General features: G+C 47.6%; 48 protein-coding genes, 1 pseudogene and 1 riboswitch (1 of these 50 running past the window's edge). Of the genes and pseudogenes, 31 read left to right on the top strand and 18 right to left on the bottom strand.

Annotation, left to right across the window (positions count from 1 at the left end):
• Positions 1-134: 134 nt before the first annotated feature.
• The 3 genes from clpB to M3085_RS05920 all read left to right on the top strand — a co-directional run bounded on the left by clpB (position 135) and on the right by M3085_RS05920 (position 4,925).
• Positions 135-2,723: an ATP-dependent chaperone ClpB gene (gene clpB / locus M3085_RS05930; RefSeq protein ID WP_249052514.1), complete on the top strand. Its 2,589-nt coding sequence runs from the start codon at positions 135-137 to the stop codon at positions 2,721-2,723.
• A 181-nt stretch (positions 2,724-2,904) separates the two neighbouring features.
• Positions 2,905-3,777, top strand: a complete 873-nt coding sequence (locus M3085_RS05925; protein WP_204499276.1) for an MBL fold metallo-hydrolase — start codon at positions 2,905-2,907, stop codon at positions 3,775-3,777.
• A gap of 158 nt (positions 3,778-3,935) precedes the next feature.
• Positions 3,936-4,925, top strand: a complete 990-nt coding sequence (locus tag M3085_RS05920; protein WP_249052513.1) for a DUF362 domain-containing protein — start codon at positions 3,936-3,938, stop codon at positions 4,923-4,925.
• A 108-nt stretch (positions 4,926-5,033) separates the two neighbouring features.
• Here the strand turns inward: M3085_RS05920 and M3085_RS05915 are convergent, their stop codons facing one another.
• The 6 genes from M3085_RS05915 to M3085_RS05890 form a co-directional block, all read right to left on the bottom strand.
• Positions 5,034-5,651 (bottom strand): outer membrane beta-barrel protein, encoded by a 618-nt coding sequence (locus M3085_RS05915; protein ID WP_191709670.1) that lies wholly within the window; start codon positions 5,649-5,651, stop codon positions 5,034-5,036.
• Positions 5,652-5,961: 310 nt separating this feature from the next.
• A complete protein-coding gene (locus M3085_RS05910) occupies positions 5,962-6,360 on the bottom strand; it encodes a hypothetical protein (RefSeq protein ID WP_249052512.1) in 399 nt (132 codons plus the stop codon).
• Positions 6,344-6,895, bottom strand: coding sequence for a hypothetical protein (locus M3085_RS05905; RefSeq protein WP_249052511.1), 552 nt, complete (start codon positions 6,893-6,895; stop codon positions 6,344-6,346). Before M3085_RS05905 ends, M3085_RS05910 begins: the two co-directional genes overlap by 17 nt.
• A 104-nt stretch (positions 6,896-6,999) precedes the next feature.
• Positions 7,000-8,688 carry an energy-dependent translational throttle protein EttA gene (gene ettA, locus M3085_RS05900; protein WP_178257382.1) on the bottom strand — a complete coding sequence of 563 codons (1,689 nt, stop codon included), beginning with the start codon at positions 8,686-8,688 and terminating at the stop codon, positions 7,000-7,002.
• Between the two features lie 53 nt (positions 8,689-8,741).
• Complete coding sequence (gene panB, locus M3085_RS05895) at positions 8,742-9,563, bottom strand: 3-methyl-2-oxobutanoate hydroxymethyltransferase (RefSeq protein ID WP_178257383.1); 822 nt, start codon at positions 9,561-9,563, stop codon at positions 8,742-8,744.
• A 195-nt stretch (positions 9,564-9,758) separates the two neighbouring features.
• On the bottom strand, positions 9,759-10,409 hold the full coding sequence (locus M3085_RS05890) for an HAD family hydrolase (RefSeq protein WP_204499268.1): 651 nt from the start codon (positions 10,407-10,409) through the stop codon (positions 9,759-9,761).
• 99 nt (positions 10,410-10,508) lie between these two features.
• Here M3085_RS05890 and M3085_RS05885 point away from each other — a divergent pair, with 99 nt between their 5' ends.
• Positions 10,509-11,864, top strand: coding sequence for an MATE family efflux transporter (locus M3085_RS05885; protein WP_191709865.1), 1,356 nt, complete (start codon positions 10,509-10,511; stop codon positions 11,862-11,864).
• Here the strand turns inward: M3085_RS05885 and M3085_RS05880 are convergent.
• From M3085_RS05880 to M3085_RS05870, 3 genes are all read right to left on the bottom strand, one after another.
• Positions 11,857-13,110, bottom strand: coding sequence for an Nramp family divalent metal transporter (locus M3085_RS05880; RefSeq protein WP_249052510.1), 1,254 nt, complete (start codon positions 13,108-13,110; stop codon positions 11,857-11,859). The two genes, M3085_RS05885 and M3085_RS05880, sit on opposite strands and share 8 nt — an antisense overlap.
• Positions 13,111-13,211: 101 nt before the next feature.
• Positions 13,212-14,432: a clostripain-related cysteine peptidase gene (locus tag M3085_RS05875; RefSeq protein WP_249052509.1), complete on the bottom strand. Its 1,221-nt coding sequence runs from the start codon at positions 14,430-14,432 to the stop codon at positions 13,212-13,214.
• A 6-nt stretch (positions 14,433-14,438) separates the two neighbouring features.
• Positions 14,439-14,843, bottom strand: a complete 405-nt coding sequence (locus M3085_RS05870; RefSeq protein ID WP_204499260.1) for a hypothetical protein — start codon at positions 14,841-14,843, stop codon at positions 14,439-14,441.
• Positions 14,844-15,228: 385 nt separating this feature from the next.
• On the opposite strand from M3085_RS05870, the gene uvrA reads away from it, so the two are divergent.
• Positions 15,229-18,018, top strand: coding sequence for an excinuclease ABC subunit UvrA (gene uvrA, locus M3085_RS05865; RefSeq protein ID WP_249052508.1), 2,790 nt, complete (start codon positions 15,229-15,231; stop codon positions 18,016-18,018).
• A gap of 100 nt (positions 18,019-18,118) precedes the next feature.
• On the opposite strand, the pseudogene uxuA reads toward uvrA, so the two are convergent.
• Positions 18,119-19,304: pseudogene (gene uxuA / locus M3085_RS05860) on the bottom strand (mannonate dehydratase).
• Between the two features lie 32 nt (positions 19,305-19,336).
• The gene (locus M3085_RS05855) at positions 19,337-20,152 is read right to left on the bottom strand and encodes an SDR family oxidoreductase (RefSeq protein WP_178257160.1); all 816 of its coding nucleotides are present in this window, start codon (positions 20,150-20,152) and stop codon (positions 19,337-19,339) included.
• Positions 20,153-20,257: 105 nt separating this feature from the next.
• Between M3085_RS05855 and M3085_RS05850 the strand changes: the two genes are divergently transcribed.
• The 4 genes from M3085_RS05850 (at position 20,258) to pfkA (ending at position 24,431) form a co-directional block, all read left to right on the top strand.
• A complete protein-coding gene (locus M3085_RS05850; protein ID WP_249052507.1) occupies positions 20,258-21,127 on the top strand; it encodes an AraC family transcriptional regulator in 870 nt (289 codons plus the stop codon).
• Positions 21,128-21,131: 4 nt separating this feature from the next.
• Positions 21,132-22,562 (top strand): phosphotransferase, encoded by a 1,431-nt coding sequence (locus M3085_RS05845; protein ID WP_249052506.1) that lies wholly within the window; start codon positions 21,132-21,134, stop codon positions 22,560-22,562.
• The gene (locus M3085_RS05840; protein WP_204499253.1) at positions 22,559-23,299 is read left to right on the top strand and encodes a nucleotidyltransferase family protein; all 741 of its coding nucleotides are present in this window, start codon (positions 22,559-22,561) and stop codon (positions 23,297-23,299) included. Before M3085_RS05845 ends, M3085_RS05840 begins: the two co-directional genes overlap by 4 nt.
• 154 nt (positions 23,300-23,453) lie before the next feature.
• Positions 23,454-24,431, top strand: coding sequence for a 6-phosphofructokinase (gene pfkA / locus M3085_RS05835; RefSeq protein WP_191709679.1), 978 nt, complete (start codon positions 23,454-23,456; stop codon positions 24,429-24,431).
• Positions 24,432-24,549: 118 nt separating this feature from the next.
• On the opposite strand, the gene M3085_RS05830 is transcribed toward pfkA, so the two are convergent.
• The 3 genes from M3085_RS05830 to M3085_RS05820 all read right to left on the bottom strand — a co-directional run bounded on the left by M3085_RS05830 (position 24,550) and on the right by M3085_RS05820 (position 27,106).
• Positions 24,550-25,545 (bottom strand): DUF4435 domain-containing protein, encoded by a 996-nt coding sequence (locus M3085_RS05830; RefSeq protein WP_178257155.1) that lies wholly within the window; start codon positions 25,543-25,545, stop codon positions 24,550-24,552.
• Between the two features lie 9 nt (positions 25,546-25,554).
• Positions 25,555-26,379: an AAA family ATPase gene (locus M3085_RS05825; protein ID WP_178257154.1), complete on the bottom strand. Its 825-nt coding sequence runs from the start codon at positions 26,377-26,379 to the stop codon at positions 25,555-25,557.
• Positions 26,380-26,722: 343 nt separating this feature from the next.
• Positions 26,723-27,106 carry a DUF3127 domain-containing protein gene (locus M3085_RS05820; protein ID WP_178257153.1) on the bottom strand — a complete coding sequence of 128 codons (384 nt, stop codon included), beginning with the start codon at positions 27,104-27,106 and terminating at the stop codon, positions 26,723-26,725.
• A 191-nt stretch (positions 27,107-27,297) separates the two neighbouring features.
• On the opposite strand from M3085_RS05820, the gene dnaN reads away from it, so the two are divergent.
• From dnaN to M3085_RS05750, 14 genes are all read left to right on the top strand, one after another.
• On the top strand, positions 27,298-28,422 hold the full coding sequence (dnaN, locus tag M3085_RS05815; RefSeq protein ID WP_178257152.1) for a DNA polymerase III subunit beta: 1,125 nt from the start codon (positions 27,298-27,300) through the stop codon (positions 28,420-28,422).
• Positions 28,423-28,430: 8 nt separating this feature from the next.
• Positions 28,431-29,207: a 3'-5' exonuclease gene (locus M3085_RS05810; protein WP_178257151.1), complete on the top strand. Its 777-nt coding sequence runs from the start codon at positions 28,431-28,433 to the stop codon at positions 29,205-29,207.
• Positions 29,207-30,397, top strand: a complete 1,191-nt coding sequence (gene coaBC, locus M3085_RS05805; protein ID WP_249052527.1) for a bifunctional phosphopantothenoylcysteine decarboxylase/phosphopantothenate--cysteine ligase CoaBC — start codon at positions 29,207-29,209, stop codon at positions 30,395-30,397. The genes M3085_RS05810 and coaBC overlap by 1 nt, the downstream gene beginning before the upstream one ends.
• 9 nt (positions 30,398-30,406) lie before the next feature.
• The gene (gene recN / locus M3085_RS05800; protein WP_178257150.1) at positions 30,407-32,077 is read left to right on the top strand and encodes a DNA repair protein RecN; all 1,671 of its coding nucleotides are present in this window, start codon (positions 30,407-30,409) and stop codon (positions 32,075-32,077) included.
• 21 nt (positions 32,078-32,098) lie between these two features.
• Positions 32,099-32,848 (top strand): 23S rRNA (guanosine(2251)-2'-O)-methyltransferase RlmB, encoded by a 750-nt coding sequence (rlmB, locus tag M3085_RS05795; RefSeq protein WP_178257149.1) that lies wholly within the window; start codon positions 32,099-32,101, stop codon positions 32,846-32,848.
• A 19-nt stretch (positions 32,849-32,867) separates the two neighbouring features.
• Positions 32,868-34,568 carry a tetratricopeptide repeat protein gene (locus M3085_RS05790; RefSeq protein ID WP_204499247.1) on the top strand — a complete coding sequence of 567 codons (1,701 nt, stop codon included), beginning with the start codon at positions 32,868-32,870 and terminating at the stop codon, positions 34,566-34,568.
• A gap of 261 nt (positions 34,569-34,829) precedes the next feature.
• A complete protein-coding gene (locus tag M3085_RS05785) occupies positions 34,830-35,582 on the top strand; it encodes a DUF3108 domain-containing protein (RefSeq protein ID WP_249052505.1) in 753 nt (250 codons plus the stop codon).
• 130 nt (positions 35,583-35,712) lie between these two features.
• A riboswitch (TPP riboswitch) is annotated at positions 35,713-35,808 on the top strand.
• A 64-nt stretch (positions 35,809-35,872) separates the two neighbouring features.
• Complete coding sequence (gene thiS / locus M3085_RS05780; RefSeq protein WP_249052504.1) at positions 35,873-36,073, top strand: sulfur carrier protein ThiS; 201 nt, start codon at positions 35,873-35,875, stop codon at positions 36,071-36,073.
• A 9-nt stretch (positions 36,074-36,082) separates the two neighbouring features.
• Positions 36,083-36,697, top strand: coding sequence for a thiamine phosphate synthase (locus M3085_RS05775; protein ID WP_249052503.1), 615 nt, complete (start codon positions 36,083-36,085; stop codon positions 36,695-36,697).
• Positions 36,698-36,721: 24 nt separating this feature from the next.
• Positions 36,722-37,495, top strand: a complete 774-nt coding sequence (locus M3085_RS05770; protein ID WP_191709684.1) for a thiazole synthase — start codon at positions 36,722-36,724, stop codon at positions 37,493-37,495.
• A gap of 14 nt (positions 37,496-37,509) precedes the next feature.
• Positions 37,510-39,201, top strand: coding sequence for a phosphomethylpyrimidine synthase ThiC (gene thiC / locus M3085_RS05765; protein ID WP_191709685.1), 1,692 nt, complete (start codon positions 37,510-37,512; stop codon positions 39,199-39,201).
• A gap of 81 nt (positions 39,202-39,282) precedes the next feature.
• Positions 39,283-40,404 carry a 2-iminoacetate synthase ThiH gene (gene thiH / locus M3085_RS05760; RefSeq protein WP_191709686.1) on the top strand — a complete coding sequence of 374 codons (1,122 nt, stop codon included), beginning with the start codon at positions 39,283-39,285 and terminating at the stop codon, positions 40,402-40,404.
• 22 nt (positions 40,405-40,426) lie between these two features.
• Positions 40,427-41,119 carry a HesA/MoeB/ThiF family protein gene (locus tag M3085_RS05755; protein WP_178257141.1) on the top strand — a complete coding sequence of 231 codons (693 nt, stop codon included), beginning with the start codon at positions 40,427-40,429 and terminating at the stop codon, positions 41,117-41,119.
• Between the two features lie 316 nt (positions 41,120-41,435).
• Positions 41,436-42,044 carry a thiamine phosphate synthase gene (locus M3085_RS05750; protein WP_249052502.1) on the top strand — a complete coding sequence of 203 codons (609 nt, stop codon included), beginning with the start codon at positions 41,436-41,438 and terminating at the stop codon, positions 42,042-42,044.
• Positions 42,045-42,232: 188 nt separating this feature from the next.
• On the opposite strand, the gene M3085_RS05745 is transcribed toward M3085_RS05750, so the two are convergent.
• Both M3085_RS05745 and M3085_RS05740 read right to left on the bottom strand, forming a co-directional pair.
• Entirely contained in the window at positions 42,233-45,535 is a 3,303-nt protein-coding gene (locus tag M3085_RS05745; RefSeq protein ID WP_249052501.1) for a DUF5107 domain-containing protein, read from the bottom strand.
• A gap of 43 nt (positions 45,536-45,578) precedes the next feature.
• Positions 45,579-46,976, bottom strand: coding sequence for a sugar porter family MFS transporter (locus M3085_RS05740; protein ID WP_249052500.1), 1,398 nt, complete (start codon positions 46,974-46,976; stop codon positions 45,579-45,581).
• 157 nt (positions 46,977-47,133) lie between these two features.
• Between M3085_RS05740 and M3085_RS05735 the strand changes: the two genes are divergently transcribed.
• The 3 genes from M3085_RS05735 (at position 47,134) to M3085_RS05725 (ending at position 51,007) form a co-directional block, all read left to right on the top strand.
• Positions 47,134-48,021, top strand: coding sequence for an AraC family transcriptional regulator (locus tag M3085_RS05735; protein WP_204499235.1), 888 nt, complete (start codon positions 47,134-47,136; stop codon positions 48,019-48,021).
• Positions 48,022-48,308: 287 nt separating this feature from the next.
• Entirely contained in the window at positions 48,309-49,247 is a 939-nt protein-coding gene (locus M3085_RS05730; RefSeq protein ID WP_178257136.1) for a ribose-phosphate pyrophosphokinase, read from the top strand.
• A gap of 107 nt (positions 49,248-49,354) precedes the next feature.
• Complete coding sequence (locus tag M3085_RS05725) at positions 49,355-51,007, top strand: B12-binding domain-containing radical SAM protein (RefSeq protein ID WP_249052499.1); 1,653 nt, start codon at positions 49,355-49,357, stop codon at positions 51,005-51,007.
• Positions 51,008-51,099: 92 nt separating this feature from the next.
• On the opposite strand, the gene M3085_RS05720 is transcribed toward M3085_RS05725, so the two are convergent.
• Both M3085_RS05720 and M3085_RS05715 read right to left on the bottom strand, forming a co-directional pair.
• Positions 51,100-52,050 (bottom strand): PCMD domain-containing protein, encoded by a 951-nt coding sequence (locus M3085_RS05720; RefSeq protein ID WP_249052498.1) that lies wholly within the window; start codon positions 52,048-52,050, stop codon positions 51,100-51,102.
• A gap of 122 nt (positions 52,051-52,172) precedes the next feature.
• Positions 52,173-52,676 (bottom strand): SPOR domain-containing protein, encoded by a 504-nt coding sequence (locus M3085_RS05715; protein WP_178257133.1) that lies wholly within the window; start codon positions 52,674-52,676, stop codon positions 52,173-52,175.
• Between the two features lie 194 nt (positions 52,677-52,870).
• Between M3085_RS05715 and M3085_RS05710 the strand changes: the two genes are divergently transcribed.
• The 5 genes from M3085_RS05710 to M3085_RS05690 all read left to right on the top strand — a co-directional run.
• Positions 52,871-53,074 (top strand): YtxH domain-containing protein, encoded by a 204-nt coding sequence (locus M3085_RS05710; RefSeq protein ID WP_178257132.1) that lies wholly within the window; start codon positions 52,871-52,873, stop codon positions 53,072-53,074.
• Between the two features lie 77 nt (positions 53,075-53,151).
• Entirely contained in the window at positions 53,152-53,535 is a 384-nt protein-coding gene (locus M3085_RS05705) for a phage holin family protein (protein ID WP_178257131.1), read from the top strand.
• Entirely contained in the window at positions 53,532-53,804 is a 273-nt protein-coding gene (locus M3085_RS05700; protein WP_191709693.1) for a hypothetical protein, read from the top strand. Before M3085_RS05705 ends, M3085_RS05700 begins: the two co-directional genes overlap by 4 nt.
• A gap of 224 nt (positions 53,805-54,028) precedes the next feature.
• Entirely contained in the window at positions 54,029-57,292 is a 3,264-nt protein-coding gene (locus tag M3085_RS05695; RefSeq protein WP_249052497.1) for a S41 family peptidase, read from the top strand.
• Positions 57,293-57,356: 64 nt separating this feature from the next.
• Positions 57,357-57,671, top strand: partial view of a peptidylprolyl isomerase gene (locus M3085_RS05690; RefSeq protein ID WP_178257128.1) — the 5' portion only. Its footprint extends 273 nt past the window's final position; only the first 315 of its 588 coding nucleotides appear in the window; the start codon lies at positions 57,357-57,359; its stop codon lies beyond the right edge, outside the window.

Here is a 57,671-nt window from a genome sequence, read left to right as displayed (position 1 = left end):
CTGACATTTATACAGATTCAGAACGTTTTTTGGAGGTTGGCAAAGATTTTGGGGTTTAGTTGGCGTTCCGATTAACCCGGATAGGGAAAAAGGAACAGAAATAACCCTGATAAAAATAGAAAGGAGAACATTATATGAACTTTAACAACTTTACAATCAAATCGCAAGAAGCGGTGCAACAGGCTGTCAACTTGGTACAGACCAACGGACAGCAGGCCATCGAACCGGAACACTTGCTGGCAGGCGTGCTGAAAGTAGGAGAAAACGTTACAAATTTCCTCTTCCAGAAACTGGGCATGAACGGTCAGCAAATCGCTACGGTACTTAACAGGCAAATCGCTTCGCTGCCGAAGGTATCGGGAGGAGAACCTTACCTGAGCCGCGACACCAACGAGGTATTGCAGAAAGCTGTGGAATACTCAAAGGAACTGGGCGACGAATATGTTTCGCTGGAGGCTATCATCCTCGCTTTGTTGAACGTGAAAAGTACCGTGTCTACCATGTTGAAGGATGCGGGCATGACAGATAAGGAACTGCGTGCTGCCATCTCGGAACTGAGACAGGGACAGAAAGTAACGTCGCAGTCGAGCGAAGACACTTACCAGTCGCTGAACAAGTATGCCGTCAACCTCATCGAAGCGGCGCGTAACGGAAAGCTCGACCCGGTTATCGGACGTGACGAGGAAATCCGCCGGGTACTGCAAATCTTGAGCCGCCGAACCAAGAACAACCCGATTCTGATAGGTGAACCGGGTACGGGTAAAACGGCTATCGTAGAGGGGCTTGCGCAACGTATCCTGCGTGGCGACGTGCCCGAAAACCTGAAGAACAAGCAGCTCTACTCACTGGATATGGGTGCGCTTGTTGCGGGTGCAAAATACAAAGGTGAGTTTGAGGAACGACTGAAATCGGTTATCAACGAGGTAACGAAATCGGAAGGAAACATCATCTTGTTCATCGATGAGATTCATACGCTGGTGGGTGCCGGAAAGGGTGAAGGCGCAATGGATGCGGCAAACATCCTGAAACCGGCGTTGGCACGTGGCGAACTGAGAAGCATCGGTGCGACAACCCTCGATGAGTATCAGAAGTATTTTGAAAAAGATAAGGCGCTGGAGCGTCGTTTCCAGACCGTAATGGTAGACGAACCGGATACGGCAAGTTCTATTTCCATCCTGCGTGGACTGAAGGAGCGTTACGAGAACCACCATCAGGTACGTATCAAAGATGAGGCGATTATCGCTGCGGTAGAGTTGAGTAACCGTTACATTACCGACCGTTTCTTGCCGGACAAGGCAATCGACCTGATGGATGAAGCGGCTGCTAAACTGAGAATGGAGCGCGACTCGCTTCCGGAGGAACTTGACGAAATAGAGCGTCGGTTAAAACAGCTCGAAATAGAACGCGAAGCTATCAAGCGCGAGAAAGACGAAGCGAAATTGGCTCAGCTGAACAAAGAAATAGCCGAGCTGAAAGAGCAGGAAACGTCGTACAAGGCTAAATGGCAGAGCGAAAAGGAACTGGTGAACAAAATTCAGCAGAACAAGCAACAGATAGAACAACTGAAGTTTGAAGCGGAACGTGCCGAACGGGAAGGCGACTACGGAAAAGTGGCAGAGATTCGGTACGGTAAGTTGCAAGCCTTAGAGAATGAGATAAAAAGCATCCAAGAGGACTTGAAACGCAAGCAGGGCGACAACGCCATGATTAAAGAGGAAGTTACCGCCGAAGACATTGCCGACGTGGTATCACGCTGGACGGGAATACCGGTAAGCAAGATGATGCAGAGCGAACGCGACAAGTTGCTTCACTTGGAGGACGAACTGCATAAGCGTGTAGTGGGTCAGGACGAGGCTATTCAGGCAGTGGCAGACGCCGTCCGCCGCAGCCGTGCCGGACTGCAAGACCCGAAGCGTCCGATTGGTTCGTTTATCTTCCTCGGTACCACGGGTGTCGGTAAAACAGAGTTGGCGAAAGCATTGGCAGAATACCTGTTCGATGACGAGTCGCTGATGACACGTATCGACATGAGCGAGTATCAGGAAAAGCATTCAGTGTCTCGATTGATTGGTGCGCCTCCGGGATATGTAGGTTACGATGAAGGCGGTCAGCTTACCGAGGCAGTGCGCCGCAAACCGTATTCAGTAGTGTTGTTCGATGAAATCGAGAAGGCTCACCCCGACGTGTTCAACATCTTGCTGCAAGTGTTGGACGACGGACGTCTGACGGATAACAAGGGACGGACGGTGAACTTTAAGAATACCATCATCATCATGACTTCGAATCTCGGCAGTGCGTACATCCAGAGTCAGTTTGAGAAGATAACGGATGCTAACCACGACCAGATAGTAGAGGAAACGAAGACGGAAGTGCTGAACATGCTGAAGAAAACCATACGCCCGGAGTTCTTGAACCGTATCGATGAAATCATCATGTTCCAACCGTTGAACAAGCCTCAGATAGAACAAATCGTGCGCTTGCAGATAAATGGCATCCGGAAGATGTTGGAGGAAAACGGCGTAACGTTGCAACTGAGCGACCAAGCCATCAACTTCATCGCTACCGCCGGTTACGACCCCGAATTTGGTGCGCGTCCGGTAAAACGTGCCATCCAGCGTTACCTGCTGAACGACTTGTCGAAGAAACTGCTTTCACAGGAAGTAGACCGCACGAAACCGATTATCGTGGAGCGGAGCAGCGATGGACTGATGTTCCGCAACTGATAAATCCCAAATACTTAACCACAACGGGGATTGGCTCTTTCAGAGGGTCAATCCCCTCTTTTTTTGTCCCGCATCCGGTATCTTTTATCCGAATTTAAGGAACTCAGCCTGCGGGTAGCTACAAGATATCCAAGAGAATATGTTATTTTTGCGGATAGAACGATTTTAAAATCTCATTCGTATGAAAAATAATTATTTGAAGAAAGGTGCAGGGCTGCTGCTTGCATCGGCCTTTCTGCTATCGGCTTGTGGCGGAAATGCACAAAAGAAACAAGAGAATGAAACTCAGCCTGCCCCGGTTACTGCTGCTGCATCGGGCGTACAAACCTTACAAGCCGGCAATGTAACAATAACATGGATACAAGACAACGCAGAAGACAAACTCATGCCTCGCAGCTTGTTCTCTGATGCTCCCGACAGCATCATCAACCAACTTTCATTGCAAGCGGGCATTCCCTCCAGCGTAAGTACGTTCGTTATTAAGACGGACAGCCTGCGTATTTTATTCGATACCGGACTGGGAGCACCAGACAGCAGGCTTGCCGAAGGACTGGAATCAACAGGTATGACTCCCAATGATATTGACTGCCTATACCTCACCCATTTACACGGAGACCATATCGGCGGAATGCTGAAAGGCGACAGCATTGTGTTTCCCAACGCCGAGGTTTATGTTTCAAAAACGGAATATGATGCGTGGATGAACATGCCCGGACAACAGAAAGCACAAGCGATGCGGACGATGGAGAAGTATAAAAACCACCTTCACTTATTCGAGTTCGGAGATACCCTGCCCGGAAACGTAATCGCCATTGATGCAACCGGGCACACACCCGGACATACGGCTTTTCAGGTGGGCAAGGTGCTTGTGGCGGGCGACTTAATGCACGGGGCAGCATTACAGAAGCCTCATCCCGAATACTGTGCCAACTATGATATGGATAAGAAAAAAGCCGCAGAAACGCGCGTACGCATCTTAAACTACGTACAGGAAAACAAGCTGGTTATGGCGGGAATGCACCTGCCCGCACCGGCTTTCTTACAACCCGAATAACCGACCTTCCGGACGTTATTCCTCTTATATAGGGATACTACATAGCAAGCTGTAATTCGGGTTATTATTTCGGTAATTTATCTACATGGATATAAGTTTTTCGGCTGTAATTTTGCATCATGAAAATATTGTAATAACACATCAAAATAACATTGCGTATGAAACTGATTAACTGTATGCGTATGGCGGTATGTTCACTGGCGATGCTGGTCGGAACAAGTTGCCTTCAGGCTAAAGACTCCGGAAAAGAAGAGGCTGACAAGGTAGCCAACCTTCCGAAAGTATATATGTATAAAGAGATTTCGGCAGACAATCTGGTGAAAATCTATAAGGCATTGGGCCGCGAGGCGAAAGGCAAGGTAGCCGTAAAGCTGTCGACGGGTGAACCGGGCGGACACAATTTCCTTCAGCCCGAACTGATAAAGAATCTGGTACAGGAGGTGAACGGAACCATCGTGGAATGTAACACGGCGTATGCCGGCAAGCGTTCGAGTACGGAAGACCATCTGAAGGCTGCCGAAGACCACGGGTTTACCAAGATAGCCAAAGTAGTAATCATGGATGCCGAAGGAGAAGCATCGCTTCCGGTAACAGGAGGCAAGCACCTGAAGGAAGACTTTGTTGGGAAAGACTATTTGAATTATGATTTTACCATCATCCTGTCGCACTTCAAGGGGCACGCGATGGGTGGTTTCGGAGGAGCCATCAAAAACATGTCTATCGGTATTGCCTCATCCCACGGGAAAGCATGGATTCACTCGGCGGGGAAAACCAAGAATCCGGACGAAATGTGGGGCAACTTGCCGGAACAGGATGATTTCCTCGAATCGATGGCTGAGGCTGCGAAAGCGGTGGCAGACCATTGCGGCAACAATATTTTATATATAAGTGTGGCAAATAATCTGTCAGTCGACTGCGACTGTGATTCTTCGCCCGAAGATCCGAAGATGGGTGACATAGGTATTCTTGCTTCGCTCGACCCCGTTGCGCTCGACAGGGCTTGCACTGATTTGGTCCGCTCATCGAAAGACCACGGGAAAATCCACCTCATCGAACGCATCGACTCGCGCCACGGGATGCACACGCTCGACCATGCCGAGGCGTTGGGAATGGGCAGCCAAAAATATGAACTTATAACACTGGATTAAGACGAAAACCTATCCGATTCAATAACTTAACGTCAGCTTAATGGCGGATGATGTAGAGATTGCATCATCCGCCATGTGATTTATAAAAAGGTTAAAAGGATGGGAAGGTTAGAATTTATAGCCCACACCTATGCGGAACAGCAAGCGGCGGGGTTCTCTGTATTCTTGATTACGGCGAAGGAAGGAATACTTCACGTCTAATCCGTAGAACCAATGCTTATGGTTCAGCGTAACGCCAAGCTGAACACCCCCGTTGAAGCGGTCGCGTCCGCCGATGGAATAAGAATCGCGTTTGCCTTCGGTTACTTTCGATGTACCGGATGTCAGGTCAGACTCCACGTTTACATCTTTCATCACGCCAAACAGCTTGTAGTTGGCAAATACACCTCCCGACACGCGCAAATCGAACGGACAGAGGGGAATATTATAACCTACCTGCAAAGGAAGCTCCAAACTGTAAACGTCGTTAAAGCCTTTCACATCGCTTATGCTGATGCGGTGGCTTGTCCGTGTAAACAACAGTTGAGGCTGGAAATACCACTGTTCGCTCAATTTCACATCATACAGTCCGCCGAGGTAAAATCCGGGTCGTGCCCCGTCAAAGTCCGCCTTATCCGTACAACTGAAAGACCAACCCAATCCTCCTGTCACTCCCCAACGGTTTTGTGCCGCAACAGGAAAAACTGACAATACTGTCAAAACAAGAATCAATACTTTTTTCTTCATAACTACATTATTTTATTTTTAGGAATCTGTTTAAGTTTTCCGGTCTTATTAAAGTCGTAAAAATTCTATTCGAAAGACAGGCCTGTCCTATGGGTAGAACCGACCAACGCATCCGCAAGAAACAGGTTACGCTAACGGTTGCGTTTTCGGGTGCTTCCGAAGGTAAATTTTGCCTGCCATTGGTAAAAGTTTACGGGGACAAAAGTAGGACATTCGCAAGAGAACATAAAAAAAACGCTATAACATCATAAAGACTTATAGCGTTGATTATTAATGGATAAGAGTTTACAACTATAACGAATAAGAGTTTTTATTGTTTCATCTTCTCTTTCAAACGATATTTCCGCTGGTTTATAGGTTGCGTATTAGAAAATCCCAAACACAAAGCAATAGAGAGCGAGTCAAGGTTAGTATGCGAAAGGCAAAGATAAAGTAAATCTTCATCTGTCAGCCGGGGATATTTCTCTTTCATGGAGCATATATAATCATCATATATTCTCCCAATAACATCGTACAAGTGCGAACGTTCCGTCATTGTGAGGACTTTTCGCTCTTTCTCTTTACATTTCTGAGTTGACAGTTTCTGTATTTTCGCATAAATGCTACTTTGCTCAAACAGCCAACTGCGCAAATTCAACTGCTCTTTTTCTAACTGACGAATCTTTTCTTCACGACTACCAACCTCTAAGTCTTTATCTCTTACCTGCATTTCCAACAAGGAAATAACAGATTGGTGTTCTTTTATTGCCTTTTGCAGAATACTTAACTTGAAAATTGCTGTCGGCATACCATCCCCCCAGCGAATTATACAGTAACAACCGGCAACGTGTCTCCTGCGGATAATCTTCCAATACCTCCAAAGCCTTCAACGCATTATCTATGACTTCCTGACGTTCGCCCATCTCGCCCTGCAAACGACTTTTATAGAGCAAGGCAAATGCCTTTTCAAGGTCGCCGTCGCCGTAATAGCCGATGGCAACGTTCAGCAACGAATCGCAGGGTAGTAAGGATTGTTCGCTTTTGCCGGTGGCTTTAGCCAACAAAATGGCATAGTAGGCACAATGGGATTCCGGCATTTCGGATAAGTCCATGCGGCGCAATACGGTCAGTGCGCTGTCGGGACGGGTATCGACATAATCGGATACCTGACGGAGCGTGAGTGGCAAAGGCTCGCTGTTCCGGCAAGAAAAGAGGGTGCTTACCAGCGTAAGCCACAGGGTGAAAACGGGTAACAAGGATTTCATATATACACAGGTTATCGAGAGTGAACGAAACACAGATTATGCGGAAACCGATTCGGCTCGCCGCATAATCCGTGTATCAATACAGTGAAACGAACAAGCGGAGGTTAATCTTCCATCAGCTTGCGGTAACGTACGCGCTTAGGCTCTACGTTGCCCATGCGTTTCAGCTTGTTTGCTTCGTATTCGGTGTACGAACCTTCGAAGTAGAACACTTGGCTGTCTCCCTCGAAAGCAAGGATGTGGGTACAGATACGGTCGAGGAACCAACGGTCGTGGCTGATTACCACGGCGCATCCGGCAAAGTCTTCCAAACCTTCTTCCAGTGCGCGCAGCGTGTTGACGTCGATGTCGTTGGTCGGCTCGTCGAGCAGCAACACGTTACCCTCTTCTTTCAGCGCCATTGCCAAGTGGAGGCGGTTACGCTCACCGCCCGAAAGCATTCCGCACAGTTTTTCTTGGTCGGAACCGGAGAAGTTGAAGCGGCTCAGGTATGCGCGGGCATTTACATCGCGATTCCCCATGCGCAGGATGTCGTTTCCGCCACTGATTACTTGATATACCGTTTTGTTCGGGTCTATATCCTTATGTTGCTGGTCTACGTATGCCACCTTCACCGTCTCGCCTACTTCAAACTCGCCTTTGTCGGGAGTTTCGAGTCCCATAATCAGACGGAACAAGGTTGTTTTTCCTGCGCCGTTCGGACCTATCACACCCACAATGCCGTTGGGCGGAAGCATGAAGTTGAGGTCATCGAACAGCAGCTTGTCGCCATACGCCTTCGCCACATGTTTCGCCTCGATAACTTTGTTACCCAAGCGCGGTCCGTTCGGGATGAAGATTTCAAGTTTCTCTTCTTTTTCCTTCACATCTTCGTTCAGCAACTTGTCGTAAGAGTTCAAACGTGCCTTACCTTTCGCCTGACGAGCCTTCGGAGCCATGCGCACCCATTCCAACTCGCGCTCCAGCGTTTTGCGTCGTTTGCTTGCCACTTTCTCTTCCATCTCCATGCGTTTGGTCTTCTGCTCCAGCCAGCTTGAGTAATTTCCTTTCCACGGAATACCTTCGCCGCGGTCAAGTTCCAGAATCCAGCCAGCCACGTGGTCGAGGAAATAGCGGTCGTGAGTAACAGCGATTACCGTTCCTTCGTACTGCTGCAAGTGCTGCTCCAGCCAGTCGATGCTTTCGGCATCCAAATGGTTGGTAGGCTCATCGAGCAGCAACACGTCGGGCTTCTGAAGCAGCAAGCGGCACAAAGCCACACGGCGGCGTTCTCCACCCGACAGGTGTTTCACCAACTGGTCTTCGGGCGGACAGCGCAAAGCATCCATCGCACGCTCCAACTTGCTGTCGAGGTTCCACGCATCGGTAGCGTCGATAATGTCTTGCAGTTCGGCTTGGCGGGCAAAGAGCGCATCCATCTTCTCCGGGTCTTCATAATACTCCGGAAGTCCGAATTTGTTATTGATTTCCTCGTACTCGGCAAGCGTGTCCACTACTTGCTGTACGCCCTCCATCACAACTTCTTTTACCGTTTTCGTATCGTCAAGCTGCGGTTCCTGTGCCAGATAACCAACCGAATATCCCGGTGAGAATACCACCTCGCCCTGATAGCTGGTGTCTAACCCTGCAATAATTTTCATCAAGGTAGACTTACCCGAACCGTTCAGACCGATGATACCGATTTTCGCACCATAGAAGAAAGAAAGGTAGATGTCTTTCAATACTTGCTTGTTGTTCTGGAATGATTTGCTCACTCCAACCATTGAAAAGATAATTTTTTTGTCGTCTGCCATATTCTTATAATCATTTTTGAGGTTTCTATTCAGGTGACAAGGCGAGCCGGAAATTAATATTGTTCCGCCTCGTTCGGGAAGTCGCACGACTTGACATCTGCCACGTATTGTCCGATGGCATCGGTCATTACCGTGTGCAGGTCGGCATAACGGCGCAGGAATTTAGGGCTGAAACCTTTCGTCATTCCCAGCATGTCGGCCACTACCAGCACTTGTCCGTCTACCGCTCCCCCGGCTCCGATACCGATTACCGGAATACTCAGTTCGCTTGTTACACGTTCCGCCAGTTTTGCGGGAATCTTTTCAAGTACCAGACCGAAACATCCTGCCTCTTCCAGCAAGTGAGCATCACGAATCAGCTTCTCCGCCTCGGCATCCTCTTTGGCACGCACGGTATAAGTTCCGTATTTATTGATAGACTGAGGCATCAGTCCCAAATGTCCCATTACCGGAATACCCGCACCGATGATGCGACGGATGGCATCGATTACTTCTTCGCCCCCTTCCAGCTTGAGCGCATCGGCATGGGTTTCTTTCATCATGCGGATGGCGTTGCTTACCCCCTCGTAGGGGTCTGCCTGATACGAACCGAAAGGCATGTCAATCACTACCAGCGCACGTTTGACACCGCGCATAACCGACTTGCCGTGATAAATCATCTGGTCTACCGTAATAGGAAGCGTGGTTACGTTTCCCGCCATTACGTTAGAAGCTGAGTCGCCTACCAGAATCACGTCCACTCCTGCCCCGTCTACTATCTGAGCCGTGGTATAGTCGTAAGAAGTAAGCATCGAAATCTTTTCTCCCCGCTGCTTCATCTCAAACAGACGGTGAGTTGTTACTTTACGGGTATCACCCGACAAATATCCTGCCATATCTTTGTTATTTATAGGTTAAAATACTGATTTATAGAATATAATCTTGTAAAACGATAATCATTAAAAGTGAGCCGATTTTACGCTAAAAACACATGCGGAAGAACGGACCATCCCATGCGGTAGCGTTAAGGAAAACAAGCCCAAGAACCTGATAGTTCATCCCGAAAGGTTTTTCAGCCTAAAAAAGTCCGGTTATCCGAGCAGCGCCATCATGTCGGCATACGTAAATGAAGTGAAATCGGGGATAACCAGCCGGCACTTGTCTTGGATGGCAGACTTCGGATTCGTGGTACTCAGTCCTACCACCGCCATGCCAGCCGCGTTTCCAGCCTCAAGCCCGTGAAAAGAATCCTCGAAAACCACACAGTTTCCGGGCACAGACCCAAACACCTCCGCCCCCAGCAAGAAGCAGTCGGGGGCAGGTTTCGAGCGGGTAAACATTTCTGCCGTCAGAATACGGTCTACCAACTCCTTCAGCTCCGGATGCTTGGCATACACATTCGCCATTTTCTTTTCATTCGAGCTGGTAACAATCGCTATCTTTACCCCGTTAGCCCGCAGCTGGCGCATAAAGTCGACCACCCCCGGAACGTACTCATAGTTCATTTCGCTCTCATAGCGGTTCAAGTCCTCGGTAATCCGGGCTTGCTCTGTTTCCATTCCCTGAAAATATTTTCCGTAAATCTGAGCAAGTGTCTGCCCCTTTATCATTGCTCCGAAAGTTTTACATTCCGGATGGAATTTCTTTCCTACCTCATTCCAAAAAACCGTATACTGTGATTCAGTATCCATCACCACCCCGTCGAAATCGAAGAGGGCAACTATACATTTCGTGATGTCCATTCTTAAAATTTATTTTTAGTTTGATTTAACGGCACAAAGTTCCGAAATATCGCTGTATCTTCCTAACTTTGCACCTCAAAATTAATGAAAACTAATTTTATGAAAGAAAACAATCCCCATATTTTGGGCGAAGCCCCTATCGGCAAGCTACTGTTACAATATTCTATTCCCGCCATTATCGGCATGACACTGACCTCGCTTTATAACATTATAGACAGTATTTTTATCGGACACGGCGTAGGCGCACTCGCCATTTCAGGATTGGCCATCACCTTTCCGCTGATGAACCTGCTGATTGCTTTCTGTACGCTTGTGGGCGTAGGGGGAGCTACGCTTTCGTCTATCCGTTTAGGACAGAAAGACACGCAGGGAGCGGAACATATTTTGGGGAATGTAACCATTCTCTGCATCATAAACGCGGTGTTTTATGGCGGAATAGCGTTTATTTTCTTGGATGACATTCTTTACTTTTTCGGCGCAAGCGATGCCACGCTGCCCTACGCACGCGACTTCATGCAGGTTATTTTGCTCGGAAGCCCCATTTCGTACGTGATGATCGGGCTGAACAACATCATGCGTGCTACCGGATATCCGAAAAAAGCGATGCTGTCTTCGATGCTTACCGTAGGGTGTAACATCATTCTTGCTCCGCTTTTCATCTTTGTTTTTGAATGGGGAATCCGGGGAGCTGCCCTCGCCACCATCGTATCGCAGTTTGTTGGCATGATATGGGTGCTTCATCATTTTTACAGTCCGCAAAGCTACATCCGCTTCAAACGTGCCAAAATGCGACTGAGAAAAACCATCATACTCAATATCTTCAGCATCGGGATGTCGCCTTTCGTAATGAATGTGTGTGCCTGCTGCATCGTTATCTTTATCAATAACCGCCTGTTAAACTATGGCGGCGACCTCGCTATCGGAGCTTTCGGTATCTTGAACCGTATCCAAATGCTATTTGTAATGATTGTAATGGGTATTACGATGGGTATGCAGCCCATTACAGGATACAACTACGGTGCACGCCATTATGACCGCGTACGCCACACACTGAAATTAGGCATTACCGCCGGAACGATTATCACCACCGCCGGATTTCTGGCAGGCGAACTGGTTCCGGGCGTATTCGTAGGCATGTTTACCGACAATCATGAACTGACCGACCAAGCCACGCTTGCGCTGCGCATCGGTGTTGCTGTCTTTCCCGTTATCGGTGCGCAAATCGTTATCACGCAGTTCTTCCAGTCTATCGGCAAGGCGGTAATATCCATTTTCCTGTCACTTTCGCGCCAGCTTTTATATCTGCTGCCGGGACTGGCTTTCCTGCCTTCGGTTTATGGCGTGAAAGGTGTGTGGCTCAGTATGCCGATATCCGACGCACTGGCGTTTATTACTGCCGTACTGATGCTGATTTATCACTTCAAGAAAATCCAAAAACAACCGTCCGTCAGCTGAACAGCAACATGATGTTCAGCACGGATACAATGGTAGCGATGGCGTAAAGTACGAATGAACTCCAGCGCGAGTTGGCGTATTGCCCCATCACGCGGCGCGAGGAAGTAAGCCCCACTTGCAGAAACACGGTAAACGGAAGCTGGATACTTAACATCATCTGCGAGATAATCAGACCCTGAAAGGGGTTTTCGATGAAAAGAATAAGCACCAGTGCCACACCCAATGACAGCAAGACACCTACCCGTGAGTGGATATCTTTGATGTGGTATGACTCGCTGAACATGCCGGCAAAGATGGAGCCTGCCGCCATGCCACTGGTTACGGTGGACGATATACCTGCCATCAGCAATGCCAGTGCGAAGATAACTCCCGCCTGACTGCCCAACAAGGGGTCGAGCAATGACTTTGCCTGCTGGAGTTCTTCTACCGGAGTGCGGTGAACGAAGAACGTGGCAGCAGCGAGCAATATCATCGCACTGTTGATAGCCCACCCTACTCCCATTGAGAACAGCGTATCATAAAACTCATACTTCAGCAACTTGCGGATGGAAGCATCGTCTTGTTTGTTATATTCGCGGCTCTGTACCACTTCGGAATGAAGGAACAGATTATGGGGCATTACCACAGCTCCCAGTACGCTCATAATAATCAGCATACTGCCTTGTGGTATATCGGGCACTACCCATGAGCGTGCCGCCAATGACCAATCAATATCCACCAAGAAAAGTTCGTAGAGAAAAGACAGCCCGATAACCGAAACGAAGGCGATGATTCCACGCTCGATGCGCTTATAAGAGTTGGTAAAAAGCATGATTACTACCAGTATGGTGGTAAGTACGGCACCCCACGCAATCGGTATGTCAAGCAGCATCTCTAAGGCTATTGCCCCGCCCAATATCTCTGCCAACGAGGTAGAGATGGAGGCAAGTACCGCACTGCCCAATATAGGACGCGACACCCATCGGGGTGCATACCGGGTAGCGGCTTCGCTCAAACAGAGTCCGGTTACAATGCCCAAATGAGCCACGTTATGCTGTAATACGATAAGCATGACGGTAGATAGCGTTACCACCCACAGCAGGGTATAACCAAATTCCGAACCGGCTGCGAAGTTCGATGCCCAGTTTCCGGGATCGATGAACCCTACCGTAACCAACAATCCGGGACCTATGTATTTAAAAAAATCAAGACCACCCAAATAACGCTGGTGGTCTTTCCTTTTCAGTTCTTTAATGAAATTCCACATAACTACTGTTTTTTGTTTTTATACATAACATCATACGTCCACGCAAGGTTTACCCACAAAAATAAAAAAGCAGTTACATGATAAAGAAGTCTTCAAGCAAATTAATTCAGCAGCCCGTCCCAACCCACTGCCTGATACCACGATATGGAAGTGCGGTAATAATCTTCCCAACTACTTCTAACTCCGGTATATTCGGGGAAGAACATGCCTATGCCGCAGAAACGGTCGGCATCCACTTCGGGTAAATAGCTATACTTACCCGGAATGCAACTCTTCGCTATAACGGCTTGGTCTAATGCGGTTTGGATGGAAGCGGGAATCGTTCCCCCATTCAACTGTCTGAAGAAATCGCCTATATCGAAAGAGAAATTCCGATAAGAGTTTGCGCCATATTGTTGTATGTTCTGATAATCAAGTGTGGAAATATCTGCGGCATGATTCTGAAGTTCGCCTGCCACAGCATCCACCAAGTTATCCAAGCGACTGCAATCGATTGCCGCACATGTTCCCCAACCGCTTTGATAATAATCTGTAAACGCCGTGCAAATACGCTGGTAATCCACGTCTGTATCCGACAAGTAATGGAACATCCGCTGGTAAGGGAATCCGGATGCAGGAGTTTCCATAACCGAAGCAATGCAATAGTCTGCCACGTTACGCAGCTCGTAGGCGACTTCTACCGAACCCATCATACAGGCATCCAGCAAAATAAAGTCAAGGTTTCCTGAAGCGAAAGAATTGGTCAAGACGTCGCGCAGTTCGGGAATGTTGATGGAATATCCGTCATCATCGCCAAATGCGCGTGACACGGTAGCAGATGCGGGCATCCATCCCGAAGCATGGGAACCGAATATCAAACCGTAACTGTTGCTCGGAGCCGCCGTCTGCATATCCCTGAACACCTGCGCCATCACTTCGGGGTCGGTAGCGTTATATCCCTCTGTTTCTATGTAGGTTCTCAGTACCGTAGCTTCGCCGAACACATCGCTGAATTCCTCCGTACTCAATGCCGAACGTCCGTTGATATGCCCCTTTCCGTCTGATATAAATTCCAAGATAGAAGGTTCGGTAAGCAACCCATCGTTTTGATTGGGACGATAATACACCAGTAACCTGCATGAATCAGAGTCTGTCGCCATATTCTGATACATCCACAGAATATTTGTTTTCAAGTATCTGTCCAGATTGGTAGCCGAATTGTTCGCCACCAAATAAACCAGAATCGTGCGTCCGTTGAATGATGCTTCTTCCTGTTCGGGGATTTCATTGGAACAAGAAGCAAGCATGGCTATAGTTACACATAAATATAACAACCGTTTCATAAGATATTAATATTCCGGTTTTTCAAACTTGAAAGAAGAATCCACATCACGGATAACCAATGTTCCGCCTTTCTGATATTTTTCTTTCAGCTTCTTCATCTCTTTCTCTAACTTCGCTTTCTTGCGGTTGAAGAACATAAAGCAGGTACGGTTTTGCTCGCCTTGCTTTTGCTCTAAATAATCTTTCAACTGGTAGCTGTAAGAGGCGCGGCCTACCAGCATGTCTTTCTCATCGACCGCAGCGCTGTCGACAAACTGGATGTCGGTAAAAAACACCAGCGAATCGGCAAACGAAGCTGATACGCCCGCAAGGTAAACACCGTATTTATTTTTATCTTTCGGCTGTTTGCTGAACGCAGACACGGCAAAAGCCGCAGCAAACAAAAAACAAATAATCTTAGTATATCGCATAACTTTCAAATTTATAGGCTACAAAGATACGAACTTACGGATAAAAATCAAATTTGAGGCGGCTATTTTACTCTATTTTAATAAGAAGCCAAAGGAGTTAGGAGGACTGAAAAACGCTACCCGAAGCGTAAGCAAGTTCTATGGGTAGAACCGGTCAACGCTACCGCATAAGATGAGTAACGCTACCCGAAGCGTTTTCGAGGTGTTTGCCACACCTCTTTTTCTCTTCATTTTCCGCGAAACAAAACAGCCTCAACTACCTGTCATACAGGCTGTCGGAGCCGGAACGTTCACTTTTTATATCTTCACTGCTTGCACAATCAAGATTTTCTTGATAACTTGCGTTTATTTTGAACGAACCCTCACAAAAACATAGTTTAGAAGCATGTCTGAAAGTAATTACATCTCGATTAAAGGAGCAAGGGTCAATAACCTGAAAAATATAAATGTAGATATTCCGCGAAACAAGTTGGTGGTTATCACCGGACTGTCCGGTTCGGGAAAATCATCGCTGGCGTTTGACACGCTTTACGCCGAAGGGCAACGCCGCTACGTGGAGAGCCTTTCGTCGTACGCACGCCAGTTCCTCGGACGAATGAGCAAGCCTGAATGTGATTTCATAAAAGGGATTCCGCCTGCCATCGCCATCGAACAAAAGGTTATCAGCCGGAACCCGCGCTCTACCGTGGGTACTTCGACGGAGATTTACGAGTATTTAAGATTGCTTTTTGCCCGCGTAGGCAAGACGTTTTCGCCCATCAGCGGACAGTTGGTAAAGAAAGACAGCCCGGAGGACATCGTAAACTGTATGCTTTCGTACCCGAAGGGAACGCGATATACCGTACTGACGCCCATCGTTCCACGCGACGGACGCACGCCTGCCGAACAGATAGAAATGGACTTGAAGCAGGGATTTACCCGGCTGGAAGTAGACGGCGAGATAGTACGCATTGAAGATTATACGTATGACGAAGCGGACAAGGTGTATCTGCTGATTGACCGCATGAGCTGTGACGACAGCAAGGATGCGTTGAGCCGACTGACGGACTCTGCCGAGACTGCCATGTTCGAGGGCGACGGCATGTGTCTGCTGCGCTTCTACCAACCCGACGGCGAAAGCAGGCTACACGCCTTCAGCACGAAGTTTGAGGCAGACGGCATCAAGTTTGAAGAACCTACCGACCAGATGTTTTCTTTTAACTCGCCCGTAGGCGCCTGCCCCACGTGTGAGGGGTTCGGCAAGATTATCGGCATCGACGAGCATTTGGTTATCCCTAATCGCGCACTGAGCGTGTACGACGGGGCGGTACTCTGCTGGCGGGGTGAAAAAATGAGCGAATGGCTGAACGAGTTTCTGCGCGAGGCTCCGGCGCACGACTTCCCTATCTTTGCCCCTTACTATGAACTGACGCAGGCGCAGAAAGATTACCTGTGGCACGGACCGCGCGATAAAGTCTGCATCGACTCTTTCTTTAAGATGCTGGAAGAAAATCAGTATAAAATCCAATACCGTGTCATGCTGGCACGGTATCGGGGAAAAACCGTCTGCCCCGAATGTCACGGAAGTCGGTTGAAAAAAGAAGCGAACTACGTAAAAGTGGGTGGAAAAAACATTTCCGACTTGGTGGAAATGCCCGTTTATCAGCTGAAAGAGTTTTTCCGCACATTGAAATTAGACGCGCACGATACCGCCATCGCCCAACGCCTGCTGAACGAAATCAACAACCGTCTGACGTTTTTGTCGGATGTGGGTTTGGGGTATCTTACACTGAACCGGCTGAGCAACACGCTTTCGGGCGGTGAAAGCCAGCGTATCAACCTCGCCACATCGTTGGGGAGCAGCCTCGTAGGTTCGCTTTACATCTTGGATGAACCCAGCATCGGACTACACAGCCGAGACACCGACCGACTTATAAAGGTATTGCGCCAGTTGCAGCAGTTGGGAAATACGGTGGTGGTAGTGGAACACGACGAGGAGATTATCCGTGCGGCAGACTACATCATCGACATCGGACCGAAAGCCGGCAGGTTAGGAGGCGAAATCGTTTATCAGGGCGACATGAAAGACCTGAAAAAAGGCAGCAACAGTTATACGGTGAAATATCTGCTGGGAGAGGAAACCATCGACTGTCCGCCCAACCATCGTTCGTGGAACAATTACATCGAAATAAAAGGTGCAAGAGAAAATAACCTGAAAGGCATCGACGTGCGTTTCCCACTCAACGTCATGACCGTGGTAACGGGAGTGAGCGGTTCGGGAAAAAGTACGCTGGTGCGCGACATCTTCTATAAAGCCCTGAAACGCGAGTACAGCGAAGCAAGCGAACGTCCCGGAGAGTTTATTTCACTCGAAGGAGACATAAAGCAGGTGAGCGACATCGAGTTTGTAGACCAGAACCCGATCGGAAAATCATCGCGAAGCAACCCCGTGACTTATGTCAAGGCATACGACGAAATACGCAAACTGTTTGCCGAACAGCCGCTTGCGAAACAGATGGGTTACTCTGCCGGCTACTTTTCGTTCAACACCGAAGGCGGACGCTGTGAGGAGTGTAAAGGCGAAGGAACGGTAACGGTAGAGATGCAGTTTATGGCAGACTTGGTATTGGAGTGTGAATCGTGTCACGGAAAACGCTTCAAGAGCGACACGCTTGAAATAAAGTTCGAAGGGAAAAGCATTTACGATATTCTGGAAATGACAGTCAACCAAGCCATCGAGTTTTTCACCGAACATAACCAGAAAAAGATAGTAAAAAAGCTGCTCCCCTTGCAAAGCGTGGGATTAGGCTACATCAAGTTAGGGCAATCATCGTCTACACTTTCGGGTGGCGAAAACCAGCGTGTGAAATTGGCTTACTTCCTCAGCATAGAAAAAGCACAGCCCACCATCTTTGTTTTCGACGAGCCGACTACCGGACTTCACTTTCACGACATCAAGAAACTGTTGGAAGTATTCGACTCGCTGATAACCCGCGGACATACGATTATCATCATTGAGCATAACATGGACGTAATCAAATGTGCCGACTACGTTATCGACCTCGGTCCGGAAGGAGGAGACAAGGGTGGAAACTTGGTAGTTTCCGGAACACCGGAAGAAGTAGCACAGTGTGCCGCTTCTTATACCGGGCAATATCTGGCAGAAAAGCTCCATACGCAGTCTCAAAACGCATAAACGGCATAAAAATAAATTCATGGACAAATCTTTAATAAAGACAAGTCCATGAATTTATCAAGAACCTGTTCCCGCCGAAACATACGAATGAAATCGTTTATCAGATGATTCCACGTTTCAATTCATCTGCCACTACCGCCATCATTCCTTCTACCTGACCTAACGCCAACATACGCCCGTGGAAGGAATAGCCGGCATTATAACCTTTGGTCTCATCGCCCAGCATCATCCTGCCGTGGTCTACACGCATTGGCAGTCCCGGATTCTCTTTCTCGAAGATACGAATCAAATCTATCAGATGACCGCGCCCGCCGAGGTGGGTACTTTCAATAAAGTTGCCACCGGGCATAGCCTCTGTGCTGCGCAAATGAACGAAATGGGTACGTTTGGCAAATTTCCGTGCCAGCTCGCGCGTGTCGTTATGCTCGCCTGCACTCAGCGAACCTGCACAGAAGGTTAACCCGTTATGCGGATTATCTACCGCATTCAAGAACCATGCTATATCTTCTTCATCGGTTACTATGCGCGGCAATCCGAGTATCTGGAAAGGCGGATCGTCGGGATGGACGCATACATTTACCCCGTATTCTTCGCAAACCGGCATGATGGCAGCAAGGAAATAGCGCATGTTCTCGCGCAAGGTATCGCGGTCGATACCCTCATACAGCGCCAGCAACCGTTTAAAAATTGCCACCGGATTCTTATCTCCTTCCCGAATATTTCCGTTGACGAAGCCTTGCGTCTTTACGATTATCGAATCAATAAGTTCATCCTTTTCGGCTTCGGTAATCACTTTATCGAGTTCTGCCACTTTGCGGAGTTCTTCATCGGTATAGTCCTGTTCGGCATTCTTACGCTCCAGAATCTTCACATCGAAGTAAGCAAAGCGCACACGGTCGTAATACAACGAACTGGTTCCGTCTGCCCACGGATGTTGCAAATCGGTACGTACCCAGTCGATTACGGGCATAAAGTTATAACAGATCGTTTTTACCCCACACTTACCTAAGTTAGCCAAACTGATTTTATAGTTTTCTATCAACTGCTCCCGCTCCGCTCCGGCGTATTTGATTGCCTCACATACCGGAAGACTCTCTAACCACTGACCAACGCAGACCGTATGACTCGATGTAGGTTTTCAGGTCGTTAATGGCTTCTTCTGTCCAGATATCCCCGTTAGGCACTTCGTGAAGAGCCGTTACGATACCCTCCACTCCGATCTGGCGCAGCATGGAAAGCGTTATTTTATCTTTCTTTCCAAACCATCTCCATGTTTTTTCCATCATTGCTGTTTCCTCCTTACATTATCTTCTTTTCATCATACCCCGCTGAATGCACTGAATCCACCGTCGATAGGCAACATCGCACCCGTTACAAAGCTGGCGGCATCGCTGCACAAGAACTGTACCGCGCCATTTAATTCGTTAATGTCTCCGAAACGCCCGAACGGTGTTTTCGCCAATACTTTCTTGCTGCGCTCAGTCAACGTTCCGTCGGGATTAATCAGCACACGACGGTTCTGGTCACCGATAAAAAAGCCCGGCGCAATGGCATTAACCCGAACACCGTCGCCATATTTCAATGCCATTTCCGTAGCCAGCCACTTGGTAAAGTTTGCCACAGCAGTTTTAGCAGCCGAATATCCCGGCACACGGGTCAAGGCACTGTAAGCAGCCATTGATGAAACATTGACGATACAACCGCTTTTCTGCTGTGCCATAACCTTACCGAATACCATCGACGGATAAACCGTACCGTTCATATTCAGATTTGTTACTTTTTCCCAGCAAGCTATGTCCATATCGTAGAAATTTTGGTCGGGGTCGAGTGTAGCTCCCGGCATGTTTCCGCCCGCAATGTTCAGTAATATGTCGATTTTCCCCCATTTGGCAACCACTTCATCCGCCACCTTCTGAAGACTCGCAATGTCCAATACGTTTCCTACAATACCGATCACCTCATCGCCATATTGTTTCAACTCCGTCACACGCTTATCCAACTGCTCCTGACGGATATCGAGAGCAACTATTTTCGCTCCTTGCTGTATGAAGTGCTGGGCAATATTGCCCCCTAACACACCACCGGCTCCCGTAATTACGGCTACCTTACCGGCAATACTAAATAATTCATTCATAAGTTTTATCTTTAAACTATCATATTCTCTTTTCAGACAAAAATACACGTATTTTACAAACGGTAGTACGCTGATTTTTGCAAAAGATTTGCGTATTTTTGCAACATGAAGAAAATATTAAACGAACAAATAGCCGTCACCGATGCCAACCCGATACGCGCCCGCTTCTATTGCTACCCGCGTTTCACTTATCCGTGGCACTTCCACAGCGAATATGAACTGATGTATGTGGAATGCGGACACGGACAATGCTTGGTGGGAGACAGCATCATTGACTTTCAAGAAGGCGACGTTATCTTGTTCGGTTCGGAACTCCCCCACTGTATGCAGAGCGCTCCGGAATATGGCACGGATGAACAACTCTACGTGAAAGGCGTAAACATCCAGTTCGAAAAAGACTTCATGCAATACTCTTTTTCCCACTACATCCAATTCACTTCCATACGCAACCTGCTGGAAGACGCTCATCGGGGAATCTCTTTTTCGTTACGCCAAGCCCCTCACACGGTAGAAATGCTCAACCTAATACCTCAGACACAGGGCGTAGACCAGATTGTTTTAATACTTTCTCTCTTACAGGCATTGGCTTCATTTCCACAGAAACAATATGCAGCTTCACCTAATTATCTGCTCACGCCTTCTTTGTTTTCAAATAAAAAGATGGAGCGTGTCATTTCGTACCTCAACAAGCGGTACACACAGCCTGTCAGTTTAAACGAGATAGCCTCGTTCACTGCCATGAATCCGGCTGCTTTCTGTCGCTATTTCAAGGAACATACAGGGAAAACCTTCAAACAATACATCCTTGAAATGCGAATCGGATATGCCTGCAAGCTCTTGGCTGCCGACCGGCTAAATATCTCGCAAATCAGTTTAGAATGTGGATTTGAATCAATCGCACCTTTTAATCGCAGTTTTAAGAAAATAACAGGGCTTACCCCTACTCAATATAAAGAAAAAGTAAATACCTTATAAATATATGGAATCTTTAGGAACACTTTACCAAAACCATACCGGATATGCCCCCGATGCAATGACACCGTTATCCGGAGCCGGTTCGAACCGAAAATATTTCAGGCTCACAGGCAAACGGACGCTCATCGGGGTATGTGGAACTTCAAAAGAAGAAAATCATGCTTTTATCTGCATGGCTAAACATTTCCGACAAAAAGGTATCCCCGTACCGGAAGTGTGTGCTGTATCTGCCGACGGGATGAATTACCTGCAAGAAGATTTAGGCGACACCCAGCTCTTCCAACTCATCAAAAGCAACGGACTGTGTGACTACACAAAACTGTTATTAAGACAAACCATCCGTCTGTTACCCCGTATTCAGTTCGAAGGTGCCGAAGGAATGGATTTCAGTGTATGTTATCCGCAAGCATCATTCGACCGCCGCTGTATTTTTTGGGATTTGAATTACTTTAAATATTGTTTTCTGAAGCCGTCGGGGGTAGAGTTTCAGGAAAGTCTGCTGGAAGATGACTTTGAACGTATGGCAAACATCTTGCTTACCGCTCCGGCAAATACATTTATGTATCGCGACTTTCAGAGTAGGAATGTAATGATAAAAGATGGGAAACCTTACTTTATCGACTTTCAAGGAGGACGCAAAGGGAGTTTTTATTACGACGTTGCTTCTTTTCTTTGGCAAGCAAAAGCGAATTTTCCGGACAGCCTGCGTCAAGAGTTAATCGGAGAATACCGAGAGGCACTTCAAGCATTTTACAGAGTGGATGAGGCTGACTTTTCAAATACGTTGCGCCATTTTGTCTTATTCCGTACCTTGCAAGTACTCGGTGCTTACGGATTTCGGGGAAATTTTGAGAAAAAGGCGCATTTTATAGAAAGTATTCCGTATGCTCTCGCTAATCTGAACGTGCTGCTGGATGAGGGATTCGGCGAATATCCTTATCTCTGCAAGGTATTGCGGAAACTTTGTGAAGTTGGAAATGTGGAAGCGAAATCCCAACCTTCCGCTGATGTTCCGCAACCTAAATCGCTTACGGTCACAGTCATGAGCTTTTCATATAGGAAAGGAATCCCGGCAGACGAGAGTGGAAACGGTGGAGGATATGTATTCGACTGCCGAGCGATACATAATCCCGGACGATATGATGCGTACAAACAACTAACCGGACGTGATGCCGCTGTTATCGGTTTCTTGGAAAACGATGGGGAAATTCTCCGATTTCTGGAACATGCAGACGCACTGGTGGATATGCATGTGGCGCGTTATTTGGAGCGCGGCTTTACTCACCTGTCTGTATACTTCGGATGCACAGGCGGACAACACCGTTCCGTGTATGCGGCTCAGCATGTAGCCGAACATCTTAACCGTAAATTCGGGGTGAGAATACATTTGATTCACCGGGAACAAAACATCGAACAAACATTTGAAGCCCTATGAAAGCCATGATATTTGCCGCCGGATTAGGAACGCGGCTGAAACCTTTGACTGATCATACGCCCAAAGCATTGGTTCCGGTCAACGGACGCCCCATGTTGGAACACGTTATCTTGAAACTCAAAGCGGCAGGATGTACCGAGGCGGTGGTGAACGTTCATCACTTCGGACAACAAATTATTGATTTCTTACATGCTAACCAGAACTTCGGTATCACAATTCATATCAGCGACGAACGCAATGAGTTGCTCGATACGGGCGGAGGAATCAAAAAAGCATCTTCTTTCTTTTCGGGAACAGCTCCTTTTTTGGTGCATAATGTAGACATACTTTCGGATGTCGATTTAAAAGCTTTGTATGATTTTCACCTGCAAAGCGGAAACGATGCTACCTTGTTGGTGAGTCCGCGCGAAACCTCCCGCTATTTATTGTTCGATACAAACATTCGTCTGTGCGGATGGCTGAACAAGCTGACCGGACAAACCAAACCTGCCGGCTTCATATACCGCCATGATATATATAATGAATATGCTTTCAGCGGCATACACGTGGTTTCGCCTTCGCTTTTCCGCTATATGGATAACCAGTGGGAAGGTAAGTTTCCCATCATGGATTTCTATCTGCAAACTTGCAAAGAAGCCCGGATTGGCGGATACCTTGTCACCGGCCTGCAACTGATTGACATCGGCAAGCCCGACACTTTGGCGCAAGCGGCGGCTTTCCTGAAACGGATGTCGTAAATGACAGAATGTCGGCTGGGCAAGGCGTTTTATTTTTAAATACTGCAAAAAGGGTTAACTTTCGAAAACGTAACACAGGCGTGGACTTATTTTTGTAAGCCGTTTAGCGAGCCCTGAAAAAGTGGGGCTAATTACTAACTAAACTAAACTGATTATGAAAGAAGGCTACATTGGTATTTTAACATCCGGAGGAGATGCTTCGGGGATGAATGCTACAATTCGTGCCATTACCCGCAGCGCCATTTGCAACGGTTACAAGGTGAAAGGTATCTACCGGGGATATGAGGGACTGATTAACGATGAAATACGCGAACTTACCACTGAGGATGTAAGCAATATCATTCAGCGTGGAGGTACTATCCTGAAAACAGCGCGCTCTAAAGATTTTGAAACGGCTGAAGGACGGGAAAAAGCGTACGAAGTAATGCAAAAAGAAAAAATACATACCTTATTCATCATCGGAGGAGACGGTTCACTGACGGGGGCAAGAATCTTTGCACAAGAATACGATGTTCCGTGCATCGGACTGCCGGGGACCATCGACAACGATTTGTGGGGTACAGACTTGACCATCGGCTACGATACGGCGCTTAACACAATCGTGGAATGTGTGGATAAGATTCGTGACACGGCTACCTCGCACGAACGGATTTTCTTCGTGGAAGTTATGGGACGGGATGCCGGATTTCTGGCTCAAAACAGTGCCATCGCTTCAGGGGCGGAAGCTGCAATCATACCGGAAGACCAGACGGATACCGACCAACTGGAAGAGTTCATCAAACGTGGATTCCGAAAGACCAAGAACAGCAGTATTGTCATCGTAACAGAAAGCCCCACGGGAAAGGGAGCAAACTATTACGCTGAACGTGTCAAGAAAGAATATCCGCAATACGATGTTAGGGTTACAATATTAGGACATCTGCAACGGGGTGGATCGCCCAGCGCAGGCGACCGCATCTTGGCAAGCAGATTGGGATGTGCCGCTATTCAGGCGATGATGGAAGGGCAACGGAACGTCATGATAGGCATACGAAACGACAAAGTGGTTTATGTTCCTTTTGCCGAAGCCATAAAAAAGAATAAACCCATCGACAAAAGTCTGATTACGGTTCTGAACGAGTTGTCTATCTGACTTCTTATCGCTTACAGATAACAAACAACACGGATTGTGTGGAACAAGTTACGGAGAGTAAACCTGTCCGTCAACGGCAAAACGACACACAGTCCGTGTTTTTTTATGGTCCGACCATTCAACTGATTTTCAAAAGTTTCTTTACGTCTTTCTGTATTTTTTTATACAGCGGAGAGTTTTTATAATTCGTATTCTTACGAATCACCACATCTACCCCCAAGAGGCTGCGCTGGTAACTGGTCAGTTCGTTTTGAAGCTGCATTTCGTGAAGCGCCAAGCGCTGAATTTGCTCCTCGCGCTCCCGACGCAAAATCGTACAGACGGGCAGCAGCAGGCGCATCACCACATTATCCATAATATGATGTCCCTGAATAAACATATAAGTGTTTTCAGGATAAACGCCAAGCTCTTTCAGTTCTTCTTTCAGACTTTCTATTTCGCCAAGTGCATGGGCATGGCGGTGCTCAAGTTCTTTCAACTTGCGCCTTACACGCTTTTCCATAATCTGAAGGCTGGTTTCGGGATGACGTGTGCTTACTTGCTCCAGTCTTACAAAAGCACAAAAGTCGAGCAGCGAGAACTCTGAAAGATGCTTGTTTCGATAGAACCATACCGACCAGACGAACAAGGGATAGGCTATTTCGGAATACAGTTTCATAAACGCCGGAAAATCAATTATCTGACGGTCGTTAAGAGTAGCCATTACGCACACTTCGTGTAATCCCTCGGCGTAACAATGATAATTTTCGATGGCGTAAGCATAGGTCTGGAGTACGAAAGGACATTCAAGCATGTAGCGTGAAGTCTGCGTCCGTCCCTGCAACAGATAATCGTAATCACTGTCTACACAAGCTATCATATTTTCGCCCAACTGCTTTCCCAAATGGTTCATCAGCACGGTTTTCTTCCCTTTCGCCAGTGTATCCCGCGAGGGCAGCATCACTTCAAAATAACGGGTATCGTCTTCAAATTCAGCTAACAGGGAACGCCAGAAAGAAACATCATCGTAACTTTCCACGTAGGCTACGATTTTCTTCCTTGTACGTTTAGGCTTCAGGCTGTTGGCAGCTCCGATATACAGGGAAGACAGGTTGTCAGTCAATCTTTTTCCCATAGCTGTTGTTTAATGGGTTGTAATGTCGCTCACTTCGGTTACGGCATCAATCCATCCGTTCATGATTACCGCCGGCGAATGAGTGGTCAGAATAATTTGCACGTTGGGGTTAAGGCTGCGTATCAACGAAATCAGCCGTTGCTGCCATTCTACGTGGAGAGAAATTTCAGGCTCATCCATAAATAAGGCAAAAGGCTGGTTATCTTGCACCAACACGGTAAGCAAGATTACGAGCATCTGTTTCTCGCCCGAAGAAAGCTGGTAAGGAGTCAACACGTCGCCGTCTTGCTCAAACTGTATTTCGTTGCTCTTACGGATGATTTTCTTCCCCGTTTCGCTGAACAAATCGTCTATCATATCCTGAAATTCGGTTTTCGGACGAGACACCTGTGCGGCGCGGGCTTGGTCTTCAATCACCCCGCTGGTAAGCAACTCGATGATGCGGTTGCCGATGTTCACCTGATAATCCAGATAACGGCGCTGCAACTGGTAAAGCTGCCAGTCGAGTTCGGTTTTTACATTCTGGTTTCCTATCTTTTCCAGCAAGCCGGAACTGATAAGCGGGCGGTCGAAACTCCGTATCACGTCGAAATGGATATAAGTAGCGTCTTCGGGCGAGAAAATAAACGACACACCCGGCTGGACGCCATTGGTTAATGCGCCCCCTTCAAGGGCGTTAAGGCTTAAAACCGACTTGTTGAGGATTGTACTTTTGCCGATGCCATTCACTCCGCTCAGGATATTAACATCGGCACGTAAATTCCACGAAATATTTTTTCGTCCCCACAAACCTTTTATCTCAATGCGTTTAATGTAATCAGCCTGTTTCTTCATGACTTTGTATTTTTATTCTGAAAACCAAATATACTGATTTTAACGGATAATCTGCCTTGAGGGGATTTAAATTTTATCAAAAACAAGAAGAAAAATTCTATTCGGACAACCCACCGACGCATCCGCATGTGTTCACTTACATTAGCCGAAAAGTCACCGTGTTCTACCGCAAGCGTTTTTGCCGCTAAAAGCTGTCTCATAAACCGCTGGTAATCAAGGCTGGCTTCATTACAAGAAAAAAACCGCCGCCATACGAAAAAAGGGACAAAAATCCGAGAAGCATCGGATAGGTACTTCTCGGATTTTTGTCCCTTTCGGATAAGAGGACGATTAAGAACGAGTATCAGAACGGCAGGTCGTCTTTATCGTCCGTAGCAGAAAAATCGACCGGTGCCGACGGAGCTGCATTAACCGGCGGGAAAGGAGGCGTAACGGGAGGCATTTGTGCCGCATCTGCCGATACACGTTCCACTTTCCATGCACGAATACTGTTAAACCAGCGTCCTTGCCATTCGCGTGCGTCGATGTCGAACGAAACATTCAGTTCCTCTCCTACTTGGATATTGAATTGCTGTATTTTATCTGCGCCAAACACATCGAAACACATACGGCGGGGATATTGGTCGTGGGTTTCGATTACGTATTCCTGCACCTTCCATTCGTTTCCGTTTTTAGAAATTCCGCCTCTCGGTTCGAGAACGGCTATCACTCTTCCTTGTAATTCCATTACTTGTCTTTATTTATATCTGTTAAATATTGATGTTTTGTCTCGGTTGTAAAAAAATCGGTTACGAAATTACACTTTTCCGAAAAAGCAAACTAATTTTTCGGTGTTTTTTTGTGCTGCTTCTGCAATCTTTTCGTAACTTTGGCAGTTAATTGAAAGAAATATTATAATAAACATATCAAAACAAACCTATGAAGTTTATTGTTTCAAGTACCGCTTTATTCAGCCACTTACAGGCTATCAGCCGCGTTATCAACTCAAAAAACTCATTGCCTATACTGGATTGTTTCTTGATGGAAATGCAAGACGGAACATTAACGATGACAGCTTCGGATAATGAAACCACCTTATGTACTTCCATCGAGGCAAACGAATTTTCGGGCGACGGACGCTTTGCCGTTTCATCCAAAACCCTGCTGGAAGCATTGAAAGAAATCCCCGAACAGCCCTTGAGCTTCGATATAAATCCGAGCAGTCTGGAAATTACCATCCAATATCAGAACGGGCAATATAACTTAATGGGACAAAACGCCGATGAATACCCTCAAGCTCAAAACTTGGGAGGAAACACCGTTGAAGTCACCATTGGAGCTGATGTGTTGAACGTGGGTGTAAACCGCACGTTTTTTGCGACAGCCGATGATGAGTTGCGCCCGGTAATGAACGGTATTTATTTCGATATAACTACCGAAGATATCACGATAGTGGCATCAGACGGACACAAGTTGGTGCGCTACAAGACTTATGCGGCACACGGCGATGAAAAGGCTGCCTTCATTCTTCCTAAAAAGCCTGCCAACCTGCTGAAAAACTTATTGCCGAAAGAGCAAGGCGATGTGAAAATCAGCTTCGATGACCGCAATGCCACGTTCGTACTCGAAAATTACTGCATGACATGCCGCCTGATAGAAGGACGTTACCCGAATTACAATTCCGTAATTCCGCAGAACAATCCGCACAAGGCTACTATCGACCGCACCATGTTTATCAGTGCGTTACGGCGTGTATCGGTATTTTCTTCTCAGGCAAGCAGCCTCATCAAGTTAAGTCTCTCAGACAACTTGATGAAAATTTCTGCACAGGATATTGATTTCTCTACTTCGGCAGAAGAAACGACAATCTGCCAGTATGACGGGAATCCGATGAGCATCGGCTTCAAATCGTCGTTCCTGATAGACATACTGAACAGCATGTCTTCTACCAATGTAATAATCGAACTGGCAGACCCGTCGCGTGCAGGAGTCATCGTACCCGAAGAGCAGGAAGAGAATGAAGATTTGCTGATGTTGCTCATGCCCATGATGTTAAACGACTAAAATAAGAAATGAAACTGAACTTAAAAAATCCGTTGGTATTCTTCGATTTGGAAACAACGGGAACCAATATAAATACCGACCGCATCGTGGAAATCTGTTACCTGAAGGTTTACCCCAACGGTAACGAAGAGTCTAAGACGATGCGCATCAATCCGGAAATGCACATACCGGAAGCCTCGTCTGCCGTTCACGGAATTTACGATGCGGATGTGGCAGACTGTCCTACCTTCAAGGAAGTGGCAAAGAGCATTGCCAACGACATTGAGGGTGCAGACATCGCCGGATTTAACTCCAACCGTTTCGATGTCCCCGTACTGGTAGAGGAGTTTCTGCGTGCGGGAATCGACATCGACCTGACCAAACGGAAGTTTATCGACGTGCAGGTAATTTATCACAAGCTGGAGCAGCGTACGCTTTCGGCTGCCTATAAGTTTTACTGCGGAAAGAATCTGGAAGACGCGCATACAGCCGAAGCCGACACACGGGCTACTTACGAAGTGTTGAAGGCTCAGCTCGACCGTTATCCCGAGGTTCTGGAAAACGACATTAATTTCCTCTCAGAGTATTCAACATACAGCAAGAACGTAGACTTTGCCGGACGCATCGTGTACGATGATAACGGCGTGGAGGTTTTCAATTTCGGCAAATACAAGGGAATCCCTGTATCCGAAGTATTAAAACGCGACATGGGTTATTACGGATGGATAATGAATGGCGATTTCACCCTGAACACCAAAAACGTACTGACTAAAATCCGTTTACGCGAAAGCAATCTGATGAAATGATGAAAGGAAAGAAAATCGTATTGGGAATAACGGGTAGCATTGCTGCGTACAAGGCTGCCGTACTGACACGAGGCCTGATAAAAAAAGGTGCGGAAGTGCAAATCGTCATAACTCCGGCGGGAAAGGAATTTATTACTCCCATCACGCTTTCGGCACTGACCAGCAAGCCGGTCATCAGCGAGTTTTTTGCGCAGCGCGACGGAACGTGGCACAGCCATGTCGACCTCGGATTGTGGGCCGACGCAATGGTCATTGCCCCGGCTACGGCGTCTACCATCGGCAAGATGGCGCACGGCATAGCCGACAACATGCTGGTAACTACCTACCTCTCGATGAAAGCTCCCGTGTTCATTGCTCCGGCGATGGACTTGGATATGTTTGCCCATCCGTCGACCCAGCATAACTTAGATATTCTCCGTTCGTACGGAAATCATATCATCGAACCGGCTTCGGGCGAACTTGCAAGTCACCTTGTAGGTAAAGGCCGCATGGAAGAACCGGAAAAAATAATAGAGGTGCTGGAAGCGTTTTTTTCGCGCCGGCAAGACCTGCAAGGGAAAAAAGTCATGATTACTGCCGGACCTACATACGAAAAGATAGACCCGGTACGTTTCATCGGTAACCATTCGTCGGGTAAAATGGGATATGCTCTCGCCGAAGCCTGCGCGGAACGCGGAGCGGAAGTAACGCTGGTAAGCGGTCCGGTAAACCGAGAGGTGATTCATCCCAACATCAAACGCATCAACGTGGAAAGTGCTGCCGAGATGTACCAAGCTGCGATAGAGAATTACGAAGATGCCGATGCCGGTATCTTATGTGCAGCCGTGGCAGACTTTACTCCGGAGGTGACAGCCGAGCAAAAGATTAAACGTGAAAAAGACGACCTGATACTCCGGTTGAAGCCTACGCAAGACATAGCTGCGGCACTGGGTAAACAGAAACGCCCGGAACAACGATTGGTAGGATTCGCATTGGAAACCAACGATGAAGTAAGCCATGCGCAAGACAAACTGAAACGCAAGAACTTTGATTTCATTGTACTGAATTCACTGAACGATAAAGGGGCGGGATTCCGCTGCGATACGAATAAAATAGCCATCATCGACCGTGACGGCATAACGGCTTATCCGCTGAAACCGAAAACGGAAGTGGCTACCGATATAATCGACAAACTGGTAACTTTATTTTAACGCTACGCTATGTTACAGTCTATCTACATACAGAACTATGCGCTTATTGACAAGCTGAATATCGACTTTACGCCCGGCTTTTCCGTTATTACCGGAGAAACAGGGGCGGGAAAGTCTATCATTCTCGGTGCCATCGGCTTGCTGTTAGGGCAACGTGCAGATGTGAAAGCCATAAAAAACGGGGCAACCAAATGTATCGTAGAAGCACGTTTCGTAATTGCATCCTACGGCATGGAGCATTTCTTCATGGAAAACGACATTGAGTTTGACCCGGAAGAATGTATCCTGCGCCGTGAAGTATCAGCCAATGGCAAGAGTCGTGCGTTTATCAACGATACACCGGCATCGTTGGCCCAAATGAAAATTTTAGGCGAGAAGCTGATAGACGTACACAGCCAGCATCAGAATCTTCTGTTGAACAAAGAAGGATTCCAACTGAATATATTGGACATTTTGGCGCAAGATGATAACGACTTGTCTGCTTATCAGAAAGTGTATCATGACTACAAACAGATTTGCCGGGGGTTAGAGGAATTTATCGCTCAGGCAGAGAAGAGCAAGCAAGACGAAGATTATATCCGTTTCCAATTGGAGCAGTTGGAAGAAGCCGGACTGAAGGAAAACGAACAGGCGGAACTGGAAAAGGAATCGGAGACGTTGAGTCATGCCGAAGATATCAAAGCCGGACTGTATAAGGCTGAACAGCTTATCAATGGCGATGAAGGCGGTACGCTGGCGCTGGCTAAGGAATGTGAACAGACACTGCAATCCATCTCCCGCGTGTATGCTCCGGCACAGGAATGGATAGAACGCCTGAACAGTTGTTACATTGAGCTGAAGGATTTGGCACACGAAATTGCCGGAGCGCAGGAGGAAATAGAATTCAACCCGTCGCGCTTGGATTACGTGAACGAACGGCTGAATTTAATTTATTCCCTGCAACAGAAACACCATGTCAAGACTGTAGAAGAGCTTATTGCTTTAGCGGATAAGTATCGGGAACAATTAAACACCATCACTTCGTTCGATGACCGTATTGCCGAGCTGAATAAGGAAAAGGATAAGCTGTATGCGCAGGTAACACAACAAGCGAAACGCTTAACCGAACTCCGTACAGGCTCTGCACGCTACATCGAAACGCAGATGAAATCGCTGCTTGTTCCGCTAGGGATGCCCAATGTACGTTTTGCGGTAGAAATGACGCTGCGCAAAGAGCCTGATGCCAAAGGTATGGACAGTGTTACTTTTCTCTTTTCCGCCAACAAGAACGGCACGCTGCAAAACGTTGCGTCTATTGCTTCGGGTGGAGAAATTGCCCGAGTGATGCTTTCACTGAAAGCGATGATAGCCGGAGCGGTCAAGTTGCCAACCATTATTTTCGACGAAATAGATACGGGGGTTTCCGGCTCGATAGCCGAGAAGATGGCGCTTATCATGCAAGACATGGGGAAACAGAACCGGCAGGTTATCAGCATTACCCACTTGCCTCAGATAGCTGCACGCGGAAGTGCACACTACAAAGTATATAAAGAAGATACCGAAACGGGAACAAACAGCTACATCCGCCGACTGAGTGATGACGAACGGGTCTGCGAGATTGCCAACATGCTGAGCGGAACGACCATGACTGAGGCTGCAATGAATAACGCACGCGCTTTGTTGGGATTCCCGAACAACTAATTACAAGCATATTTTAAAGTTATGATAGAAAAAAACGAAATGATATTTGGCGTAAGAGCCGTAATCGAAGCCATACAGGCGGGCAAGGAAATAGACAAAGTTTTGGTGAAGAAAGATATTCAAAGCGACTTGTCGAAGGAGCTTTTCGCCGCACTGAAAGATACGTTTATCCCGGTACAGCGAGTGCCGGTAGAACGCATCAACCGCATTACGAAAAAGAATCATCAGGGGGTGGTGGCTTTTATCTCACCCATCGCTTACCAGCGCACGGAGGATATCGTGCCTTTCCTTTTCGAGCAGGGTAAGAATCCGTTGCTGCTGATGCTCGACGGACTGACGGATGTACGTAACTTCGGAGCCATTGCCCGCACGTGTGAATGTGCCGGAGTAGATGCCATCATTATCCCTTCGAAAAACAGCGTAAGTGTTAATGCCGATGCCATCAAGACTTCGGCAGGGGCTCTGCATACGCTTCCGGTGTGCCGCGAAAGTAATCTGAAGAATACCATCAACTTCTTAAAAGAAAGCGGATTTAAGATTGTTGCCGCTACCGAAAAAGGTGATTACGATTATACGAAGGGCGATTATACCTCGCCTACCTGCATCATCATGGGGGCGGAAGATACGGGAGTGCCTTACGAACACCTCGCCCTGTGCGACGAATGGATTAAGATTCCGCTGTTCGGCAACATCGAATCGCTTAACGTATCCGTGGCAGCAGGCATCCTGATTTACGAAGCCGTGAAGCAGCGCGGATTTGGAAACGAATAACATAAAATCTTAACATAACATGAAAAAGACAATACTTCTATTAGCCTGCGGGATGTTCTTCCAATGTGGTTGGGCGCAGGAACTTCCCAAGTGGGTAAACAAAGCGCGAAAAGCGGTATTCTCGGTAATTACATATAATAAGGAAAACAAAATCCTGAATACGGGAAACGGATTTTACATTGATGAGAACGGTACTGCTGTGTCTGATTATTCACTGTTTAAGGGTGCCGAACGGGCGGTGGTGGTGACTGCCGACGGCAAGGAATTGCCTGTTACGTTCATCTTAGGGGCTAACGACATGTATGATGTGGTAAAGTTCCGCACGGCTACCGACAAGAAGCCTACGGCGCTTCAGCCTGCCGCGCAAGCTGCTGCCGAAAACGCCACGGTTTACCTGCTGCCTTACTCTACCCAGAAGTCTGCCGACGTTCAAAACGGAACGATAGCAAAGATTGACAGCATCAGCAACAATTCTTTCTATTATACGCTGAACATGCACACCACCGACAAAACCGTGAGTTGCCCGATAATGAACATCAACGGTGAGGTAATCGGATTGTTGCAGAAAAATACGGAAAAAGACAGCAAAGAAAGCTATGCCATCGGGATCGGTTATGCCATGTCGCTTTCTATTTCTGCACTGTCGGGCAGCGATTTTACGCTCAACTCCATCGGCATCAAAAAGGCTTTGCCGGACGATGAATCGCAGGCGCTGGTTTATTTGTATATGCAGTCGTCGCAACTTTCACAGAGTGATTATCTTGAATTGTTGAACGACTTCATTGCTCAGTATCCCAACAACATCGAAGGGTATCAGCGCCGGGCTACTTGTTACATGAATTTCGGCGATGACGAACACAATGCTTTGGCGGAAAAAGAGTTGGAAAAAATGCTTGACATTGCCGAAAACAAGGCGGAAGCTCACTACAACATTGCCAAACTGCTTTATAGCTACAACCTTTCCCTGAACGGCAAACAGCCGTACGGCGACTGGACGCTGGAGCGTGCGCTGAACGAAATCAATGAGTCGCTTGCCGCTTCGCCGGAGGGACTTTACTATCAGGTGCAGGGAGATATTTATTTTGCCATGCAGAAGTATGCCGAGGCATCTGCTTCATACGAGGCGGTAAACCGTACGCCGCTGGCTTCTGCCGCTTCTTTTTATTCGGCAGCCAAAGCCAAAGAGCTGACTCCGGGGGTAGAAATGAAAGAGGTTATCGCACTGATGGACAGCGCCGTGGTTCGTTTCAACAAACCTTACGGGCAGGATGCCGCACCTTACTTGTACGAACGCGCACGGATGAAAAGTGCAGCAGGCGAATACCGCGATGCCGTGCTTGATTATAACGACTTTTACGACGCCATGTTAGGACAGGTTACTGCCGAGTTTTACATGGTACGCCAACAGACGGAAATGCAATGCCGCATGTATCAGCAGGCACTCGACGACATCACGAAAGCCGTAGAAATGGAACCCAACAACTCGGAATATTGGTTGGAAAAGGGTAGCGTACACTTGCGGACCAACCAAGTGGCAGAAGCCATCAAGTCGTTGCAACAGGCCATTGCGCTCGATGCGAACAATGCTGCCGCCTACCGTATGTTGGGATACAGCCAGATACAGCAAAAGCAAAAGAAAGAGGGGCTTGCCAATTTAAAGAAGGCGCAGGAGTTGGGAGACACTGTTGCCGGAAACCTGATTGAGCGGTACAACAAATAAAACGACACTCTCTTACCCATAGAAAAAGGGGACATTCCTGATGTGATTCTACCACAGGAATGTCCCCTTTTTCTATGGGAAGAAACCTGTAACGCTACCCGAAAAGTTACCTGTTTCTATGGGAAGAACTGACTGACACTTCGAATAGAAATTCATCCTCCTTTTCCTTCCTCCCAATCATACATTTTCCACGAAAAAAACATTAGCAGTAATTTATTTTGCCTATTTTTGCAATATACAAACACCAAATTTAATCTTTCTATGAAGAAGACATTGTATTTATTCATGTTGCTGGCTGCCTGCTCAAGTGCAGTGAAAGCACAGTTTTGCAACCCCCAAAAAGGCACATTGCTATATTACGAAACGCGGGATACGGAAAAAGAAACCGTACAAACAGACACATCTTGCATTGTTGACGTTTATAAAAGCGGCGATACATTAATTGTAAAACAAGAAAACTGGGGAAAGCGGGCGGAGTTTGGAGACGCTGCCGAACAAATAACATTCCGATGCGACAACGACAAAACGACCCGCATGACGCTGATGAGTGCTGATTATCTGAAAGAAATGATGTACCGTTATTACCTTGACGGGTATCACCAAGCCAATCCTGAAGAAACCGACGAGGAGAAAATGAAAAAAGGATTTGACGAGTTTATGGAACAGTTGCACTGCGAGGGAGAAGTCTATATTCCGCTGAAAACCGATGCCAAAGCCGGTGACAAATTGCCTGAATCTAAATTCCTTTACAAACTGAAACCGATAAAAATGACTGCTTCCGTCAGCAACGGTACGGTTATCGGATTTGAAACCCTGACTACCGAAGCAGGTACGTTCAACTGTCTGAAGGTGTCCTATCAAGCCAAATACAAGATCATGTTTATCTCTGAAACCACTTATATGACCGAATGGTATGCCGAAAATGTCGGTTTGGTAAAGAGTGAAGAGAGAACCAAACGCGGTAAAGTTATGGCAACAAGTACGCTTGTACGCATTGAGAAACCGTCTATCTGACACTGACAAACATATTAAAATATCCTGACATTTACCACCCAAATGTCAGGATAAAAAAACAACCGATAAAACTTTTTATCTGTTCTTTCTTCGTTATCCCAATCTTTTCTTCTATCTTTGTCGCAATCAAAGTAAAACAAAGGGGTGCCCGACAAAACAGGCTGAGATTATACCCTGCGAACCTGATGCGGTTAGTACCGACGAAGGGATTGTTGCTTGCTGATATTTTTTCTGCTTATTCCCATCCGGGTTCCTCTTTGTATTACTTACCTTTTTAAATACGTTATTATATGAAAATACTGGTAAATAACAAAGAGACAGAGCTTACGGGTGGAAACACCGTAGCCCATTTAGCCCGCCAATTAGAACTTCCCGCTCAGGGAGTTGCCATTGCCCTGCATAACCGCATGGTACCACGTACGGAATGGGAAAACACTCCGCTGAAAGAAAACGACAGTCTGGTAATCATCAAAGCTGCCTGTGGAGGGTAAATCAGAGCTATGGAACTTCAGTTCATCACTCATTTCACGGAGAAATATTCGTATTACGACTCGGCGCGCATGGCACTCGAAGGGGGATGCCGATGGATTCAGTTGCGCATGAAAGATGCTTCACCCGAAGAGGTAGAGCAGGAGGCGTTGCGCGTTCAGGCGCTATGCCGGACGTATCATGCCACATTCATCATCGACGACCATGTAGAACTTGTAAAAAAAATACACGCCGACGGGGTGCATCTGGGCAAGCATGACATGCCTGTAGCCGAAGCACGCCGGCTGTTGGGCAACGGTTTCATCATCGGAGGAACGGCAAACACGTTCGACGACGTGAAGATGCACTACGAGGCGGGAGCCGACTACATCGGGTGCGGACCGTTCCGATTCACCACCACCAAAAAGAACCTCAGTCCGATTCTCGGTCTGGAGGGGTATCGCCGTATCGTATCGCAAATGAAAGAAGCCGGAATTAATCTGCCGATAGTAGCCATCGGAGGAATCACCCGCGAAGACATCCCTGCCATCCTGCAAACCGGAGTAACAGGTGTTGCACTGAGCGGAACCATCCTGCGGGCGGACAATCCTGCGGAAGAAACACGGCGAATTTTAGCTATCAAATAATAAAAAAATTGTAACAAGATAACAATGGAAAAATTAATCATTGCCGGAAAAGAGTTTAACTCACGCCTGTTTTTGGGCACCGGAAAATTCAATTCAAACCAACTGATGGAAGAGGCGATTCTTGCCTCAGGCACGGAAATGGTAACCGTAGCCATGAAACGTATCGAACTGAACGATAAAGAAGACGACATGCTGAAACACATCGTTCACCCGCATATCCAATTACTGCCCAACACGTCGGGCGTACGCACGGCAGAAGAAGCCGTGTTCGCAGCGCAAATGGCTCGCGAGGCTTTCGGCACGAACTGGCTGAAACTGGAAATCCATCCCGACCCGCGTTACCTCCTGCCCGATTCTGTTGAAACGCTAAAAGCCACGGAAGAACTGGTTAAATTAGGATTCGTGGTACTTCCCTACTGTCAGGCAGACCCCACGCTCTGCAAACGTCTGGAAGAAGCCGGAGCAGCCACGGTTATGCCGCTCGCTGCCCCCATCGGTACAAACAAGGGATTACAGACGCGCGACTTCCTGCGTATCATTATCGAGCAGAGTAACGTGCCGGTAGTAGTGGATGCGGGAATTGGTGCACCGAGCCACGCGGCCGAAGCGATGGAAATGGGCGCGGCGGCATGTCTGGTAAACACTGCCATCGCCGTTGCCGGAAATCCGGTGGAAATGGCTACCGCATTTAAAGAAGCCGTTATCGCCGGACGACGTGCCTACGAAGCCGGACTGGGTACGCAGGCTACCAACTTGGTGGCTTCCGCTTCCTCTCCCCTTACAGCATTTCTTAATTAAAAAACAACCCGATTATGGAAAAAGACAATAAAGCATACGCACATGCCGAAAAAGCCTATATGCAAGGCACACTGTTCCCGTTCGTTAAGGTGGGAATGCAGAAAGTAAACCTTACGCCCAGCGTCAGCATCGTAGACGGTAAAAAGGTAATGACCCCGAACGAGCCTGTTTACGTTTACGACACCAGCGGTCCGTTCAGCGACCCGAACATTGAAATCGACTTGAAAAAGGGGCTTCCCCGTATGCGTGAATCGTGGATAACCTCACGCGGCGACGTAGAGCAGCTTCCGTCTATCACTTCAGAATATGGCAAGATGCGCCGCGATGATGCCTCGCTCGATCATTTGCGTTTCGAACATATCGCCCTGCCCTATCGTGCCAAAGCCGGAAAATGCTGTACGCAGATGTATTATGCCAAGCAGGGCATCATTACGCCCGAAATGGAATATGTAGCCATCCGCGAGAACATGAACTGCAAGGAATTGGGCATTGATACCTATATCACTCCGGAATTCGTGCGCGAAGAAATCGCTGCCGGACGTGCCGTACTGCCTGCCAATATCAACCACCCGGAAAGTGAACCGATGATTATCGGACGCAAGTTCCTCGTAAAAATCAATACCAACATCGGTAACTCTGCCACCACATCGAGCATCGATGAGGAAGTAGACAAGGCTGTATGGAGCTGCAAGTGGGGAGGCGATACGCTGATGGACCTCTCAACGGGCGACAACATTCACGAAACGCGCGAATGGATTGTACGCAACTGCCCCGTGCCGGTAGGAACTGTACCTATCTACCAAGCACTTGAAAAAGTGAACGGCAAAGTGGAAGACCTGACGTGGGAAATCTATAAAGATACGCTGATTGAACAGTGCGAACAGGGTGTGGATTACTTTACCATCCATGCCGGAATCCGTCGCCACAACGTTCATCTCGCCGACAAACGCCTGTGTGGTATCGTAAGCCGCGGAGGTAGTATCATGAGCAAGTGGTGTCTTGTCCACGACCGCGAATCTTTCCTCTACGAACATTTCGACGACATCTGCGACATCCTTGCCCAATACGACGTGGCAATCTCTTTGGGAGACGGATTGCGCCCCGGCTGTATTGCCGATGCCAACGACGAAGCCCAATTCGCCGAACTCGACACAATGGGTGAACTCGTAGTACGTGCATGGGAAAAGAATGTGCAAGCCTTCATCGAAGGTCCGGGACACGTGCCCTTGCACAAGATACAAGAAAACATGCAGCGCCAGATAGAACACTGTCATAACGCACCGTTCTATACGCTCGGCCCGCTGGTGACAGACATAGCTCCGGGTTACGACCACATTACTTCTGCCATCGGTGCAGCCCAAATAGGATGGTTGGGAACAGCCATGCTCTGTTACGTTACTCCCAAAGAGCATTTGGGACTGCCGAACCGCGAAGACGTGCGTACGGGAGTCATCACCTATAAGATTGCTGCCCATGCTGCCGACCTCGCAAAAGGTCATCCGGGAGCGCAGATACGAGACAACGCCCTGAGCAAAGCACGCTATGAATTCCGCTGGCGCGACCAGTTCCACTTGAGCCTCGACCCCGACCGTGCATTGGAATACTTCAACGAAGGTCGACATACCGACGGAGAATACTGCACGATGTGCGGACCTAACTTCTGTGCAATGAAACTAAGTAGAGATCTCTCTAAAATTAATAATTAAACAATGAAGAATTAATAACGGAAAGATGCTAACCCAATCTACCGCTGTTAATTGTTACCTTCTAATTATTCATTAAATAAAATGTTCAGCGAAGAATTAGAAAAAATAAATTGGGAAGCCACCACCGAAGCCATCTACTCGAAAACAGAATCGGATGTGCTTCGAGCTTTGGGAAAAGAACATTGCGACGTAGACGACTTCATGGCACTGGTTTCACCGGCTGCCGAGAAATATCTGGAGCCTATGGCGCAACTCAGTCGCAAATACACCGAAGAACGGTTCGGCAAAACCATCTCGATGTTTATCCCTCTGTACATCACCAATTCATGTACGAACTCGTGTGTGTACTGCGGATTCCATATCAGCAACCCGATGGCACGCACCATCCTTACGCCGGAGGAAATAGAAAACGAATACCGCGCCATCAAAAAGCTCGGACCGTTCGAGAACCTGCTCATCGTTACCGGTGAGAATCCTGCCAAAGCGGGAGTTCCGTATCTCGCCAAAGCGCTCGACTTGGCTAAGTCGTATTTCTCGAATCTGAAAATCGAGGTCATGCCGCTCAAAACTGAAGAGTATGCCGAACTGATAAAACACGGCATGAATGGAGTTATCTGTTTCCAAGAAACCTATAACAAGGCGCGGTATAACGTATATCATCCGCGCGGCATGAAATCGAAATTCGAATGGCGCGTCAACGGATTCGACCGCATGGGACAGGCGGGTGTTCACTCCATCGGCATGGGTGTGCTGATAGGATTGGAAGACTGGCGAACAGATGTTACCATGATGGCTTATCACCTGCGTTACCTGCAAAAGCATTACTGGAAAACGAAGTACAGCGTAAACTTCCCGCGTATGCGTCCTGCCGAAAACGAAGGATTCCAACCCAATGTCATTATGAGCGACAAAGAGTTGGCACAGGTAACATTCGCCATGCGTATCTTTGACCATGATGTAGACATTTCGTACTCTACGCGCGAACCGGCTTACATACGCGACCACATGGCTTCGCTCGGCGTAACCACCATGAGCGCGGAGAGTAAGACCGAACCGGGAGGGTATTATACCTACCCGCAGGCACTCGAACAGTTCCACGTAAGCGACGAACGTACTGCCGTAGAGGTGGAACATGCCTTGAAATCGCTCGGACGCGAACCGGTATGGAAAGACTGGGATGCTTCGTTCGATTTCGTAAAGTAATATTTTAAAACATTCGTGATTCATGGAAAGATACAATCGCCAGCTTATCCTGCCCGAAATCGGTGAGGAAGGACAAGCGCGACTGAAACAGGCACGTGTTCTCATTGTAGGCGTGGGGGGCTTAGGCTCTCCCATTGCCCTTTACCTGACAGGGGCGGGAGTTGGAAACATCGGACTGGTAGACGACGATGTGGTAAGCGAAACCAATCTTCAGCGACAAGTGATTTACAGAGAAGACGAAGTGGGACTCTCAAAAGCATTACAGGCGCAAAAGCACTTGCAGGCCTTAAACAGCGAAGTCAACATTGAGGCTTATCCCGTGCGCCTTACTTATGAGAATGCCGAGTCCATCATCGCGCAATACGACATTGTGGTAGACGGATGTGACAACTTTGCCACCCGTTATCTGATAAACGACACGTGCGTCCGTTTAAACAAAGTGTACGTGTACGGTGCCATCCGTGCCTTCGACGGGCAAGTCTCGGTATTCAACTATCGGGGCGGAAAGACGTATCGTGACCTCTTCCCCGACGAAGCGGAAATGCTCTCCATGCCTCATCCGCCCAAAGGGGTCATGGGCTTTACCCCGGGACTGATAGGGTCTGCCGAAGCCAACGAAGTAGTAAAGATTATCTGCGGCTACGGTGAAGTATTGAGTGGAAAACTGTGGCACATCGACCTGAAGACACTGGAAACATATACCTTTTCACTGTAAGCCAATCGCTCTCCGTTTTTACCTCCATCCACATAAACGATAGGGTAAGAACGGAGAGTTTTTTTGCCTCATTTTATCCCCCCGAAAACGCTACCCGAAAGACCAGCAAGTCTTACCCATAGAACCGGGTAACTCATCCGCATGAAACAAGCAACACTACCCATAGCGTTTTTACGGGTAATTACCGTTACATTTTTACCTCCCAACCGAGTCGGAATAAAACAGACTCTTAACGTAACCTATATAAAAACACGCTATTTATTTTGCAGTTTTAAAGGGAGGTTCGTAACTTTGCCGCTATTATTTATTTATAGAAATGAAGTTAATATTAATTACAACTCCCCAATATTTTGTGGAGGAAGACCAAATAATAACTAACCTCTTCGATGAAGGACTTGATATGCTCCATCTGCGAAAACCCGATACGGCATCTGCTTACGCCGAACGACTGCTGACGCTCATCCCCGAAAAATATCGTAAACGCATTGTGGTTCACGACCATTTTTACTTGAAAAACGAATACAAACTGAAAGGAATCCACCTGAGCCACCGCAACCCGATAATCCCCGACAACTATACGGGACACATCAGTGCGTCATGCCACACGCTGGAAGAAGTGGAAGCCGACAAAAAAAATTGCGATTACGTATTTCTAAGTCCGATATTCGACAGCATCTCCAAACAAGGATATCACTCCGCCTTTACAGCCGAGACCATCCGCGAGGCCGCCCGAAAAGGGATTATCGACAAGAAGGTGATAGCGCTGGGCGGAGTAGACGAAGACAACATCCTGCGTGTAAAAGATTTTGGATTCGGAGGTGCTGCCATCATGGGAGCAATATGGAATAAATTCGACCCTGCCACCGACACCAATTATCAGGGACTTATTGACACTTTCCGACGAATCAGGAATCTTGCTGACTAATGTAAGAAAGGCTTTCCTGTAACTATTTATTAAACACTTATTAAAACAATGACATGTGAAATAGATAGGCATATTTCACATGTCATTGTTTATTTTATTCTTCACCGCACCAGAGCAAACATCATCCACCCCACCGCCAACAGAAGAATTGATAACCTTTTATATCCTAACATACTGTTCTTGCTATTTTATAAGACACATGTACCACTTAATTCTGTCAGACTCTCGAACGCTTGAATGCCTTGATGGTTGATGTCAAGCATTTTCACTTCGTCCAGCAGACTGAGTGATTTATCTACGTTACCTAATCCGTAGTATCCCAATGACATCATGTATTTACAGTGGATGATATTGCGCACTTTCAAGTCGTCTTCCCAAATCAGAAGGTCGGGCAACGAAACGGCAAAATAATCTAACTTCACTTTATCGAACAAATGTTTTTCTCCGTATGTAGTCAGCTTGTAGAAACGTCCGTTTGCCTCGTCTTTTCTTCCTAACTTCAGTAACGCCAGTCCCTGATAGAAGATTTTATCCGGTTTGGCATCGTTATAATACAGGGCGGCGGCGGGTTCGGTTGGTCCTAATACTGCTTTTTCCCAACACGTTCTGGCTTGAGCATTATCTCCCATTGCGGCATAGGCGCATCCCAAGAAATAATAAAAATCATTTTCCTGTGCCCCGTAGAGTTTGCCTTCACCCAAATGGTGCGGATAGACCAAACATTCTTCCAACAGCTTAACGGCTTCGGCGTTCTTGCCCTCCTTCAGGCATTTCTTAGCCAGCTCCACACGGGCAAACTGGTATTGCGCCGGGACTTTTCCTTCGCCGCCTTCCCACGGATGGAATAGATGGGCATCCAGCATACTCTTGGCTGCTTCATATTGTCCGGTTTGATTCAGCAAGGTAATTTCTTCCAACACCAAATCATCGCGCTGTGCCACTTGTTCGGGATAATGTTGCAAGAACTTCAAACGCTCGGCGTGAGAGCGATGTACACGTTTGTACAACTGGTCCAGCTCCATCAGCACACGGGCATCTGTTTCATCCAAACGGAACGCCCGCTCCATACATTCAATCGCCTTCTCGGTACAGTTCTGCTTATTGAAATAAGCCAACGCAAGATTCCGCCAAACGGTAGGAAATGCATCATCCAACGCAGCAGAAGTTTCCCATGCCTCGGTAGCCAAATCATACTGACGTTTATCGTAATACAAGTTACCCAAATAGTAAGGAGCCTTCGCGTCTTTCGGATTCTTTTCCATCGCACACTGTAAGGCAAGAATCGCCTCCAGCCGGTTGGGGAAACAGTAATCGGGACACTCAGCAGCAGCTTTCGCAAAGGTCTCATCCGCTCCGTCCAACCGTCCTTGCACCAAACACCAGCCTAAATAATAATACGTCATCGGCGTTACGGCATTTTCAGAAATCGCCACTCTCCATAAGGATGCTGCTTCCGTCCAACAGCCTGCCCCGCAATAATCCAATGCAATCTCGTCGTAATTATGTGCCGAGCCTCTCATCAGTTCTTTCAGTGCCGACAAATCATCGCTTGAGCCCGTCAGCAGATACTTTTCGTACAAGCATCCGAAATTAAAGCGGTCGATATCCAACGACTCGTCTATCAGTTTTAAAGCCTCATCGGTTCTTCCCATACGGCGAAGGATGGTTGTTTTCAGCGCCCTTGCCTTATGGTGATGCCAGTTGCGAATCAGTGAACGGTCGATTTCATCCAATGCGTCTTCCAAGCGGTCTTGCATAATCGATATCTGTGCGCAGGCAAAATAACCGGCATCCTGCCATGCGGCATTCCAACAGGCTTTATAGAAACGTGCGTATGCCTCGTCCATTCTTCCCTGATATTTCAAAGCCAATCCCAGATTATAGATAGGTTCGCCATCGTAAGGATTGGGGTTGCGTTTCTGAAGCGTTCTTACAGCCGTGGTCAGATATTGCTCAGCACGACGGAAACGCCCCTTACGGATATACCACAACCCCAGTGCGTTGTTATTACGCACGTCGATCGGGTCTCGGCGCAAGGCTTCTTCGTAATAATCTACCGGATTATAGGTGGCGTGGCGATATTGTTCCAAATGTAAGCCCGTCAGATAAAGCTGTTCGGTAGTTTTTATTTCTTCAGGCAACAGGGCTGCTTCGGCTGCATCCGGAATGGGTTTAACTTCATCGGGTTCGGCGTGCCAATACAGCAGTTCTTTCCCTTTCGAGGTAATGTCTAAACGCAGGTCGCCAAACCGTTCGTCACCTGTCTCTACCGTTTCATCCAGTAATGCTTCGGGAGTAATGACGACATCTTTCTGATAATAAACCTGCCCCTCTTTACCGCTCAGCGTTACGCATACAGCCTGTTTGGAAGTGGCGAAAATCTTGAAACGAACCTTCCCCTCTCCCTCCGGGTCGATGTTCATCAGCAAATCTTTAGTGGCATTCTTCACTATGCCCAATTCACGGTAAGGCAAGAAATACTGTACGAAACTCTTTTCTTCGTAAGGCTGTAACCAAGTAAAGTCGGGCTGGTTTTCGGTATATACCCCTGCCATCAGTTCAATGTACGGACCGTCTTCGTCGGTCAGGTTACGGTCCCATGCGCGACCGAAGTCTCCGTTTCCCCATGTCCACTGTTTCTTTCCCGGAGATATGTGATGATTTGCCACATGCAACATACCTGCATGAGTATCATTTTCGTATCCTCCTTCAAAATCAAATCGGGAGTTTACCGCCATATACGAGGTAGGCACTTTGATGTTTTTATAGTTGGATATGTCTACTCCGGCAGAGTAATCCATTTTGTAATAAGTACCCGTAGCTATGGGGAAACTGGAAACGGCACGTTTTCCGTGGTCGAATACGGCGTTTATATCGGGCGGAAATACGCTCTGGTAATAATCGTTTACCGCCACTGCCGGATTAGCCCACCAAAGGAAAGTCTGCGGCACTTCGGTACGGTTATAAAGAACCCCCTTTATCTCCAGAAAGGCACATCCCGGACGGAGTGTAAAACCTGCCGCCCCTTTCTGGTGAAACATCCGTTCTATTTCGTTCACCCATACGGTAACACTTCCGTCGGCATTTTCTTCTATTTTCGAATCTACCGGCATATAAGTGCTCGGACGATGGTGTTGCGGCCAGTTAAATTCGATTCCACCCGAAATCCACGGTCCGGCAAGTCCTACCAAAGCGGGCTTGATTACGTGATTGTAATAAATGAAATGACGCTGCTTTATCTTATCATACGCCATCTGCACGCGCCCGCCCAGCTCCGGAAGAATCATTACTTTTATATATTCATTTTCTATAAAGATCGCATTGTAGGCTTTATCCGTTTTCTCGTTCGATATTGATTCAATAACCGGATAAGGATATACCACGCCGCTGCTTCCCTGATATACACGTTTCTCTAAGAATATCGGATTTTTTTCGGGCTTGCCCACTTCGTACGTGGGAATGACAACCCTTTCTTTCCATGCTTTTACCATAATTTATCTGAAGTTTTAAAGTTATTCTGCTATTTGTTTCGTTTTAATTCTTTTGGTTTCCGACCAATATTTCCTCCAAGTTCTCTAAAGACTTTCCTTTGGTTTCGGGCAACGTGCGGATGAAATACACGAAGCCTGCCACACAGATGGCGGAGTAAATCCAGAACGTTCCGTAACTGCCCAGCGCGTGGTTCAGCAGAGGGAAAGTATAGGTAAGCGTAAAACTACCCAGCCACAGGGCGAACGTAGCGGTGGCCATCGCCACGGCACGCACGCGGTTAGGGAAGATTTCGGCAAGCAGTACCCACGTAATCGGACCTAACGACATGGCGTAACAGGCTATGGCAAGCACGACCAGCACCACCATGAAGAAACCGCTCACCTGAAAGAAATAACATGTACCGAGAATCAGGTAGATGCCGCCCAAACCACCGGCTCCCAAGAGCATCAATGAGCGGCGTCCCAAGCGGTCGACTGTATATATTGCCACAACCGTAAAGACAACGTTGGCTATTCCCGTCACTACGATGTTAAACAAGACGTCTCCCAACGAATAGCCCGCCGACTGGAATATCTCTTGTGCATAATTGAATATCACATTCGTTCCGCACCACTGCTGGAATACTGCCACGATCACGCCCAATGTCAATACGCGGCGGAAGGGACGGCTGAACAACAGTTTAAATCCTCCTTTCTCTTGCTTGTCGCCCGCTGTCTGCGTCATCCGCGAGAGTTCTTCGTCGGCATACGTCCCGCCACCGATATGGTTCAACACTTCGCGGGCGATATTCACCTTCCCGTTCATTGCCAGCCAGCGCGGACTTTCGGGGATAAAACAAGCCAATATCAAGAAGGCAGCAGCAGGAAAAGCAGCTCCCCAAAACATCCATCGCCAACCCATCTGCCCGTTCCACGACATGCAGATATCCGCCGGAGTAAACGTATCGGGGATGGGGTCGGCTATCTGCCAGTTGGCTATCTGCGCTCCCAAGATTCCCAAAACAATGGTCAACTGATTAAGCGACACCAAACGCCCGCGCACGGATGCCGGCGCTACTTCGGCAATATACATCGGCGACAAGCCCGAAGCAATGCCAATGCCGATACCGCCCAAGAAGCGTGCCACCAAAAACCAGTTAAATTCCGAAAAAGCTCCGGTAGCGTATGCCGAAGACAAGAAGATAAACGCCGAAACCAGCAAAAGCGGTTTCCGTCCGTAGCGGTCTGCCATCATGCCGGCAACCATTGCCCCTATCAGGCATCCCAGCAAGGCAACACTCATGGCAAGCCCCTGCATTACGGGCTTATCGGCTATCCCGAAATAGAGTTCGTAAAAGGGTTTGGCACCTCCGATAACCACCCAGTCGTATCCGAACAGGAGTCCGCCCATAGCAGACACCAGACAGATAAAATAAACAAATCGTTTGTTGTACATTCCCATGATATCAGATTATTAATTATTGTTTTTCAGGTAGGGCAAAGGTACGCAGCAAAGGGCTGGCAAAAAATGGAATCTTTCGTCGAGAACATGGACAATCTTATTATTTATCGCTATATTTGCCGGCAGAACCTTACCCTTCCCATTACATCTATATATTATGGTACGACTGAAAAACGGTTTCAACGGAGAGCGGGCAATCGTTTTGCCCCAACTCATTATCCGGATGATGGAAAAAGATCCGCTGGTTTCCATGCTCCACATTACGGACATCGGCTATTATCCCAAAGCCCTTCACCACTTTCGGGAAAGGAAACAGCCCATCGATCAGTATGTTTTCATTTACTGCATCAACGGGTCGGGATGGTTCCGCATCAACGAACGCGAGTACGCCGTCTCTTCCAACCAGTATTTCATACTCCCCGCCGGAGTTCCGCACGCCTACGGAGCAAGCCCCGATACGCCGTGGACGATTTACTGGATTCATTTTAAGGGAACGCTTGCCCCCTATTACGCACAGAAGGCGGTACATCCGGTAGACATACGTCCGGAGATTCATTCGCGCATCAGTAACCGCATCAACCTGTTCGAGGAGATATTCAACACGCTGGCGTCGGGCTACAGCAACGAGAACCTGCACTATGTGTCTTCTTTGTTTCATTACTATTTAGGCTCGTTGAAATACGTTCAGCAGTACCGTAACGCGGGCGAACACCAGACTGACGATGAGAACCTTTCGGAAATAGCCATCCACTACATGAAAGAGAATCTGGAGAAACACCTTACGCTCGAAGAGCTTGCAGAGCATATCGGCTATTCGCCCTCACACTTCTCAATGCTTTTCAAGAAAAAAACAGGACACAGCCCGCTGTCGTATTTCAACCTGCTGAAGATACAGGAAGCATGTTTCATGCTCGATACTACCGGCATGAAGATAAACCAAATCTGCTACAAAGTAGGCATCGAAGACATGTATTATTTTTCAAGATTATTTCATAAAATAATGGGAATCTCACCGCGAGAATACCGGAAACTTAAAAAAGGATAGCGCATATAATCACCTGAAAATCAATAGCCATTTATATCGAAAAACGCTATGGGTAGCGTTACTCATCTTATGCGGTAGCGTTGACCGGTTCTACCCATAGGACCAAGGCACCTTCCGAATAGAATTTTCAAAGCCTTCGTGTCATGCCGGGCAACGTTTGAGCTTGTTCTAATTTTTCAATAAGGCATTTTTTTTATTTTTTATGAAAATCTTTTGTCCGACTTAAAGAAATGGCGTAAATTTGCATTTCATAATAAATATTTAGGCAATATATCTATTTAAAAACAATGAGCGGAACAACACCTTTTAAGGTATTCTCGGGTACAAATTCGAGATACCTCGCAGAAAAAATCTGCAACAGCTTGGGCTGTGAACTTGGTAATATGAACATTACCCACTTCGCCGACGGCGAATTTTCTGTTTCTTACGAAGAGTCTATTCGTGGACAGTACGTGTTCTTGGTTCAATCTACTTTCCCTAACTCTGATAACTTGATGGAACTGCTCCTGATGATTGATGCCGCTAAACGTGCATCCGCCAAGAGTATTATTGCCGTTATCCCTTATTTCGGATGGGCGCGTCAAGACCGCAAAGACAAGCCCCGTGTTTCCATCGGAGCAAAATTGGTGGCAGACTTACTGAGAGTGGCAGGCATCGACCGACTAATTACTATGGACCTTCACGCTGACCAGATTCAGGGTTTCTTCGACATCCCGGTAGACCATCTGTATGCTTCTACCATCTTCCTTCCTTACATTCAGTCGCTTAAATTGCCCGACTTGGCGATTGCTACTCCCGACGTGGGAGGCTCGAAACGTGCGAGCAGCTATGCCAAGTTCTTGGATGTACCTTTGGTATTGTGTCATAAAACACGCGAAAAAGCCAACGTGGTAGCTTCCATGCAAATCATCGGTGACGTGAAAGACAAAAACGTTATCCTGATTGACGACATGGTAGATACTGCCGGAACCATTACCAAAGCTGCCGACATTATGAAGGAAGCCGGTGCACGCTCGGTACGTGCCATCGCTTCTCACTGTGTGATGTCGGGCCCGGCTTCGGAGCGCGTACAAAACTCACAGCTGGAAGAACTGGTGTTTACAGACAGTATTCCTTATTCTAAACGTTGCGCCAAAGTCAGACAACTGTCTATCGCCGACATGTTTGCCGAAACGATACGCCGCGTAATGACTAACGAGTCTATCAGTTCGCAATACTTGATTTAAGTTATATTTTCCGGGCACGGGATTCATGGAACGCCGGACGATGAGGGTTCTCATCGCCGGAACGACTGACATGAAGCCCGTGCCCGATTTTCATCCATCCCCCTCTCATGAAAATCCTTTGGCTCGACTTAAACAGTTCTTACGCCCATTCTTCACTGGCTCTCCCCGCCCTCCACGCACAGGTAATGAACGATACGTCATGGGAGTGGACCGTGATTTCTGCTACCATCAATGAAAATCCCGGCATGATAGCCGGAGACATCTGCCGACACCGCCCCGACATCGTTGCTGCTACCTGCTGGCTTTTCAGTCATGAGGCGCTCATCCACATCCTTGCAAGGGTGCACGCCATGCTGCCCGACTGTGTCATCGCGTTGGGTGGTCCTGAATTTTTAGGAGACAATGAAGATTTCCTGCGCCGGAATCCCTTTATATCGTGCGTGTTTCGCGGTGAAGGAGAAGAGGCTTTTCCGCAATGGCTTTCGGCATGGAACCGCCCGGAGGAATGGAGCGATATTGCCGGACTGTGTTACATGGACGCACAAGGGGCGTATAACGACAACGGGCTGGCGCGCGTGCTTGCCTTCAACCGCCTGACGGCTCCCGAAGAAAGTCCGCTGTTTAATTGGGGCAAACCTTTCGTGCAGTTAGAAACTACACGCGGATGTTTCAACACGTGTGCTTTCTGTGTAAGCGGAGGCGAGAAACCGGTGCGTACACTTCCGCTGGATGTTATCCGCCAACGCATCGAAACCATCCGCCGGCACGGGATACGGGATATCCGCGTACTCGACCGCACGTTTAATTACAACTCCCGCCGTGCCTCGTCGCTGCTCCGGCTCTTCCGCGAGTTTCCCGGACTGCGTTTCCATTTGGAAATTCATCCTGCCTTACTTTCCGATGAAATAAAAGTGGAACTCGCCCAAATGCCTCACGGGTTACTGCACTTGGAGGCAGGAATCCAAAGCCTGCGGAAAGAGGTCTTGGAAACCAGTATGCGGCGTGGCGAGCTGTCTGCCGCCCTCGAAGGGCTGCGCTACCTCTGCTCGCTCGCGAACATGGAAACCCATGCCGACCTGATAGCCGGACTGCCGCTCTATCGGTTAGAAGAAATATTCGAAGATGCACGTACCCTTGCCGGATACGGTACGGGAGAAATACAGCTCGAATCATTGAAGTTGCTGCCCGGCACGGAAATGCGTCGGCGTGCCGCAGAGTTGGGCATACGCTTCTCTCCTCTCCCTCCCTACGAAGTTTTACAGACAAGAGAGATAAGTCCCGACGAACTTCAAACCGCGCGGCTGCTTTCACGGCTGCTCGACGGATTCTACAACGCCAAAGCATGGCAGGGCATTACGCGCAGACTGATGATTCGGTACGCAGATTTTCTGCACCGCTTCCTCGACTACCTGACAGAGCAACGTGTAGCCGACCAGCCGCTGAGCCTCGAACGCCGGGGAATCTTGCTCTACGACTTTTGTAAGATGTACTATCCCGACCATCTCACAGCCGTCTCCCTCGCATGGATAGAGGCAGGCATGTCGCTGAAGAAACAACCTGCCGAGCGCGTACGTACCAAGCATGTTGTCCCTCCTGCCCGCTGGGACATTCTTTATGGTACGTATCACGAACAACTCCGGCTCTGCAAACTGACAGACGAGCGTGATAATCTGTGTTACTGGTATGGTTTTGAAACCGAAAGCCAATCGCCACGACCTGTATTCAAGGCACAATCTGCATCGGAACAATCGGAAGTGTAATTCCAAATCCCCACAAAAAAGCCAATGCCGTCCGTTTCCCAAGTTGAAACGGACGGCATTGGCTTTCTCTGTTCAGACGGTTAAACGCCTGCTTAATATACCAAATTCACATTATCAATCCAAATCTTATTGCCCGGAGAACCTACAAAAGCACCGCCGAGGCTTGAGGTAAACTGAAGTATCAGATGGGTAGGCTGTTCATCGACATCGGCCCATCCGGTTTCCTGTATCAACACACTCTCACCCTTCTTGTTGCGTGCATAATAATGTCCTACACCCAACTTCATCAAATCAGGAACGTAACGGCTGTCGTGAGTAATGTCGCCGTACATGATTTCGTAAGTTGCCCCGTTCTGCCAACCTTGCGTCTTGTTATATTTCACGGCAATCGTTCCCACACGTTTGGCTATGATGTTTCCGTCGGCATCCTCTGTGCGCTTCTGAAGCAGGCAAGTCATGATAGCACAATCCTGTCCGGGAACTGTTTCTTTCCGGCTGAACCCCGTCTGGCGAATACGGTCGGGCTGTCCGGACATTTCCACCTTATAATCGTAACGCACAGCTTTCGGACGTCCGGTAAAGGGTACTCCCATATTCAGAGCCTTTTCGCCGTCTTTTGTTCCGGTGATAGGTTCTTTCATGTCGCCCAAATACAGCGAGCCCGAAGCAAGTACGGTAATGTTTACTAATCCCAAAACCTTTACTTTCTCGATATGAGTTTCCAAACGGGCACAATAACCGTCGCCACGCTTTTCGGGGTAGACACTGGTATTCGTCTTAACAATCCCCATTACCTTCGCCATCACATTAGAATTTGCCCACGGAGAACCTCCCAAATTAACGTATGCTACATTTCCATCTATTTCCTGTGTAGGCCCTACTTCGTAAAGCAATTTAGTATTTCCACCAATGATACCCGACTCATGGATACGGCGTGTTATCCACTGATCCATGTCGCCGTATTTCACAGGAACGACTTTCTCCTGTGCTGTCAGCGAAGCGAAAGAAAGTAATGCCAAAGATAAGCTAATCAAATATTTCATGTTTATAAGTTTGTTCTTATGTTTCGGCTGCAAAGGTATAAAAAAAAGCGATAGTTTTCACACCATCGCTTTTAATCCGAAATATAGAATAATAATTCTTACTTTCTTTCCAGCCTACAATCTTAATATACGCGTGAAAGCAACCATGCTTCTTGGAAGTCATCGCGGTTCGGATATTTTGCTTTGAAAGCATCACGTGCGCGAACGGCTTCAGAGCGGGTATCGAATGATTCCACAGCTACACGGTACATGTTCCGTTCGGCATTGTAAACCACCTTAGCATTGTATCCTTCGTTGTCCAACCAAGTTTTCAGCCCATCCGCATTCGCTTTTACACCAAAGCTACCGCAGATAACACTGTAAGCTTTCAGTCCATCACCCGATACCAATTCTACTTTTTCCTCTCGCACAGGAGCTGTAGTTTCTACCGGAGTAGTTACAGGAGCAGGCTCTACTACGGGTGCGGGTTCTGCCGGAGCTGTCGTTTCGGCTGCGTTGGCTGCTTCCGCCAATTCTTGTTGTTTAGCCTTTTCATAAGCTCTTTTGTAGGCGCTTTCGTTTGATTTGCAGGAAGAGAATGCCAACGCCACGCATAATCCCATTCCTAATACAACAACCTTCTTCATTGTTCTTTTTGTTATTTTGGTTATATACAGTCGTTAAATGATGCTACAAAAGTAGCAATATAAACCGTGCCTGCCTATTAAAATCTGTTAATAATATGTTTTATCAAACGTCTGGATGCATTTTCTTTAAAAAAAAGAACAATGTATCAGGATATTTATTAGATTTGTAAGGTAATAACTAAAAACACATACGTATGAAAGCATTAAGTATTGTAGCTGCATTCTTAGGCGGTGTTACCTTAGGAGCAGCAGCCGGTATCTTGTTCGCCCCCGAAAAAGGTGCGGATACTCGCAGAAAAATAGCTGAAGTTCTTCGCAAGAAAGGCATCAGACTAACGCGCGACGAAATGGATGATTTGGTTGACCAAATCGCGGCAGAAGTGAAAGACGCCGAATAGTTTTAGAAAAAAATGGCTGGCAGGCTTTTACGGAAATGTAAAGGTCTGCCTTTTTTATTAACTAACCAAAACTTTTTATGTTTGCCAACGACAAGAGCATAGACAATCTTGAAGCGCTGTTTAAAGAAGCACGCAAGTATATCAACTTACAAGGTGAGTATTTAAAGCTCAATCTGGTAGAGAAACTTACCATTCTGCTGTCTACACTCATCGTGATTCTGCTGATAATCATTCTCTGCATGATGGCTTTGTTTTACTTCTCATTCATGCTGGTTTACGCCATAGCCCCGCTGGTGGGCAGCCTCATCGGAGGATATGCAGTCATCGGAGGAATCTTATTGCTGCTTGCCCTGATTATTTATCACATGCGCAGAGAACTTATTTTTCAGCCGATGGTGAATTTCCTCGCGCGGCTGTTTCTTGACGAGTCTAACAACAAAGAAAAAGAAGATATAAAATGAATCAGCAACTCCCTACGCCTCACAAGGTATATACCATAGAATCTATCACCAACCTGCGGAAAGCAAAACAGGAAGAACTGCGCCGCTCACGCCAGCGAATGCAGTCGATTACCGAAAACCTTTTTGCTCCACAACAGAGCAAGAACAAAATGGAAAATCTTTTACAGCACGTCAATGCGGGCATAGCGGCTTACGATGGTATCCGCACCGGCATGATGGTGCTGAACCGCATACGTGCTTTTTTCGGGAAGAAGAAAAAAAGAAGCTGATTATAAAGCTATTAAAACCTTTCCGGTCGATGAAAGCGCAAGAAAAATCCCTTGCCGATACGCCACTGAAAACGCTACCCGTAGCGTTACTCACTCCATGCGGTAGTGTTTAGCATTTCTACCCGTAGGATTCGTCGGTGCTATGGGTAGCGTTTTTCAGGCTTCCGGCAAGACCGGGCAACGCTTTAAACAAGAAGAATACATATATCGAAAAATTTATACAAATGAGACACAAGTTACTGGTTTTGGCGGCACTGGGCTTCAGCGCAATCGCCAACGCACAAGAAAATCCGTTGTGGCTACGCTATTGTGCCATCTCGCCCGACGGGACACAGATTGCTTTTACATATAAAGGAGATATTTACACCGTCCCTTCCGTTGGAGGAAAGGCTACCCAGCTCACCACAAATGCTGCCCACGATACGCACCCCGTATGGAGTCCTGACGGAACGCAGATTGCTTTTTCTTCGGCACGCGAGGGGAGCATGGATGTTTACATCATGAGTAAAGAAGGAGGAGCACCACGCAGGCTGACATCGCATTCGGGAGGGGAATTTCCTATCGCTTTCCTCGGCAACGACCGGCTGCTTTTTGCCGCTGCCGTCATGCCCGATGCGCAAGATATGACTTTCCCCAGCAGTCAGTTTCCGCAAGTGTACGAGGTAAGTACGATGGGAGGACGTCCTGCCCTGTTTTCATCAATTCCGATGGAGGACATCAGCGCCAGAAGCGACGGGGCTTTGCTGTATCATGACAAGAAGGGTTACGAGGATACGTGGCGCAAACATCATACGTCGTCCATCACCCGCGACATCTGGCTGAGCCTGCCCGGAAACGGCGGACGTTCTTATCAGAAACTCACAACATTCAAGGGTGAAGACCGCACGCCGGTATGGACTGCCGATGGGAAGGCGTTTTATTACCTGAGTGAAAACAAAGGTTCGTTTAACGTCTTCAAACGTAATATCGATGGTACGGAAGAAACCCAGATTACACACCATGAGAAACACCCCGTACGTTTCCTCACTGCTGCCGCTGACGGCACACTGTGTTACGGATATAATGGAGAAATCTATACCATAAAAGAAGGAAGCGAGCCGAAGAAGGTGCAGATAAGCATCGTAACCGATAAAAACGATAAAGACTTGATACGCCAGATCCGTACGTCGGGGGCTACGGAGATAGCTGTGTCGCCCGACGCGAAAGAAGTGGCATTCGTGCTCCGTGGAGATGTATTCGTAACCTCGGTTGAGTATAAAACGACCAAACAGATTACCAATACGCCGGAACAGGAACGAACCATCGACTTTGCTCCAGACGGACGCAGCATCGTATATGCCTCGGAGCGCGACGGATTGTGGCAGATTTACCAGACATCGTTGGTTAATAAAGAAGAGAAACTCTTTACGTATGCCACCGACTTGAAAGAAGAACGGCTGACGAATACCAACGTGGCGTCTTTCCAACCTAAATACAGTCCTGACGGCAAGAAAGTGGCTTACTTGGAAAACCGCACTACCTTGCGCATAATCGATTTGAAAGACAAATCGGTACGCACAGCAATGGACGGTAAGTTTGAATACTCTTACAGCGACGGCGACCAATGGTTTGAATGGAGTCCCGACAGCCGCTGGCTGCTTTCGGGTTACATCGGAACGGGCGGATGGAATAACAAAGATGTAGCTTTGGTAAACGCTTCGGGCAATGGTGAAATTCATAACCTGACCGAAAGCGGATATACCGACACCAACGCCAAATGGGTACTCGACGGCAAGGCTATGATTTGGGAAAGTGACCGCGCCGGCTATCGCAGCCACGGCAGTTGGGGAGCAGAGAGTGATATTTACATCATGTTTTTCGACCTTGATGCTTACGAACGTTTCCGCATGAGCAAAGAAGAGTTGGCATTGCTGGAAGAAAAAGAGAAAAAAGATAAGGAAGCAGAGGAAGACAAGGAGGACAAAGGAAAGAAAAAAGACGATAAGAAGGATAAGGAAAAGGATAAGGAGGTAGAACCGCTGACGTTCGACCTTGAGAATTGCCGCGACCGGATTATGCGCCTCACGGTAAATTCATCCCGGCTGGGCGATGCCATCCTTACGCCGAAAGGAGATAAACTTTATTATCAAGCGGCTTTCGAGGGAGGATATGACCTTTGGTCGCACGACTTGAAAGAAAACAAAACCGAAATCGTTCTTAAAAATGTAGGTTACGGTTCGCTCATAGCCGACAAAGAGGGCAAAAACGTTTTCTTATGCAGTCAGGGAAATCTCAAGAAAATCGACATCGAGAAAGAGGAAACCAAACCCATCGAATTTGAAGCCGTATTCAATTATCGTCCGTATGGCGAACGCGAATACATGTTCGACCATGTATGGCAGCAGGTTATGGACAAGTTCTACGTGCCCGACCTTCACGGTGCCGACTGGAAAGGTTATCGCGAAAGTTACTCGCGCTTTTTGCCTTACATCAATAACAATTACGACTTTCAGGAACTGTTGAGTGAGATGCTGGGCGAACTGAACGGCTCACACACAGGAGCGCGCTACTACGCCCCCGGAGCAACGCTGCCCACGGCATGTTTAGGCTTATTCTATGATAACACTTATACGGGCGACGGACTGAAGATTAAGGAAATCATAGCCAAAGGTCCGTTTGCCGTCAAGAAAACCGACGTTACGGAGGGATGTATCATCGAAAAAATAGACGGACAGCCGATTAAAAAAGATACCGATTATTACCCGTTCTTGGAGGGCAAGGCAGGCAAACAGGTACATCTGGCTATCTATAACCCATCGAACGGAAAACGGTTCGACGTAACCGTAAAGGCTATCAGCATGGGCGAACAGTGGGACTTGCTTTACAAACGTTGGGTTAAGCGCAACGAGCAGTTGGTAGAAAAATTATCGAACGGACGTATAGCATACGTACATGTGGAAGGCATGGACAGCCCAAGCTTCCGCACGGTTTACAGCGAGCTGTTGAGCGACAAAAACCGGAACAAAGAAGCGGTTATCGTTGATACACGCCATAACGGAGGCGGATGGTTACACGACGACCTCGTTACCCTGCTGAGCGGTAAAGAATATCAGCAGTTTGTTCCACGCGGACAATACATCGGCAGTGACCCGTTCAACAAATGGCTCAAGCCTTCGTGCGTAATGGTATGTGAAGACAATTACAGTAACGCGCATGGTTTCCCGTGGGTATATAAAGAACTGAAGATAGGCAAACTGATAGGTGCGCCCGTACCGGGAACGATGACTGCCGTGTGGTGGGAAAGCCTCATCGACCCCAGCATCGTATTCGGTATTCCTATCGTAGGATGCAGAGACATGCGCGGAAACTACATGGAAAATCATGAACTTCAGCCCGACATTGAGGTGTATAATGCTCCCGAAAAGTCGCTGAAAGGCGAAGACCAGCAACTGGAAGCTGCCGTGAAAGAAATGCTGAAAGAAGCCGACATGAACAAAAAAGCAAACTGAAAACAACAATAGAAATCATTTTATTTTGTACCTTTGCATTCTATCTTAACAACTATTTTATTATATGGAAAATAAATACATCACAGTGGCATATAAGCTGTATGCTATTACAGACGGACAAAAAGAACTTTTGGAGGAAGCTCCGGCAGCACATCCTTTCCAGTTCATCTCCGGCATCGGTTACACGCTCGACAGATTTGAAAAAGAAATCGTGGCACTGGCTAAGGGCGATGATTTCAATTTCACCATCCCTTGTGCCGAAGCCTACGGAGAACGAAACGAAGATAATGTACGCCAAGTTCCGAAATCGATGTTCTGCGGTCCCGACGGCAAGTTTGACAGCGATAATATCTTTGAAGGAAACATCATCATGCTGAAC

The sequence above is a fragment of the Bacteroides caecicola genome (genome assembly GCF_023337095.1).
GTDB lineage: Bacteria > Bacteroidota > Bacteroidia > Bacteroidales > Bacteroidaceae > Phocaeicola > Phocaeicola gallinarum.
This window is presented reverse-complemented; position numbering and strand designations above follow the sequence as displayed.

Bases quoted from the DNA above. Each gene is read 5' to 3' on its own strand.
- clpB (WP_249052514.1), top strand. From the start codon at position 135: ATGAACTTTAACAACTTTACAATCAAATCGCAAGAAGCGGTGCAACAG.
- M3085_RS05925 (WP_204499276.1), top strand. From the start codon at position 2,905: ATGAAAAATAATTATTTGAAGAAAGGTGCAGGGCTGCTGCTTGCATCG.
- M3085_RS05920 (WP_249052513.1), top strand. From the start codon at position 3,936: ATGAAACTGATTAACTGTATGCGTATGGCGGTATGTTCACTGGCGATG.
- M3085_RS05915 (WP_191709670.1), bottom strand. From the start codon at position 5,651: ATGAAGAAAAAAGTATTGATTCTTGTTTTGACAGTATTGTCAGTTTTT.
- M3085_RS05910 (WP_249052512.1), bottom strand. From the start codon at position 6,360: ATGCAGGTAAGAGATAAAGACTTAGAGGTTGGTAGTCGTGAAGAAAAG.
- M3085_RS05905 (WP_249052511.1), bottom strand. From the start codon at position 6,895: ATGAAATCCTTGTTACCCGTTTTCACCCTGTGGCTTACGCTGGTAAGC.
- ettA (WP_178257382.1), bottom strand. From the start codon at position 8,688: ATGGCAGACGACAAAAAAATTATCTTTTCAATGGTTGGAGTGAGCAAA.
- panB (WP_178257383.1), bottom strand. From the start codon at position 9,563: ATGGCAGGATATTTGTCGGGTGATACCCGTAAAGTAACAACTCACCGT.
- M3085_RS05890 (WP_204499268.1), bottom strand. From the start codon at position 10,409: ATGGACATCACGAAATGTATAGTTGCCCTCTTCGATTTCGACGGGGTG.
- M3085_RS05885 (WP_191709865.1), top strand. From the start codon at position 10,509: ATGAAAGAAAACAATCCCCATATTTTGGGCGAAGCCCCTATCGGCAAG.
- M3085_RS05880 (WP_249052510.1), bottom strand. From the start codon at position 13,110: ATGTGGAATTTCATTAAAGAACTGAAAAGGAAAGACCACCAGCGTTAT.
- M3085_RS05875 (WP_249052509.1), bottom strand. From the start codon at position 14,432: ATGAAACGGTTGTTATATTTATGTGTAACTATAGCCATGCTTGCTTCT.
- M3085_RS05870 (WP_204499260.1), bottom strand. From the start codon at position 14,843: ATGCGATATACTAAGATTATTTGTTTTTTGTTTGCTGCGGCTTTTGCC.
- uvrA (WP_249052508.1), top strand. From the start codon at position 15,229: ATGTCTGAAAGTAATTACATCTCGATTAAAGGAGCAAGGGTCAATAAC.
- M3085_RS05855 (WP_178257160.1), bottom strand. From the start codon at position 20,152: ATGAATGAATTATTTAGTATTGCCGGTAAGGTAGCCGTAATTACGGGA.
- M3085_RS05850 (WP_249052507.1), top strand. From the start codon at position 20,258: ATGAAGAAAATATTAAACGAACAAATAGCCGTCACCGATGCCAACCCG.
- M3085_RS05845 (WP_249052506.1), top strand. From the start codon at position 21,132: ATGGAATCTTTAGGAACACTTTACCAAAACCATACCGGATATGCCCCC.
- M3085_RS05840 (WP_204499253.1), top strand. From the start codon at position 22,559: ATGAAAGCCATGATATTTGCCGCCGGATTAGGAACGCGGCTGAAACCT.
- pfkA (WP_191709679.1), top strand. From the start codon at position 23,454: ATGAAAGAAGGCTACATTGGTATTTTAACATCCGGAGGAGATGCTTCG.
- M3085_RS05830 (WP_178257155.1), bottom strand. From the start codon at position 25,545: ATGGGAAAAAGATTGACTGACAACCTGTCTTCCCTGTATATCGGAGCT.
- M3085_RS05825 (WP_178257154.1), bottom strand. From the start codon at position 26,379: ATGAAGAAACAGGCTGATTACATTAAACGCATTGAGATAAAAGGTTTG.
- M3085_RS05820 (WP_178257153.1), bottom strand. From the start codon at position 27,106: ATGGAATTACAAGGAAGAGTGATAGCCGTTCTCGAACCGAGAGGCGGA.
- dnaN (WP_178257152.1), top strand. From the start codon at position 27,298: ATGAAGTTTATTGTTTCAAGTACCGCTTTATTCAGCCACTTACAGGCT.
- M3085_RS05810 (WP_178257151.1), top strand. From the start codon at position 28,431: ATGAAACTGAACTTAAAAAATCCGTTGGTATTCTTCGATTTGGAAACA.
- coaBC (WP_249052527.1), top strand. From the start codon at position 29,207: ATGAAAGGAAAGAAAATCGTATTGGGAATAACGGGTAGCATTGCTGCG.
- recN (WP_178257150.1), top strand. From the start codon at position 30,407: ATGTTACAGTCTATCTACATACAGAACTATGCGCTTATTGACAAGCTG.
- rlmB (WP_178257149.1), top strand. From the start codon at position 32,099: ATGATAGAAAAAAACGAAATGATATTTGGCGTAAGAGCCGTAATCGAA.
- M3085_RS05790 (WP_204499247.1), top strand. From the start codon at position 32,868: ATGAAAAAGACAATACTTCTATTAGCCTGCGGGATGTTCTTCCAATGT.
- M3085_RS05785 (WP_249052505.1), top strand. From the start codon at position 34,830: ATGAAGAAGACATTGTATTTATTCATGTTGCTGGCTGCCTGCTCAAGT.
- thiS (WP_249052504.1), top strand. From the start codon at position 35,873: ATGAAAATACTGGTAAATAACAAAGAGACAGAGCTTACGGGTGGAAAC.
- M3085_RS05775 (WP_249052503.1), top strand. From the start codon at position 36,083: ATGGAACTTCAGTTCATCACTCATTTCACGGAGAAATATTCGTATTAC.
- M3085_RS05770 (WP_191709684.1), top strand. From the start codon at position 36,722: ATGGAAAAATTAATCATTGCCGGAAAAGAGTTTAACTCACGCCTGTTT.
- thiC (WP_191709685.1), top strand. From the start codon at position 37,510: ATGGAAAAAGACAATAAAGCATACGCACATGCCGAAAAAGCCTATATG.
- thiH (WP_191709686.1), top strand. From the start codon at position 39,283: ATGTTCAGCGAAGAATTAGAAAAAATAAATTGGGAAGCCACCACCGAA.
- M3085_RS05755 (WP_178257141.1), top strand. From the start codon at position 40,427: ATGGAAAGATACAATCGCCAGCTTATCCTGCCCGAAATCGGTGAGGAA.
- M3085_RS05750 (WP_249052502.1), top strand. From the start codon at position 41,436: ATGAAGTTAATATTAATTACAACTCCCCAATATTTTGTGGAGGAAGAC.
- M3085_RS05745 (WP_249052501.1), bottom strand. From the start codon at position 45,535: ATGGTAAAAGCATGGAAAGAAAGGGTTGTCATTCCCACGTACGAAGTG.
- M3085_RS05740 (WP_249052500.1), bottom strand. From the start codon at position 46,976: ATGGGAATGTACAACAAACGATTTGTTTATTTTATCTGTCTGGTGTCT.
- M3085_RS05735 (WP_204499235.1), top strand. From the start codon at position 47,134: ATGGTACGACTGAAAAACGGTTTCAACGGAGAGCGGGCAATCGTTTTG.
- M3085_RS05730 (WP_178257136.1), top strand. From the start codon at position 48,309: ATGAGCGGAACAACACCTTTTAAGGTATTCTCGGGTACAAATTCGAGA.
- M3085_RS05725 (WP_249052499.1), top strand. From the start codon at position 49,355: ATGAAAATCCTTTGGCTCGACTTAAACAGTTCTTACGCCCATTCTTCA.
- M3085_RS05720 (WP_249052498.1), bottom strand. From the start codon at position 52,050: ATGAAATATTTGATTAGCTTATCTTTGGCATTACTTTCTTTCGCTTCG.
- M3085_RS05715 (WP_178257133.1), bottom strand. From the start codon at position 52,676: ATGAAGAAGGTTGTTGTATTAGGAATGGGATTATGCGTGGCGTTGGCA.
- M3085_RS05710 (WP_178257132.1), top strand. From the start codon at position 52,871: ATGAAAGCATTAAGTATTGTAGCTGCATTCTTAGGCGGTGTTACCTTA.
- M3085_RS05705 (WP_178257131.1), top strand. From the start codon at position 53,152: ATGTTTGCCAACGACAAGAGCATAGACAATCTTGAAGCGCTGTTTAAA.
- M3085_RS05700 (WP_191709693.1), top strand. From the start codon at position 53,532: ATGAATCAGCAACTCCCTACGCCTCACAAGGTATATACCATAGAATCT.
- M3085_RS05695 (WP_249052497.1), top strand. From the start codon at position 54,029: ATGAGACACAAGTTACTGGTTTTGGCGGCACTGGGCTTCAGCGCAATC.